Source organism: Mesorhizobium sp. M1D.F.Ca.ET.231.01.1.1 (assembly GCF_003999155.2).
In the GTDB taxonomy this organism is placed as follows: domain Bacteria; phylum Pseudomonadota; class Alphaproteobacteria; order Rhizobiales; family Rhizobiaceae; genus Mesorhizobium.
Window position 1 is genome coordinate 220,826 of sequence record NZ_RZOZ02000008.1, and the last position, 55,743, is coordinate 276,568.

Sequence of the window (55,743 nt, forward strand, 5' to 3'; positions counted from 1 at the left end):
GCCGCGTCACCGAGGCGATCAGCGAGGTCGCCGAATTGCCCATGGACAAGATCTGGGTGGTGATCGAGGATGTGCCGGGCAGCGACTGGTTCGTGGCCGGCAAGCCGGTGCGGGAACCGAAGGGCCCGTAATGTCGATCCCGGCACACGCCCGTCGTTCCGGCTTCGGCGACGTCGTCGGCAATGCGGCGATGGAGCGGCTTGCTACCGGCTACGGTTTCATCGAGGGGCCGGTGTGGCATCCTTACGAGAAATGGCTGGTCTTTTCCGACATTCCGCAAAGCCGCATGTACCGGCGCAGCGCCTCGGGCGAGATCGGGCTGCTTCGCAATCCCAGCCAGATGGCCAACGGCAACACGCTCGACCGGCAGGGCCGGCTGGTGACCTGCGAGCACGCGACCAGCCGGGTGACGCGCGCCGAGCCGAATGGCGCGACGACGGTCCTCGCCACCCACTACCAGGGCGCGCAGCTCAACAGCCCGAACGACATCGTCGTCGCCACCGGCGGCTCGATCTATTTCACCGATCCGACCTACGGCCGGGCGGAATTCTACGGCGTGCCGAGGCCGCAGGAGCTGTCGTTCCAGGGCGTCTACCGCATCGATGGCGACGGCGCGCGGCTGACGCTCGTCGCCGACGATTTCACGCAGCCCAACGGGCTCTGCTTCTCGCTCGACGAATCGAGGCTGTTCGTCAACGATACCGAGCGCGGCCACATCAGGGTGTTCGGCGTTGAAGCGAACGGCGACCTCAACGGCGGCGCGGTTTGGGCGGTGACGGAAGGCGAGGGGCCCGGGGCGCCGGACGGGATGAAGATCGACAGCCGGGGAAACCTCTATTGCACCGGTCCGGGCGGCATCCATGTGTTCGATGCCTCGGGCGATCTTCTCGGCGTCATCGCGACACCGGAAGATTGCGCCAACTTCACCTTCGGCGACGACGATCTGAGGAGCCTCTACATCGCCGCGTCGACCTCGCTCTACCGGCTGAGGGTGCGCGTGCCGGGGCTGAGGCTGTTTTGAGCGTGAGCGCTCGGATCGAATTGAGCGCTCGGATCGGATTGGAATGAAGTCGGCCGCGGGGCCGATGGAAGTGCAGCAGTCAACACATCTGGGAGGATAGTGACATGAAGAAACTACTGGTCTTGAGCGCCCTTGCAGCCATGCTCGCCTCGGGCACGGCGCTTGCCGACACGAGTGGCAAGAAGATCGCCTTCTCCAACAATTACGCCGGCAATTCCTGGCGCCAGGCGATGCTCGACAGCTACGGCATCGTCACCAAGAAGGCGGTCGACGACAAGGTGGTGGCGGCGGCGGACGTCTTCACCACCGCCGACAAGGAAGTGCCGACCCAGGCCGCCCAGGTGCAGAACCTGATCCTGCAAGGCTATGACGCGATCGTCATCAACGCCGCCTCGCCGGATGCGCTCAACGGCGCCATCAAGCAGGCCTGCGACGCCAACATCGTCGTCGTCTCCTTCGACGGCATCGTCACCGAGCCCTGCGCCTACCGCGTCGTCGTCGACTTCAAGGACATGGGCAAGCAGGAAGTCGAGCAGATGGCCAAGTTCCAGCCGAAGGGCGGCAATCTGCTGGAGATCCGCGGCCTTGCTGGTACCTCGATCGACGATGCCATCCATGCCGGCATCCTCGAAGGCGTCGCCGCCCATCCCGAGTTTAAGATCGTCGGCTCGGTCACCGGCGACTGGGACCAGACTACGGCGCAGAAGGCGGTGGCGACCATCCTGCCGTCGCTGCCCGATGTCGTCGGCATCGTCGACCAGGGCGGCGACGGCTATGGCGCGGCGCAAGCCTTCGCCGCCGCCGGCAAGCCGCGCCCGACCATCATCATGGGCAACCGGCAGGACGAGCTGAAGTGGTGGAAGGAGCAGAAGGAGAAGGACGGCTACAAGACCTGGTCGGCTTCGATCGCGCCCGGCGTGTCGACGCTCGCCTTCTGGGTGGCGCAGCAGGTGCTCGACGGCCGCAAGGACATTCCGCACGACCTCCTGGTGCCCTATCTCGCCTTCACCCAGGATGATTTCGAGGCCGCGCTGCCGAAGATCAAGGAAGGCGGCGTCGCCACCCACGAATACACCCAGGAAGAAGCCGTCGCGGCCATCAAGGCCAACATCAAGTAGTAACGGTGAGCGCATTGCCGTCAGCGTCGCCAACCGGGTATCGTTGAGCATGCTCAAGGCAAACACCGACATCGTCAGGCTGGACGGCGCCGAAAAACATTTCGGCGCCGTCAGGGCTCTCAACGGGGTCGACTTCCATGTCGGCGCCGGCGAATGCGTCGGGCTGGTCGGTCACAACGGCGCCGGCAAGTCGACGCTGATGCATATGGTGGCGGGCACGCTGCGGCCCGATGGCGGGCAGATCGCCGTGCGCGGCAATCAGGAAGCCGGCTATTCCGTGGCGCGCGCGCTCGAGCTCGGCATACGCTGCGTCTTCCAGGAGCTGTCGCTCTGCCCAAACCTCAGCGTCGCCGAAAACACGCGCATCAACCACCCCTCGCTCGCCGGTTTCGGCTGGCGGCGCAAGGCCGCCGATCTGATCCAGGCCAAGCTCGACGAGATCTTTCCCGGCCACGGCATCTCGGCGGACGACATCGCCGGCGACCTGTCCATCGGCAGGCGGCAGATGGTCGAGGTGGCGCGCGCCTTCACGCTGACAAGCAAGCCGCTGCACCTGGTCATCCTCGACGAGCCGACCTCGTCGCTCGACGCGCATACGGCGGGCCAGCTGCTCGCTTTTGTGCGCCGCTTCGTCGAGGGCGGCGGCAGCTGCATCCTGATCTCGCATGTGCTGGGCGAAGTGCTGCAGAATGCCGACCGCATCGTGGTGATGCGCGACGGCAAGGTGGTCGCGGCGGATGCCGCAAATGCGTTCGACCGCGACAAGCTGGTTGCCGCCATGGGCGGCGCCGAGGGCCATAGCAAGGCCGCTGCCGAGAGCCGCAAGGTGGAGGTCGGTGCGCTCAGGGTGCGCGCGACCCCGGCGCGGCAGCAGGACGGCAAGGAGCTTATCGCCCGGGCCGGCGAGATCATTGGCCTTGCCGGACTCGCCGGCCACGGCCAGACCGATCTCTTGCTTGCGATCTTCTCGGCGGCTTCGCGCGCCAAGGCGGGCGTCGAGGTGACCGCGCCGGTGGCGCTGGTCGCCGGCGACCGCCAGGCGGACGGCATCTTCGCGCAATGGTCGATCGCGCAGAACATCGGCATTCGCTCGCTTACCCGCCTGCGCAACGGTTTTTTGATCTCGCCGCAGCGCGAGGCGGAGCTCGCGGATTTCTGGAAGAAGAAGATCGGCATCCGCACGCCGGACATCAACAACAACATTTTCTCGCTGTCGGGCGGCAATCAGCAGAAGGCGCTGTTTGCCCGCGCGCTGGGCTCCGACGCCGAGATCGTGCTGATGGACGATCCGATGCGCGGCGTCGACATCGGCACCAAGCTCGAGGTCTACGACCTCGTTCGCGAGGAGGCCGCCAAGGGGCGCACCTTCCTCTGGTACACCACCGAGACCGAGGAGCTCGACAATTGCGACCATGTCTATGTCTTCAAGAACGGCCGGATCGTGGCCAATCTCGGCCGTGAGGAGCTGACGGAGGAGAAGATCATCCAGTCCTCGTTCGGCGATGCGGCCTGAGATGACGGCGATCGCTCCCGGCACGCTTCCGAAATCCTCTCCGCGCGGCAGTGTGGCCCGGGCGCGCATGCTGCGCGGTCTTTTGCCGGCGCTGTCACTGGCGCTGGTGCTGATCGCCATTGCCTGGCTCAACCCGCGCGCCATCAGCTATTTCGGCTTCAACCTGATGCTCAACCTGGCGATCCCGATCGCGCTGGCGACGATCGCGCAGATGTTCGTCATCGCCGGCAACGAGCTCGACCTGTCGATCGGCACCTTCGTCGGCTTCGTCGGCTGCGTCACCGCCACCTGGCTGCGCGACGCGCCGCTCATCGGCATTGTCATCCTGTTCGGCTCGATCGGCGTCTACGCGCTGCTCGGCGCGCTGATCCATCTGCGCAACCTGCCCTCGATCGTGGTGACGCTCGGCATGAGCTTCGTCTGGCAGGGGCTGGCCATCCTCATCCTGCCCAAGCCCGGCGGCAAGGCGCCGGACTGGCTCTTGGCGCTGATGTCCTTCAAGCCGCCCTACATTCCGTTTCCGATCCTTGCCGCGCTGCTCATCGCCGCGGTCGTGCATTTCGGCCTGATGCGCACCTCCTATGGCGTGATCTTGCGCGGCTCCGGCGGCAACGCCGCGGCGCTCAGGCGCGCCGGCTGGTCGCTGCTCCGAACCAAGATCGTGCTGTTCGCGCTGACCGGCCTGTTCGGCGTGCTCTCCGGCATGGCGCTGATCGGCATCACCACCTCGGCCGACGCCAATATCGGCAACGGCTATACGCTGCTGTCGATCGCCGGCGTCATCCTCGGCGGCGGCGAGTTCGTCGGCGGCCGGGTGTCGCCGGTCGGCGCGGTCATCGGCGCGCTGACGCTGGCGCTCGCCGCCTCGCCGCTCTTGACCTTCATGCACATCCCGCCCGACTGGCAGGTGGCCGCCAATGGCGCGATCCTGATCATCGTGCTGGCGGCGCGGGTGCTGATCAGCCGCAGGGAGAGATGAAATGACCTCCGTGCGGATGCTGCTCGAGAAACCTTGGATCTGGTCCTTCGTCGGCGCGGTCGTGGTGTGGGCGGCGACAGTTGCCTTCACCGGCGGCTACGGCGCCGGCGGCATGGTCACGGCGGCGCTCTCGCTTGCGGTCTTCACCGTCATCGTCGGCGTCGGCCAGATGTTCGTCATCACGCTGGGTCCCGGCAATGTCGACCTGTCGCTGCCGGCCAATATCGGGCTCGCCAGCGCCGTGGCGATGAAGGTGATGGGCGGCAGCGATTCCATGATCGTGGTCGGGTTGCTCGCTGCGCTCGCCTGCGGCGCGGCCATCGGCGCCATCAACTACCTGCTGATCTGGGCGCTGCGCATCCCGCCGATCATCGCGACGCTGTCGGCAAGCTTCATCATCCAGTCGGTCGACATCAGCTATGGCCGCGGCCTGCAGATCAAGCCGCCGCCCGGCTTCGCCGATTTCACCAACTGGCAGGTTCTCGGCATCCCGGTGCTGGCGATGCTGACGGTGCTGTTCACCATCGGCGCGGCACTTGCTCTGCAGCGCATGATCTATGGCCGCTCGGTGCTGGCGATCGGCCAGAACATCCGTGCCGCCTGGCTCGCCGGCGTCAGTGTCGGCCGCATCCGCTTCCTCACCTACACGTTGTGCGGCGCTCTGGGCGGCATCGACGGCGCGCTGCTGGCCGGCTATTTCCGCGGCGCCAATGTCGATATCGGCAACGAATATCTGCTCGCCTCGATCGCGGTCGTCGTCATCGGCGGCACCTCGGTCGCCGGCGGCAAGGCCAATGTACCCGGCGTCTGGGGCGCCGGCCTGTTCCTGGTGCTGCTCCTCACCATGCTCAACACCTTCGGCGTCAGCGCCGGCGTGCGGCTGGTGCTGACCGGATTGATCATCGTCGGGGTGATCACCGCGGCGGGTGGGGAAAAGGCCGTGCGCTAGTCGTGGCGGCGCAGGGCTGCGAGAGGCCGGCGGGACAGAGGGGGTGTGAAGCATCGCAGCGTTTCCGTTTTTGCGCATTTGGGCCGGAAAGTCGTTCCAGCGCACCGCCGCCCCACCTTCGCCGACAATCATTGTGCCAACGCAACATCCGGTTTCCATTCGCCACGCTGGCTAGTAAAACCCGTCGGTCATCGCAGCCGGGTCTCGGGAGGTTCCGCTTGTCCAGTTCTGTCAGCGTCGCAATCGAGAACGGCGTGGCGGTGGTCACCATCGACAATCCGCCGGTCAACGCGCTGAGCTTCCATGTTCGCAAGCCGCTCTACGAGGCGCTCGCCACGCTGCGTGACGACCCAACCGCCAGAGCCATCGTCATCGCCTGCGCCGGGCGCACCTTTGTCGCCGGCGCCGACATAACCGAGTTCGGCAAGCCGGTCGAGCAGCCGGAACTGCGCGCCATCGTCGCTTTGCTCGAAACCATCGCCAAGCCGACGGTTGCGGCCATCCATGGCACGGCGCTCGGCGGCGGGCTGGAGCTGGCGCTCGGCTGCCATTTCCGCGTCGCCGATCAGGGCGCAAGGCTCGGCCTGCCGGAAGTGAAGCTCGGCCTGCTGCCGGGCGGCGGCGGCACGGTGCGCCTGCCGCGTCTGGTCGGCGCCGCGAAAGCGCTCGGCATGATTGTTTCAGGAGCGCCGATTTCGGCCGACGAAGCCAAGGCGGCGAGCCTTGTCGATGCGGTTTTTGACGGCGATCTGTTGGCGGAGGTCATTCGTTCCGCCGACGAAATGGCTGATCGGGGTGGACCGTTCATCACCGTCCGCGATCGCAACGACCGGCTTGCCGAAACAGACCTCGCCGCGTTCGACGCCCAGGCGGCCGGCCTCGCCCGAAAGGCGCGCGGGCTGGAAGCGCCGCTTGCCTGCGCCGAGGCCGTGCGCAACGCGATCACCTTGCCTTTCGATGAAGCGCTGGCTGCCGAGCGCCAGGCCTTCGCAAAGCTCGTATCCGGCGACCAGTCGCGGGCGCAGCGGCATCTGTTCTTCGCCGAGCGCGAGGCCGCGAAGGTGCCGGGCAAGGACCTGCAGCGGCGAAAGGTAGAACGCGTCGGCATCATCGGGGCCGGCACGATGGGCGGCGGCATCGCCATGGCCTTCGCCAATGGCGGCTTCCCGGTGACCATGCTGGAGACGAGCGCGGAAGCGCTGCAGCGCGGGCTGGCGATGATCGACAAGAACTATGCCGTCTCGGTCAGCCGCGGCTCGCTGACGGAGGAGGCGAAACGGCAGCGGCTCGGCCTGTTCAGGGGCAGCACCGACTATGCCGACCTTGCCGATTGCGACCTGATCATCGAGGCCGTGTTCGAGGAAATGGCGGTGAAGAAAGAAGTGTTCGGCAGGCTGGACGCTGTGGCCAGGCCCGGCGCCATCCTCGCCACCAACACCTCCTATCTCGATGTCGATGCCATCGCCGCTTCGACGTCGCGGCCGCAGGATGTGCTCGGCATGCATTTCTTCTCGCCCGCAAACGTCATGAAGCTGCTGGAGATCGTGCGCGCCGAGAAGACCGCACCCGATGCGCTGGCGACGGTTGCCGATCTGGCGCGGCGCATCGGCAAGGTGGCGGTCGTCGTCGGCGTCTGCCACGGTCTCGTCGGCAACCGCATGCTTTCCGCACGGGGTGCGGAGAATGAGGCGCTGCTGTTGGAAGGTGCCACACCTGCCCAAGTCGACAAGGTCTTCACCGATTTCGGCTGGCCGATGGGGCCGTTCCAGATGGGCGATCTCGCTGGGCTCGATATCAGCTGGCGCAACCGCAAGGCGCGCGGGCTGACGGCGGTCATTGCCGACACGCTGTGCGAAGAGGGGCGTTTCGGCCAGAAGACAGGGCGCGGCTGGTATCGCTACGAAGGCGGCTCGCGGGAACCCGTGGCGGATGTTGAGGTCGCGGAGTTGATACGGGCCAAAGCGGCGGAACAGGGGGTCGCGCAGCGCGAAATCGGCGCTGACGAAATCATCGAGCGCACGCTCTATCCCCTGGTCAACGAGGGCGCGAAAATCCTGGAGGAAGGCATCGCGGCCCGCGCCTCCGACATCGATGTCGTCTGGGTCAACGGCTACGGCTTTCCCGTCGGCAAGGGCGGGCCGATGTTCTGGGCCGGGCTCGAAGGGGCGGGCCGGATCGTCGAGCGGCTGGATGATTGGTACGAGCGTAGCGGCCGGGCGATTTTCGAGCCGGCGCCGGTGCTGAGGCGGTTTGCGGAGACGGGACGCTGGGAAGCATTGGGCGGCGCCCCATAACTTCGTCATTCCAGGGCGAAGCGAAGCGTAGACCCTGGAATCCATGCCGTTACTTCGAACGAAGAACACGACGGTCCAGAACAAGCGTTGACGCAGCCGTCGCTCGTACTGCGCCGTCGAGGTCACGGCATGGCTCCTCGGGTCTGCGCCGCGTCGCTTCGTTCCTTGCTCCGCCCGTGGATGACGAACGCGCAAGCATCGCCAACCAAATTTGACCATGTGGACAAAACTCAGGCGCCGTTCCATAGTCTTGGACGTCTGACATTTTTTTTGAACGGCCGGCTCGACACGGCCGTCGAGCAGAGGGGAATTTCAATGGAAAACGATCGTAGCAAAATGCAGCGTGCCGGCCTGTCGCGGCGCAGCGTGCTGGAACTCGGTGCGCTCGGCCTCGCGGCTTCCGTGCTCCCCGGCGCGGCCTTCGCCAAGGACAAGAAGCTGAAGGTGGCGGCGATCTTCGCCACGCCGATCGAGGAGCCGTGGGACAACCAAATCCATGTCGCCCTGCAGAAGGCCCAGAAGGAACTCGGCATCGAATACAAATGGTCGGAAAAGGTGCAGACCGCCGACTTCAGCCGTGTCATGCGCGAATATGCTCAGGGTGGCTACCAGCTGGTGCTGGGCGACGCCTTCGCCGCCGAGCGCGAATCCCGAAAGACCGCCAAGCAGTTCCCGAAGACGGCCTGGCTGTTCGGCTCCGGCGCCGGCCCGGCCGAACCCAATTTCGGCGTCTTCGACAACTGGATCCATGAGCCGGCCTACCTCTCCGGGCTGATCGCCGGCAGGATGTCCAAGTCGGGCACCGTGGGCGCTGTCGCGGCGATGGGCATTCCGGAGGTGAACCGGCTGGTCAACGCCTTCTTTGCCGGCGCCAAGGAGGTCAATCCCAACATCAAAAGGAAGGTCGCCTTCATCGGCTCCTTCTTCGATCCGCCGAAGGCCAAGGAAGCGGCGGTGGCGCAGATCGATGCCGGCGTCGACGTCATCTATGCCGAGCGCTTCGGCGTTATCGAGGCGGCGATGGAAAAGAAGATCTACGCCATCTCCAACATGTCCGACCAGTCGAGCCTCGGCCCGGACACGGTCATCACCGGCCCGGTCTGGGACATGTATCCGACGGTCGAGCAGGCGATCAAGCTGGTCAAGGCCGGCGTCTTCACCGCGCAGGACTATGGCGACTTCTCGCGCATGGGCAAGGGCGGCTCGTATCTGGCGCCCTACCACAAGTTTGACAAGACGCTGCCGGCCGAGGTCAAGGATCTGGTCGAGAAGAAGAAGGCCGAGATTCTGGAAGGCAATTTCCGCGTCGACGTCGACGAGAACACGCCGGTTTCGGATTGATCTTTATCCTCCCCCTTGTGGGGAGGGTCGATCCGCGAAGCGGAGCGGGGTGGGGCCTTCGGCGCCGCACCCCGGCCCCGTCTCACAATCTCCGCTTCGCGGCGATCGTGAGCCGCCCCTCCCCACAAGGGGGAGGGTAAAGAATCGCGCCATTCTCGCCAGGATTCGCCCTTGTCCGCCCCACTCATCGAAATGCGCGGCATCACCAAGAGCTTCGGCGCCGTCAGGGCGAACGAGGCGGTCGATCTCAGCGTCGCGCCCGGCGAGATACTCGGCCTGCTCGGCGAGAACGGCGCCGGCAAGACGACGCTGATGAACGTGCTGTTCGGCGCCTATGCGCCGGATGCCGGCGAGATCCTGGTCGAGGGCAGGCCGGTCGCCATCCGCGATTCGGCCGATGCCTTGGCCGCCGGCATCGGCATGGTGCACCAGCATTTCCACCTGGCGCCGCGGCTGACGGTGCTGGAAAACCTCCTGATCGGCATTGCCGGCAAATCCGGCGTCATCGACCGCGCCGGCGGGCTGGCGCGGCTGAAGGAGATCGGCAGCCGGCATGGCTTGAGCCTCGATCCCGACCTGCCGGTCTCGGCGCTGTCGGTCGGCGAGCAGCAGCGGCTGGAAATCATCAAGGCGCTGTTCCGTGGAGCGAAGCTGTTGATCCTCGACGAGCCGAGCGCGGTGCTGGCGCCGAGCGAGGTCGATGGCCTGTTCGCCGCCTTGCGCTCGATGGCGGGCCAGGGGCTCGGCATCATCTTCATCTCGCACAAGCTGAACGAGGTCAGGGCGCTGACGCATCGCTGCGTGGTACTCAGGCACGGCAAGGTCGCCGGCCGTGTCGACCATCCGGCAAGCACCACGTCGGCCGAGATGGCGAAGCTGATGTGCGGCCACGAAATCGTGCCGCCGACCAGGGAGGCTTCGACGCCCGGCGCTTCGGTGCTGACGCTCGACGGCATTTCCACTTCCGGCCATGCCGGCACGCCGCTGCGCGACGTCTCGCTTTTCGTCCGCGCCGGCGAGATCCTGGGCATCGCCGGCGTTTCGGGCAACGGTCAACGCGCGCTCGCCGATGTGATCTCCGGCATGCTGCCGCCCAAGGCCGGCACGATGACGATAGCCGGCAAAACGGTCGCGCAATACTCGCCGCGCGAGCTGCAGGCGCTCGGGCTCGGCCGCATCCCGGAGGACCGGATGACGACCGGGCTGGTCACCAACCTGCCGCTGGCCGACTCCATGGTGTTGCCGCGCATCGGCACCGAAGCCTTCAGCCGCAAGGGACTGCTCGATCCCGCCGCGATCCGCGCCTTCGCCGAGGCGCAGATCAAGGCCTATGACATACGCTGCCCCGGGCCGATGGTGCGCGCCGGCGCGCTGTCCGGCGGCAATCTGCAGAAGGCGCTTTTGGCGCGCGAGCTCGCCTTCGACCCGAAAGTGTTGATCGTCTCGCAGCCGACGCGCGGCCTCGACATCGGCGCTGCTCGTTTCATCCACGAAAAGTTCCTGGCCATGCGCGCCAAGGGCTGCGGCATCGTCGTCATCGGCGAGGATCTCGAGGAATTGCTGATGCTCTGCGACCGCATCGCGGTGATGTATGAGGGCCGCATCGCCGGCACGCTGGCCGGCAGTGAGGCCACCGTCGCGAGGCTCGGCCTGATGATGACCGGCGCGGAGGGGCATGCCTGATGTTTCGCCTCGAAGCCCGCAGCTCGACGCCCGCCTGGTTCAATCTTGCGCTGCCGCTCATCGCGATTGCCGTCACGCTGGTGTTGTGCAGCGGCCTTATCGCGGTGGCCGGCGCCGGCGTGATCGAGGCCTACGGCGTGATGCTGTCGGCCTCGCTCGGCGACAGCTACGCCATCACCGAGACGCTGGTGCGCGCCGCGCCGATGATCTTCACCGGCTTGGCTGTGGCAATCGCCTTCCGCGCAAAATTCTGGAACATCGGCGCCGAGGGCCAGTTGCTGGCCGGCGCGGTCGCGGGGTGCGCCGTCGGCGCGATCCCGATGCCCGGGTACCTCGCGATGCTGCTGATGGCGCTGGCGGGTGCGGCGGCCGGCGCGATCGTGGCGCTGGTGCCGGCGACGCTGCGCGTGAAGTTCAAGGTCGACGACGTGGTGAGCTCGCTGCTCCTCAACTCGGTCATCTATTACGCGCTGATGGCGCTGATCGAAGGGCCGTGGAAGGATAGCTTCAGCGGCTATCCCATCTCGCCGCCGATCGAGGATTCGGCCAATTTCCCGGTGCTGCTCGAAGGCACGCGGCTGCATCTCGGCGTCATCGTGGCGCTGAGCGCGGCGCTGCTTTGCTGGTTCCTGATCGCGCGCACAACGCTCGGCTTCCGGATCCGCGTCACCGGCGAGAATCCGGAAGCCGCGCGCTATGGCGGCATCAATGTGCAGCGCGTTCTGCTGTCCACCGCGCTGCTTTCCGGCGCGCTGGCCGGGCTCGCCGGTGTCGGCGAGGTCGGCGGGGTGCACTTCCAGGTGATGAGCGACATCTCGCCGGGCTACGGCTATTCCGGCATCGTCGTCGCCATGCTCGCCCGGCTCAACCCGCTCGGCGTGGTGCCGGCGGCGATCTTCCTTGCCGCGGTCATGACCGGCGCCGAGGCGATGTCGCGCGCGACCGGCGTGCCGGCTTTCCTGAGCGACGTCATCCAGGGCACGGCGCTGCTTGCCATGCTGGTGGCGCTGCTCTTCACCGCCTACCGCATCCGCCGCGTGGGAGCATCCGCATGAGCGCGGTGTTCGAGCAGATTTTTCAGGTCGGCTTCCTCGCCGCCATCATCCGCATCGCCACGCCGCTCGCCTTCGCCACACTCGGCGAAATGTTTTCCGAGCGCGCCGGCGTGCTCAATCTCGGCATCGAAGGCATCATGCTGTTGTCGGCCATGGCCGGCTTCACCGCCGCGAGCCTTAGCGGAAGCCTGTGGCTGGGCGTCCTGGTGGCCGTGCTGGTTGGCGCGCTGATGGGCGCGGTGCACGCGCTGTTCACGGTGGCGTTGGGTTTGAGCCAGCATGTCTGCGGCATCGGCGTGACGCTGTTGTCATCCGGCCTCGCCTACTTCCTCTACCGGCTGATCTTCGGCCAGCAGTCGGTGCCGCCTAGCATCAAGGGGTTTCAGCCCGCGCCGATCGCGTTGCTCTCCGATATCCCGATCCTGGGGCCGGCGGTGTTCAACCAGTTCACGCTGGTCTATCTGGCGATCATCGCGGTCCCGCTCGCCGCCTTCGTGCTCTACCGCACGCCATGGGGGCTTTCGGTGCGCATGGTCGGCGAGAACCCGCGCGCCGCGGATTCCGCCGGCGTCAGCGTGATCGCCACCCGCTTCCAGGCGGTGATCCTCGGCGGCGCGCTGATGGGGCTTGCCGGCGCGTTCCTCACCATGGCGCAGTTCAACGCCTTCACCTTCGGTGTCGTGTCGGGTCGCGGCTGGGTGGCGATCGCGCTGGTCGTGTTCGGCCGCTGGGATCCGTGGCGGTCGGCGGGGGCGGCGCTGCTGTTCGCCTTCGTCGACGCGCTGCAGCTCAGGATGCAGGCCAGCGGGCTCGGGCACATCCCTTACGAAGCGTTCCTGATGCTGCCTTTCATCTTCACCATCGTTGCCATGGCCTTCATGTCGCGCAACGCAGTGGCACCGTCGGCGCTGCTGAAGCCGTTCCGACGGGAGGAGCGGTAGCAAGCCCTAAGTATTTGTTTTTTACGCAATTCCGGACGGAAAACCGTTACACACTTTTCCTGGAATTGCTCTAGATTCCGCTAAGCCTCAGATCGCCGTAAAGGCGTTGTCGACGAAGAGATGCGCACCGTTGACGAAGCTCGATTCGTCGCTGGCCAGGAACAGTGCGGCCTTCGCCACTTCCTCGGGCTCGCCGATGCGGCCTTGCTGCGCCGCCATCGCCGCATCCGAGACATCGACGCCGAGCTTGCCGAGATCGGCCACTTCGCGCAGCCCGTGCGGCGTGCGGATGAAGCCGGGGCAGACGGCATTGCAGCGGATGTTGCGGTCGCGGAATTCGACCGCGATGGCGCGCGCGAACATGTGGCAGGCGCCCTTGGTGGTGTCGTAGAGCACTTCGTTCGGCGTCGCCGCCACCGCCGAGATCGACGAGGTGCAGACGATCGAGCCGCCGCCGGCGGCGATCATGCCGGGCAGCACGGCGCGCGTCATCAGGAACATCGAGCGCACGTTGACGGCGTGCAGCCAGTCCCATTCCGCGAGCGTCGTCTCCAGGAAGGGCTTTATGACGATCGTGCCGGCGTGGTTGAACAGCACGGTCACCGGCCCGAATTTTTCTGCCGCCGCCTTCGCCGCCGCTTCGACCTGCGCCTCGTCGGAAACATCGGCGACGAAATGCTCCGCGACGTGGCCGCGCGCCCGGATCGCCGCAGCGGTCTTGCCGGCCGCCTCGCCGTTGCGGTCGATGATCGCCACCTTTGCGCCTTCGGCGGCAAACAGCTCGGAAGCCGCTCCGCCCATGCCCGTCGCGCCGCCCGAGATGATGGCGATTTTGCCCGCCAGCCTTCCACCCATGTCTTTCTCCGTCTTGTTCCGAGCGTCTTCGTTCGCTCGGAGCCGATGCTATCCTTGAGGCTCCGAATGGCCAAGCTCCTGTCGCACAAAGGACTTTCGGCTTCGAAAGGCCGCTTCGACCGGGCGATCGCAGCTCAGTCCAGGTCGGTGTCGCATATTTTTGACGACCGGAATCTCTTCTCCGCATAGCAAGAAAAACTACCAATAGCCTGACTTTGAGAATCTCGTTCCAAAAACGCCGAGAAAATAGCAATCGACAAAGTCTACTAATTTTATAGATTAATGGCCGAGACGGAGGCTCGACCATGACCTACATGCAGAATGCTCAGCGCAAGGGCCAGAGGCTGACCGCCGACCAGGGCTGGAGGCCCGCCTATGGCGGCACCTTCGCCTATCTCGTTTTCGCGCTGGCCTTCGTGTTCACCGGCGCGGTGGTGCTCGGGATCATCCCCTGATCGGATCGGGACAAGGTCCCGCAAGACAAAAACCGGGTTGAGTGATTGGAGTTGAAACCGGCCGCGTGCCGGCGCGCCGTTGCGCGCCTGCATGAATTTCAATTCGAGGGTTTCGAAGCGGGGCGATCAACGTGATGGAGGCGATGGCAATGCCGATCGAGTTCACGCATGTTCCCGGTAAGCCTGCCAATGGCGGCTTCTTCTACGATTTCGCCGAGACCGCGACCAAGCTGTCGCTGATCGAGGACGCGGGTTTCCGCAAGCTGGTCGTCGACGACCCGGCCGGCCTGCTCACCAATATGGACATCGCCGCCCAGACGCTCGACCGCACGGCGTCGCTGGAAGTCGTGCTCACGCACTGGGCCGGCGTGATCGAGCCGGCGGTGGCGGCCAGGCAGCTTGCGGCGCTCGACCGCAAAAGCGGCGGCCGCCTGTCGCTCAGGATGCTGAGCGAGCCGCTCGAGGACAGCGACGCCGAGGCGCGGCCTGTCGGCCACAGCGTGGTGTGGCAGCGCATCGACGAATATCTGGTGCTCTTGAAGCGGCTGTGGTCGAACGACAAGCCCTTCGATCACGAAGGCGCCTTCTACAGTGTGAGAGGCGGCTATGTGCCGCGCAAGGGTCCACATGGCGCCGACCTCACCATCCGTCTCGGCGGCCAGTCCGGCACGGCGCTGAAAGTCGCCGGCCGGCATGCCGATGTCTTCGAACTGGCGGCAGGCTCGCCGGACGAAGTCGCGCAGTTGATGCAGCGCGTGCGCAGCGCCGCCGCCGAGCACGGCCGTGCCGGCAAGCTGCGCTTCGCGCTGCCAGTGCGCATTCGCTCCGAGGGCTGGTCAGGCGCCTCCGACCACAAGGCCGTCGAGGTCGCGGGGCCGCCGGCGCGGCTTGCGCTCTCGCTGTTGCCCTATGCCGCCATGGGCATCGGGGAATTCATGATCACCGGCATCGACCGGCCGAGCGAGATCGCGCGGATCGGCCGCGAGATCATCACACTGGTCAACAATTCGTTGGCGCGGCGCGAGGCTGAGATTCCGCAGCCCGGCACGTTTGCATCCCACAGTTTCACGGAAGTTCGCACCGGCTGAAACAGATCTTTCCGCGCTGGCGAGGCCGCACCGGCTGCGCCCGGCCTCCGACATTTCCGGGTCGCGTCTATCGCGGCTACGGGTCGACTTTCCCTGAAGGTTGGGATGAGAACTCCAGCCCGTCCATGACATAGTCCGCGAAGAGGAAATCGCGGATGCCGGCGATCCGGCCATGCTGCCAATCGATGAGGATGAAGTAGCGCGGCGGCCCGTCCGGACGATCCGGGCTGGTGACCAGGATCGCGGGACGGCCTTCGACGAGGCCGGTGGTGAAATGCCAATGCGTCTCGTCGGCATAGCGGCCGAAATAATTGCCGACATATTCCTTGCCCTCGGCACGAAGCCGATTGACCAGTTCCAGCTTCACGTCATCGGCCAGCAGGCCGCGCAAGACATCGAAATCGCGGGCGTTGAAGGCGGCGACGTAGTCGCCGAGGCGCCGCATGTCGCGCTGGTCGAGGGCCGGGCGCGGCGTTGCCGCCGCGGGCACGGCAGCCAGTTTGCGAAGGCTTTCGCGGCCCCGCTGCAGCGCGCCCTTGATCGCCGTTTCCGTGGTTTCGAGGATCTCTCCGATTTCTTCCAGACTGTGGCCCAGCACGTCCTTCAAAACGACGGCGCATCTTTGCGCCGGCGGCAACTGCATCAGCCCGGCAAGGCTGGCCTCGGCGGCGATGCGCGCATCGATGGGACAGTCTTCATCGGCGATCGTATCGGGCTCGACGTCGCTCTCATGCGCCTTGGCGCGGCTCCGCTTGCGTAGGAAATCAAGGGCTGAATTATGCGCGATGCGAAACAGCCAGGGCTCTGTCTTGTCGGGCATGTCGCCATTCCTGATCGCCACGAAAGCTTTGGCCAGAGCCTCCTGGACGATGTCCTCGCCATCGATGACCGATCCCACCATGCGCGAGCAATAGCGATGCAACCGAGCTCTTGAGCCTGCGGCTTCGCGCTCGAAAATGCGAAGCCTGACTTCGGTCGTCGCAGCGGCATGATCCTGCAAACCGGTCACGCGGCCCCCTACTTTTCCACACCGGCTTCGTGAGCGTAGGCCGTATGCCCCATCACGCTCTCGCCGGCTCCAAGCTCCACGATCGCCTTCATATACTCGGCGAAGCGGGCATCGCTGCGGAAGGCGGCGATGTCGTCGGCCGAACGCCATTGCGAGACGTTGACCACCTTGCTGCCGTCACCGCCGACGACCACAGACGAGGCCAACGAACCCGGCTGCTTGCTGAAAAAGCTGCGCGTTCCTTCAGAGAGAGCTTTCGCGAGGTCCTGCTGCTTGCCGGGCTTGGCGGTAAAGACATTGATCAAGGTCACTGCGGTCGACATTTTCTTACTCCGTTTGTCCGGGTGCGGAGGCCGTGGTGGCTTCTGCAGTCGTCACATCAACCAAGACGAACGCGATGCCGGGAACGGAACGGTGCGTGTGAAAAATTTGGCCAAAGAATTCTTGCGATCCGGAAATCCCGAGATCAACCCTTTGCCGCGGGGAGGCGCGACAGCGCGGTGACGACGGCCTCCGAATCCGCCAGTGCGCCGAAGACGCCGTCCTCGACGGTCACCATGTGGAGCGCCGCCTCGTGCGCCTTCCGGTCGCCGCTGGCGCAGGCGTCCGCGATCGTCAGGCACTGGAAATTGCGGTCGCAGGCCTCGCGCAGCGTGGTGTGCACGCAGACATCCGTGGTGCAGCCGGTGAAAAGCAGGTGCGTAATGTCCCGCGCGCGCAAAACCAGCTCCAGGTCGGTATAGGTGAAGGCGCCGTTGCAAGTCTTGTCGACAACGATATCCTGCGGCTTGACCTCTATGTCGGCGACGATCTGGAAGCCCTGGCTGGAACGCAGCAGGATGTCGGTGCCGTCCAGTCCCGACCGCTTGCGGCGCCATCTCTCGTAAGGCGTCATGTCGGCCATGTCGGCGCGGTAGCCTTGTCTCGTGTGGATGATGGTCAGGCCGGCGGCGCGGGCAACCGCGATCAGCCGGTTCACGGCGGGCAGGATCGCCCTCAGCGGCGCGGGGTCATAGCCCTTTCTGGCGAAATAGCCCGTCGGCGACAAGAAGTCCTCCTGCAGGTCGATGACAAGCAGCGCGGTGTTTTGCGGCACCAGCCGGCCATCATAGGGAAAGTCGAATGGGGTCGCCTTGATCATCGCCTGCTGCCTCGATTTGCCGACCAGAATCGTGGCCCGGCGACGACGTCGCAGTCCAGACCTCATTGCGCCAGTCCGGTGATCGAAGCGACATGGCGATTTGTTGACCAATAAAATCATCTTTATAGTTGACTAGTTAACTCATGTTTTCTAGTCAACCGGCGTTGGCCGCCTGGCGACAGCCCGAGGCAGCGGCCGCTTGGGAGACCGACCGTGACCGCAGCAGCTACCCAGACAGCCTTTCATGTCGACGCGGTGCGCTTTGCCGTCGGCGAGCGCACTCTGCTCGGGCCGGTTTCGTTCGAACTTCAACGCTCGCGGGTCTACGGACTGATCGGTCACAACGGTTCCGGCAAGTCGACGCTGGTCAAGCTTTTGGCGCGGCAGCAGCCGGCAAGCTCGGGCGACATCCGCTTCGCCGAACGCCCTTTGGCCGGCTGGGGCGCGCGCGAGTTGGCGCGGGCGCTGGCCTATCTGCCGCAGACCAACCCGGCGGCGACCGGCCTGACCGTGCGGGAGCTCGCGGCGCTCGGGCGTTATCCCTGGCATGGCGCGCTCGGCCGTTTCGGGCCGCAAGACAGAAGTCATGGCGAGGAAGCGCTGGCGCTGACCGACATGAGCGCTTTCGCCGATCGGCTGGTGGACGAGCTTTCGGGCGGCGAGCGCCAGCGCGCCTGGCTCGCCATGCTGGTGGCGCAGAATGCAGGCGTCATGCTGCTCGACGAGCCGATCTCGGCGCTCGACATCGCGCATCAGGTCGAGGTGCTTGGCCTTGTCCGGGACCTCAGCCGCAAGCGCGACCTCTGCGTCGTCGTGGTGCTGCACGATCCCAACATGGCGGCGCGCTATTGCGACGAGCTGATCGCGCTGAAAGAGGGCCGGCTCTCAAGGCGCGGCACCCCCGCCGATATCATGCAAGGCGAGGTTCTCAGAGACATTTTCGGCGTCGAGATGGGGGTGCTCGGGCATCCCGTCACCGGCCAGCCCATCGGTTACGTGCAATGATGAAGCGAGGACGAGCCTTGTCCCGGAACAGTTTTTTTGCGTCGCTGGCCATGTCCGCCATCCTTTCGGCCGGCCCGATTGCTTCGGTCGATATCGCGCTGGCGCAGGAGCAGCCGGCAGCGCCGGCGCCGACTGCGCAGACGCCGGCCACTGCCGCGCCGACCGAACCGCGCGTTCAGCCGGCTCCGGGCAACGCCGGAGGTGAAGAGCCTTCCGCCATTGCGCTGACGCTGCCGCATGACCTGTCGCCCTGGGGCATGTTCATGAACGCCGACATCGTGGTGAAGGCGGTCATGGTCGGGCTTGCCTTCGCCTCGCTGGTCACCTGGACGATCTGGCTCGCCAAGTCGCTGGAGATTCTCAGCGGCAAGCTGAGAGCCCGCCGCGCGGCGAACGCCATCGGCAACGCCGCGACGCTGATGCAGGCCGCCCGCGCGCTTGGCCATGGCGGCGGTCCGGGTGCGCTGCTGGTGCGCGCGGCGGAGGAAGAGCGGGCGCTTTCAGTCGGCGCGCTCGACCATGCCTCGGGCGACGGCCTGAAGGAGCGCGTCACCTCCAGGCTGTCGCGTATTGAGGCCGCTGCGTCGAGGCGCATGTCGCGCGGCACCGGCCTGCTCGCCACCATCGGCTCGACGGCGCCCTTCGTCGGCCTGTTCGGCACCGTCTGGGGCATCATGAACGCCTTCATCGGCATCTCGCAGGCGCAGACCACCAATCTGGCGGTGGTGGCGCCCGGCATCGCCGAGGCGCTGCTTGCCACCGCGATGGGCCTGGTGGCGGCCATTCCGGCAGTCGTCATCTACAACGTCTTTGCGCGGTCGATAGCCGGCTACCGGCAGATCCTGGCCGATGCTTCCGCCGGCGTCGAACGGCTGGTCAGCCGCGATCTCGATTTCCGCACGGTGCCGCCGGCAATGGCCATGGCGGCGGAGTAAACGGCTATGGCGGCGCGGATCCGTGAAACGGGCGGCGACGATCTCGAGGAAAGCCACGAGATCAACGTCACCCCGTTCATCGACGTCATCCTGGTGCTTCTGATCATCTTCATGGTCGCGGCGCCCTTGGCAACGGTCGACGTCAATGTCGACCTGCCGGGCTCGACGGCGACGCCGGCGTCGCGGCCGGAGACGCCGCTCTTCCTCACGCTGAAGAGCGATCTCACGCTGGCGATCGGCAATGACGGCGTGCGGCGTCAGGCCCTCGCCGCGGTGCTCGACGCCAGGGCCAAGGGCGACAAGCAGACCCGCATCTTCCTGCGCGCCGACAAGACGGTGGGCTATGGCGAGCTGATGGAGGTGATGAATCTGTTGCGCGCCGCCGGCTATCTGAAGGTGGCGCTGGTCGGGCTGGAGACGGCGTCCGGCACCGGAAGCGCGGCCCCGGCGGGCGGGGCTCCGGCCGCCAGTGGAGGCGCCGCGCAGGCAACGGCCGGGAGCGCGAGCCAATGACGGCCGCGGCCGTAACAGCAATCTCCCATCCACGCCTCGGCGTCCGCGAAGCCGGTCTGTGGACAGGCGCGGCGGCGGTCATTCTCGCCGCGCATGTCGCGCTCGCCTATGCGGTGCAGAACCTCAGCTTCGCCGAGGTACCGGACGGCGGTTCGCCGCCGGCGCTGGCGATCGAAATGGCGCCGCTGGCGCCCGCGGTGCCGGAAGAGGTGACGACACTCGACGCGGTCACGCCGACTCCGCCCGATGCGATCGAGAAGATGCCGACAGTCAGCGAAGCGGAGCCGACGACCGACCAGGCGCCGCAGCCGGTCGTGGAAGAAGCCGAACCGGCTACCGAACAGCCCGCCGATGTTGATAAGGCCGACCCGGCGGCGCCGACCGTGGCGGCGCTGAGCGAGCAACCGCCGCTGGAAGAGGCCGTTCCCGACCCTGTCGAGACGCTCGCGCCCGACGTGGCCGTTCCGCTGCCGCAGCCGAAGCCGGTCGAGACGGAAATCAAGGCAGCCAAACCCGTCGAGGCGAAGACAAAGGCAGAGAAGAAGCCGGTTGAGAAACCGAAGCAGCGGCCGAAGAAGGAAAAGCCGGCGCCGCCCAAGGCGGTGACGACGGCCAGCATCGATGCCAAGGCCGGCGCGAAGGCGGCCGCGCCGCAATCCTCCGACGCGGCGCCGCGATCCAGCATCGGCCCGTCGCGGTGGAATTCCAGCCTGGCGGCGTGGATCAGGCGCCACACGCGCTATCCGAGCGCGGCGCGATCGAGAAAGGCCGAAGGCAGCCCCAATGTTACCTTTACGGTGGACGCCTCCGGCAGGGTGGTCTCGGCCCGGCTGGCGCGCTCGTCGGGGGACGCGGATCTCGACCGCGCGGCGCTCGGCGCGCTGCAGGGCGCGTCGGTGCCGGCGCCGCCGGCCGAGCTCGGCGCGCGTGTCACACGAACGGCGCCATTCGTCTTCAGCTTGCGGGACTAGGCCTGCGAGACGGATGGTGATAGGCGGCTGGACGGTTCAGCTTTAATCAGAGGTGCTGTGGGGCTGCCGCCCGCCGAAGAAGCACATGACCGTATTCACGCGCCGCACTCTTCTAAAGACCGCCGCCGCTGCCGGTGTCGCCGGCGTCGGTGCCTCGACCATCGGCAGGCTGGCCGGCTTTGCAGCCGTGCCCGATCCGGTGGTGCTGAAGACCACCGGCATTCAGGCGCAACTGATGGACGGCGCACCGACGAAGAACGCGCTCACCTATGGCGAGGCAGGCCCGCCGCCGGTCGTCAGGATGCGCAAAGGCGAGCCGTTCGCCGCGCGGCTCATCAACGGCATCGACGATCCGACGACGATCCACTGGCACGGCATCCGCGTTCCGAACAAGATGGACGGCGTGCCGTTCCTGGTGCAGCCCTATGTCTATCAGGGCGACCATTTCGACTACGCGTTTTCGCCGCCCGACGCCGGCACCTTCTGGTACCACCCGCACTGCAACACGCTCGAGCAGATGGGCCACGGGCTGACCGGCGTCATCGTGGTGGAGAACCCCAGCGATCCGCAATTCGATTCCGAAGCGGTGGTCAATCTGCGCGACTGGCGCCTCGGCGACGACGGCCAGTTCATCGAGCCGTTCCGGCCGCGCGACGCGGCGAGGGCCGGCACCTATGGCACGGTGCGCACGGCCAACTGGCTCGACCAGCCGCAATATGACGCGCCGGCCGGCGGCCTGGTGCGGCTGAGGGCCGCCATCACCGACGTCACGCGCATCTACGCCTTCCGCGTCGACGGCGCGGCGGCGGCGGTCATCGCGCTCGACGGCAATCCGGTGCCGCAACGCTTCGCGCCCGACGCCTTGCAGCTCGGGCCCGGCCAGCGGCTGGAGCTTGCCATCCGCATGCCCGATGAAGAAGGCGCGATCGTCAGCCTGCGCGACGTCCGCGGCACCAAGCCGAAAATCCTGGCGACGCTGCGCGCGGTCGGCAAATCGCTCAAGCGCGACCTGCGCGATCTGCCGCCGCTTGAGCCGAATCCGGTGGCGGAGGTGGACCTTGGCAGCGCCAGGCGCATTCCGCTGGCGCTGAGCTCCACTGCCGAAAACGTGCCCGGCGACGGCATCTGCGGTTCGCTCGGCTACAGTTTCTGGGCCATCAACAAGGTGCCGTGGCCGGGCGACACGCCCGACCCGACCGCGCCGCTGGCCGAGCTGAAGCTCGGCAAGAGCTACATCATCGACATGGAAAACCTGACGCCGCATTCGCACCCGATCCACCTGCACGGCATGAGCTTCAAGGTGCTGACGTCCTCGACGCGCCGGGTGCAGCCGCTCGTCTCCGACACCTATCTCATCCAGCCAGATGAGAAAGTTCAGCTCGGCTTCGTCGCCGACAATCCCGGCGACTGGCTGCTGCACTGCCACATCATCGAGCACCAGAAGACCGGCATGACGAGCTATTTCCGGGTGGGCTGAGGTGGTGCAGCGCGAGGCGCTCTCGCCTTCGACCGGAATTCGCGGACTTCCCCGGCTTGACGCCCTTGCCCGCTTGCCTAGGTAGGCAGGAGGGCGCTGGGGCGGCACGCAACTCCGACCGACGACATGACATCTTCGCGCATTCGAAAACTTGCCTTTGTTGCGGCAGGCATCTCCATCCTGTCGTCCTGCGTCATCCCCGACGACACGTCGCGGGTCGTGAAAGAGGATGCCACCACGGCCGCCGCCCGCAAGGAGATGGTCGGCCTCAGCGAGGCCGATGTCCGCATGTGCGCCGGCTTTCCGACCGCGACGGCCGATGCGGGGCCCTCCGGACAGATCTGGACCTATCAGCGCACGGTGCAGCGCGGCAACCTCAGCATCGCGGTGCCAACCATGGCGGTCGGCGCGATTCCCGCAGTCGGGGGGTCCGTCAACGTCGCGCCCGGCGGCTATTGCAACACGCAGGTTCGCATGGTTGGCGGCCGTGTCGCGGAAGTCACCTATGCCGGCGACAACAATTTGCCGAACAGCATCGATGCGCTCTGCGTCAGCACGGTGGACGCGTGCGTCGCCTATGCGCGCCAGCATCGTCGTAAAGCGACGGCCGTATCGAGGTGAACAGGTGAGATCGGGCGGGCGACGCGAGAGCCCCGCTTGCTTCAGCGCCCGCCGCGACGGATGGCACCCGACTTGTCTTCAGTGGTGTCGGACGAAGCTTGCCGACGCGCGTCTTTCCCGACATCGGACGGCATGGCATCCATCAGGTTTCTGACCTTGGCGTTGTTGTGCGCATGGATGATGGCGCGGCTGAGATGGAGCAGGATTCCGACCACTGACATTGGCACTTCCTCCGTTGAGCTGGCGGACATGTCGGCGGCGGGACGCCCGACAAATGCGCCCCGTCTGTCTCACGGGGATGGCGCGGAAGGCGGCGTCCCGTTTCCAATTCGTGACCTGGAAACATCCGCGTGCGAGCGGCCTCGACGGCCTATGAACTCCGTGGGAGCAGCGCATGCCTGTTGCCAGGGCTTCGAGCAGCCCGGTGCCCAGGTCGCAGGGCGCCGGTGCGAACATGATCTAACGCTCATATGTGCGGCGGGAAACAAAAGTGATCGCCGGCCGCCGCAAATCGCCCCGATTCCGAAGGTCTTTCGGCCCCGACTCGAGACGACGGAGAGGTCGATGAAATTGTTTGTTCTTGCCCTTGCCGGCGCCATGCTGGCACCGATGGCTGCAGTGCGGGCTGCGCCGATAATCGCCGTGCCGGACAGGGGCAGCCTGGTTCAAGAGGCGCATGTGACATGCGCGTACCTGACCGATGACGGCTACTGCGTGCGCTCGCACAAGAAGCACCATTACTGGAAGCCCAAGCACCACTACCGGCAAATCTACCGCAGCTACGAGCCGCAGCGGCCGGAGGAGTATGACTGGCGCTATCAGCGCCCGCGGACGGTTATCCGCGTCATCCCCAGCTATCCGCGGGAGGATGAAGACAATTGGGATGATGATTGGGACGATTGAGTCCGTCTCTAATTGCCGAGTGGCGTGCCGCGGGGTCGCGGGCTGTAACGTCCATCGGCGGCTGCGTGGCCGGATAGTCGTCCACGCATCCGCAACTAAAGCGCGTCGCGCTGAAACGGATTCAGGCGACGCGCTTTAAGTCTTTGCTTTTATGCATGTCGTTTTCGCAAAACCGCTGCGCACTTTTGCGCGACATGCGTTAGGCGCGTTCTTGCCTACCAGCCGAACAGCAGAGCCGCTCCGCTCTGGCCGTCACCGGTCTGCGCGACGTTGGCGTCGGTGTTTCTGCCGAACTGGAAAATGCCGTAGGAATTGTCGTTGCCGTCCTGCCGCAAGGTAGCGGCGTGTCCGCTGCCCTCCTGTCGAATAATGCCGAGATTGCCGGCACCGTCCTGACCTATGCCGGCACGGTTGTTGCGCCCGAGCTGTCTGATACGGGCGCCGCTGCGCAGCCCGTTGTAGACCGAATAGGCGCGCAGGCCGAGATCCAGCGCCCGCGCATCGCGGGCCGTCCGGGGCGAGTAGTAAAACCCGATCGAACCGCCCGCCTCTGCCGGAGCGGCAACCAGGGGCAGGCCGATGGCCGCGGCGAGCGCGGTGGCGTGGACGAGCTTTGCGATCCGGCGGTTCATTTGACGTCTCCTTGCGGGTTCGACCGTTGATGGGGAACAGTCGCACGGCAAAGCTGAACCCTGGCGGAAGGGTGCGTTCAGGAGCCGTTCAAGAGCCGGAGCGGTCCGGTCTTCGACAAAATCGCCGACGCTCCAAGTCTCCGTTCTCACGCAAATCCGGATGAAGAACCGCCGCTCAGTTTCCAGGACCTGCTCATGCCCTTGTGGAAACGGCGAAGAGCTCCGGTTGCCCGGAGCCCTCCTTTCGATCGGCGGACCGAGAGAGCCGGCGCTCAGGTCGCGCCGGGCACCTGCTTGACGCAACTGACGCTCGTGCCGCCCGCGGTCAGTTTCAGCTTGACGTCGTAGGCAGCGCCACTCGCCCCGACACTCATCCGGCCGAGTGACGAGGGATTGCCCGGATGAGCTTCGAAGGCGCCGGCCTGCCGAATGTTGGCGGAACCGGACGCGCTGCCTCCGGAGACGCTGACCGTGTAGGTGCCGCTGATGCTCTTGTCGGCATAAACCATAGGCTCCAGCAGGATGGCGTCTCCTTCAATCGTATCTCGAATCTCGCATCGCAGCGGCCCGGAGATCGAGCCATCCTTGCCGGCCGTCGCGCCGGCTGCGCCGCCGGCGATCGCAGCCAGCAGCGCGGCCGATAGCACTGCTGTTTGCTTGTCTCGTCTGGTCATGGGTCATCTCCTCACAATTTGAGAGTGGTGGCCGGCAACACCGTTGCCGGCCGCTTCATCTTCGTGCTTGCTCCGGTTCAGGGGCAGTCCTGGACGAAGGCGGCGACGTTGCCGCTGCCGCCCTGGCTGACGTCGGCATTGCATCCGTGTCCGACCTGGACGCCGGCGGCGATGTTGCCGTTGCCGTCCTGCGTCAGGATCGCTGTGTGGTTCGAGCCGAACTGGGCAATGCCCGCGGCGTTCCGGCTGCCGTACTGATAGGCTGCGCCGTGGTTGTCGACGCCCTGCTGCCCGATCACCGACCGGTTGCGATGACCATATTGCTGGCCGATCGCGGTGTTGAAGCGGCCATCCTGGTAGACGTGTATGCGGTTACGGTAGCCGTGCTGGGCGCCGCCGGCGGAATTGCGCCAGCCATATTGTTCGATGTTGACGTCGTTGGCCATGGCGGGCGCGATGGCGGTGAAGCCGACGGCGGCGGCAAGGGCTGCGGCGATGAATGACGTGCGGGTCATGGGACTTCTCCTTCGATGCGGGCGGGACCGCGGGTTGAACGACCCTTTCTATGAGGGGGGCCCGGAACGGAGGCTGAAGGCTCCATTCAGCGAAAATTCATGACTGTTCCGTTCGGATGTTTCAGAGCTGCAGCACCCCGCGATGCGCTCTGCGTCAGCACGGTGGACGCCTGCGTGGCCTATGCGCGCCAACGCAGGCACACTACGGCGGTGTCCAGGTGAACGGCCATGGCTCTGCGCCGTGGCTGGAGCTGCTATTCAACGGGTAACGCAGAACGAACGGCAGCGGCCCCATGATGCTCTGGGTCGGCGTTCTCGAAGCGACTGCCTCGATGGTGGGACAATGAACAGGGGGCATTTCCGCCCCCCTGAGGCACTTACCTGTTCTTGCACGTTCGTCGGTCGTGGTTGTCGTCTGGCCATTGTTGTCAGGGTTGGCGCTGTCGTTTGTCTTTCCGCCATTCCCTGCCCGGAGGTGGTTGTCGTGTCGCTGTCGAAGCCATTCTTTCCGGCAAATGCCGGCAGCGACGCTGCAACGGCTAGAGATAAAAGGAGGCGGATTCCCCAACAATCATCCGCGCCCCTCTCCTTTCGCCAGACGGTCTTCACGGCATGCCCGCAGTTTTCCCGCACAACATGGTCGTAATCAGTTGCTATTCCCCGGTCCGGTCGTCGTGGTCGACGTTGAGCAATTATTGCAGTCGGTCTTGCCGTTATTGATCTGCCCGCTCGGTCCGGTCGATGTCGTAGTCGTTGTCGTACCATTATCGTTGTTGGGTGGGTTTCCGCTATGTCCCTGCTCACTGGTGGTTGTCGTCGTACTGCCCTTAGGGTCCGCAAACGCGGGAGCGGAGACTGCGAATGCAAGCGCTGTCGTGACGATAAGGATCGTTTTCATTTCGTTCCTCCTGACACTGCTACGGACGCCGCATCTTTGGAGCGTGGCACGGCCTTTCAGCACCGCGCCAAACGATAAAATTAGACATAACTAATATTCAAATGCAATGCATCCTAAAGGACTACCACCGTCTCCCAGCGATACTGCAGATTTCAAACTGACCCACTCCCCGGATGTGCGATCAGGCCGTCTAGGAAGGGCAGGGCTGTCACCTCTTGGCGGGCCTAGAAAACGGAAATGGCCGCTAGGATGGGTCTGGATCGGAACATCGCCAGCAATGCGCCCGGAGCTATCACTATCACCGGTCCGGCTAGGCACATGCAGCCAATTGCAATGCTTCTCTTCGGTTCAGTGGTCGGCAGCCATTCCATTCTGATGAAACCGTACAGCAGGTAGGCTCGTAGGAATGCGCAGTACCGGCAATGCCGGCCGGGACAATGGTCAGCCACGGGCTATCTGACAACGGGACAATAGCGACGAGCCGGTTGAGCGCTTCGTACATAAGACCAAGAACGACGCCCAGTAGCATGACGGACCACCATCGGCGAATGAGGTAGGCTCCCAACAGTGCTCGCTTGATCACTCAGTCAAGCGGTAAATGCCCAAGTCCGTACGTTCGCAACGCCATATGATGATAGCAGCGAAAAGACGGTGACGGGAGACGGACAAATAGGCCGGAATGCGCATCGCAATGTCTCACGTCGTTGTCCCACCAACGAGAACCCATTGCCAAAGCCTTGATTTTAAATCGGCTGGTGGAGCTGAGGGGGATCGAACCCCTGACCTCATCATTGCGAACGATGCGCTCTCCCAGCTGAGCTACAGCCCCGTTCCAGCGGATGGGCTTGTATCGGTCGCGGCGGTTTGATGTCAAGGCGAAACGGCTGCCTGGCGTCGATGCGCTGTGGCCGGCGGGCCTTGCCGGTTCGCCAAGCAATGGCTACATGTCGGCGACAATTTGGAGACCGGCATGATCGCCCTCATTCAAACCATCGTCATGGCGCTCGACCTCTATTGGTGGGTCATCATCGCCTCGGCGATCTTTTCCTGGCTTTATGCCTTCAATGTCGTCAACTCGCGCAATCAGTTCGTCGACACCATCGCCAACATGCTCTACCGGCTGACCGAGCCGGCGCTCAGGCCGATCCGCCGTTTCATGCCCGACCTCGGCGGCATCGACATCTCGCCGATCATTCTTCTCCTGATTATTTTCTTCATCCGGCAGTTTTTGCTCACGACCGTCCTGTCATTGGTCGCCTGAGACCGGTCCGGTCGATGAGCGCGCCGTTTCGCCCGCGCGACGACGGCATCGACCTTTACGTGCGGCTGACGCCGAAGGCGGCGCTGGACCGGATCGACGGCGTCGAAACGACCGCCGACGGGCGCAGCCACCTCAAGGCCCGCGTGCGCGCCGTGCCGGAGAAGGGCGCCGCCAACGCGGCGCTGGAGCGGCTGGTGGCCAAGGCGCTGGGTGTGCCGGGGTCGGCCGTTTCGGTGGTTGGGGGCGGCACATCGCGGCTGAAGACGGTGCGGGTGCTGGGCGATGCGGGCGCGCTGGTGAAGCGTGTTGAGGCGCTTTCCGGGTAATCCCAAATTCGAAATGTCGGCGGGACAGCGCCCCCCTCTGGCCTGCCGGCCATCTCCCCCACAAGGGGGGAGATCAGCCTTTACGCCGGTTTCGCCAATATCCGGCGTTGCGGAAAGAGCGGGGCGCTGAAGCTGCCATCTCCCCCAATTGGGGAGATGGCCGGCAGGCCAGAGGGGGGCGCGAAGGAACGCCAGCCGGGCTAAAGGATCCATCATGGCGCCGATTAGCGCTCAATCGCCCAGCGGCAGCCTTGGATCGTCCACCTTCAGCGTGTTCACGCTCTGCTTGATGCGGCGCAGGTTCTCCAGCACTTTGGGGCCGCGCGATTCCGCCACCGTGGTGGCGATCATGTCGAGGATGGCGAGCAGCGCGTAGCGCGAAGAGGTCGGCTTGTAGATGTTGCCGTCCTCGAAAGACTGCAGCAGGATGACCGTGTCGGCGGCCTTGGCGAGAGCGGAGTCCGGGGCGGTGATGGCGACGGTTGCCGCGCCATATTGCTGGGCGACCTCGACGGCCTCGATAACCGAGCGCGCATAGCCCGACACCGAGAAGGCGACCACCGTCGTCTCCGGCGTTGCGACCGCGGCATACATGCGCTGCAGCTGGCCGTCGACCTGGGCGAGCGCCGAGAGGCCCAGCCGGAACAGCCGGTTCTGCATCTCGGTCGCCATCATCGAGGAAATGCCGCCGGAGCCGATGCACAGCACATTGCCGGAACTGGCGATGCGGGCGGCCACGGCCATCAGCGTCGTCATGTCGAGGTTCTCGCTGGCGCGCTGGATGGCGGTGATCGCTGCTTCGGTGATGGCCGAAGCGATGCGCTGCTCGCGCGCGTCGCGGCTCAGCGGCTCCGGCGACAGATACTGGCCGCCGATGGCGATCGCCTGCGCCAGATAGAATTTGAAATCGCGCAGGCCCTCGCAGCCGAGATTGCGGCAGAAGCGGGTGACCGTCGGCTCGCTGACGCCGACGCGCGCGGCGATCTCCGAGATCGCGGCCTTGGAGGCGAAGTCGAGGTCGGAAAGCACCAAGCCCGCCAGCCGGCGGTCCGACTTGGTGCCGTCCTGCGACATCAGCTGAAGACGCGTGATGATATCGGCCGGTGTCTTCATGTCGTCATCGTCATGTCTTGATCATCATGTCTTCATCATCACACGGGCAGGCCCGTCGCCTTGTCGAAGAGGTGGATGTTGCGCGGGTCGACGCTCACCGGCAGCCGGTCACCCGGTTTGACCTGCAGCCGGTCGCGGAACACGGCGCGCACCGTGTCGTCGCCGACCGAGCCATAGACATGCGTTTCCGAGCCGGTCGGCTCGACGACATCGACATCGATGGCGATCGCGTCCTCGGCGGCGCCGATGACGAAATGCTCGGGGCGGATGCCGGCCTCCACGGTGTCGCTGCCGGCCGCCGTCTTGCCGGCAAGCGCCAGCCGGCCGCCGCCTCTGGTCTCGAACCAGGATTTGCTGTCGGCGGTCTTCAGCGCGCCGGAGACAAAACTCATCGAAGGCGAGCCGATGAAGCCGGCGACGAATTTGTTAGCCGGCTTATCGTAGAGCTCGAGCGGCTGGCCGACCTGCTGGATGCGGCCGCGGTCCATCACCACGATGCGGTCGGCCATGGTCATCGCCTCGATCTGGTCGTGGGTGACGTAGACGATGGTCGATCTCAGCCGCTGGTGCAGCGCCTTGATCTCGGTGCGCATCTGAACACGCAGTTGCGCGTCGAGGTTGGAGAGCGGTTCGTCGAAGAGAAACACCGAAGGCTCGCGCACGATGGCGCGGCCCATGGCGACGCGCTGGCGCTGGCCGCCGGACAATTGCCTGGGGTAGCGGTCGAGATAGGAGAAGAGGTTGAGCACGCCGGACGCCTTCTTCACCTTGTCGTCGATCGCCGCGCGGGTCTCGCCCCGGATCTTCGGACCGAAGCCGATATTGTCGGCGGCCTTCAGGTGCGGGAACAGCGCATAGGACTGGAAGACCATGGCGATGTTGCGCTTCTGCGGCGGCAGGTCGTTGGCGCGCGTGCCGCCGATGATGAGGTCGCCCGAGGTGATCGTCTCCAGCCCGGCCAGCATGCGCAGCAGGGTCGACTTGCCGCAACCGGACGGGCCGACCAGCACGACGAACTCGCCGCTCTTGATCTCGAGGTTGATGTCCTCGAGGATTTTGTGCTGGCCGAAGGATTTCGACAGGTTGCGAAACAGGACATCGGTCATGGTCACGCTCCCAATATGTCGTCGATGAAAGGCAGGTAGCCGGCTGTCAGCCCGGCGTCCACCGGCACCACCGCGCCAGTTATGCCGGAAGCCCGGTCGGAGGCAAGGAAAGCCACGGCCTCGGCCACCTCGGACGCGTTGACGATGCGGCCGAGCGGGTAGAGCCGCTTCAGCCGGCCGAGGATCTCGGGGTCCCTGGCGAGCCGATGGTCCCAGGCGGCGGTGCGGATCGAGCCCGGACAGACGACATTGGCGCGCAGCCCGCTGCGGCCGAGCTCGACTGCAATCGATTTGGCGTAGGCGTTGATGCCGCCCTTGGCGGCGGCATAGGCCGGATTGCCGAAATGCGAAATAGCGTTGACCGAGGAGATGAAGACGACATTGCCGGAACCGCGCCCGGCCATCGCCTTGATCAGCGGGTCGGCAAATGTCATCACGCCGGTCAGGTTAAGGTCGAGCTCCTGCTCTATTCTGTCGGCCGTCAGCGCATCGATCTTCTCGGCGCGCGTCCAGCCGGCATTGTTGATCAGGATGTCGGGGACGCCGTCCTTGTCGAGCAAGGCAGGGATCGCAGCCTCGATCGAGGCGCGGTCGAGCAGGTCGAAGACATGGCGCGAGGCGATATGCGGGCTGGCCAACGCCTCGGCCGACTGGTCGCAGCCGACGATGCGGGCGCCGCGCTCGGCCATGAGCGCCACGATCGCCGAGCCGAGGCCGCCGCCGGCGCCGGTGACGACAATTGTCTTGCCCTCGAAATCGGCCTTCGAGACCACGATAGGCGCTCCTCCACCACGTCAGACAGCGACAGAACGCTACTCAATGAAATGTAATTTAGCAACATGATAAACTGCTTGCATAGCGAGAAACCATCGATAATGTAGGAAAGTCACATAAATCCTGTGCCCAAAAAGGGCCAGGCGCCAATGGGCATCAATGGGAGAGATCAGATGAGCCTTGCGAAATGGACCGTCGGCCTGTTGGCCGGAATGAGCATGCTGGCGCTCGCCGCGCCGGCCGATGCCGGCGAGGTGCGCGTCACCGTCGCCGAATACAGCGCCAAGACCGGCCCCTATTTCGAAGCGGTGAAGAAGGAGTTCGAGGCGGCCAACCCCGGCATCACGATCAAATACGAGGTCGTGCCGTGGGACGTGCTGCTGCAAAAACTCACCACCGACATCACCGCAGGCACCAATGCGGACCTTTCGATCATCGGCACGCGCTGGCTGATCGACTTCGTGCAGCAGGACGTCGCCGAGCCGCTCGACAGCTACATCACGCCCGAGTTCAAGGACCGCTTCATAGACACCTTCCTGCAGCCCTCGATCATGGGCGGCCACACCTACGGCCTGCCGATCGCGGCTTCGGCGCGCGCCATGTATTACAACAAGGAGCTGTTCGAGAAGGCCGGCATCGCCAAGCCGCCGGCAACCTGGACTGAGCTGCAGGAAGATGCGCGCAAGATCAAGGCGGCCGGCGCCTTCGGTTTCGGCCTGCAGGGCAAGGAGATCGAGACCGACGTCTACTATTATTACGCGATGTGGTCGCAGGGCACCGAGATCCTCAACAAGGACGGCACGTCCGGCTTGAGCACGCCGGGCGCGCTCGAGGCCGCCAAGCTCTACAAGTCGATGATCGACGAAGGCCTGACGGAGCCAGGCGTCACCTCCAACAACCGTGAGGACGTGCAGAACCTGTTCAAGCAGGGCAAGGTCGGCATGATGATCACCGCGCCGTTCCTGTCCAATCAGATCAAGGAAGAGGCGCCGAACCTGAAATATGGTGTCGCCGCCATTCCGGCCGGCCCGACCGGCGCTCGCGGCACTTATGGCGTCACCGATTCCATCATCATGTTCAAGAACTCCAAGAACAAGGACGAGGCCTGGAAGCTGCTCGACTTCCTGTTCACCAAGGAGCAGCGCGCCAAGTTCACGCAAGGCGAGGGCTTCCTGCCGGTGAACAAGGAAGAGGCGAAGATGGAATACTACGTCAACAACGCCGACCTCGCCGCCTTCACCGCGCTGTTGCCCGACGCCCGCTTCGCGCCAGTCATCCCGGGCTGGGAAGAGATCGCCCAGATCACTTCGGACGCCATGCAGAAGATCTATCTCGGCAGCGCCGAGCCGGAAGCCGCCCTGAAGGAGGCGGCGGACAAGGCCAATGGCGTGCTGAAGAAATAGGGCGTACCTCCCTGCGCCCGTGGCGCGCCCTACCCCCGCGGGGCGCGCCACATCTTTTCGTTCACGACTGCATAGCGGTTTTCGAATTCCGGATGCTTCGGACAAGGCCAGATCGCCAACGTCGGCGAGGAATTCAAAGGACGTGTCTTGAGCACCAATGCCACTGCCACTGATGCCTACCCGCAGCGCGGTGCAAGTCAGCCGATGCAAAGCCGTATCCTGCCTTACCTGCTGACGTTGCCCAGCCTGTTGCTGGCGGCGGTGGTGATCTTCTGGCCGGTCTGGGATCTGGTGCAGATCTCGACGCATGACGTGAACCGCTTCGGCCAGCTGCGCGACTTCAGCGGCCTCGCCAATTTTTCGGCGCTCGCCGCCGATCCCGATTTTGTCGCCGCCCTGTGGCGCACCGGCCTGTGGACCGTGCTGGTGGTCGGCGGCGCTCTGCTGCTGTCGATCCCGGTGGCGATGATCCTCAACAGCGATTTCTACGGCCGCGGCCTCGCCCGCGTCATCATCATGCTGCCCTGGGCGGTGTCGCTCACCATGACGGCGGTGGTCTGGCGCTGGGCGCTCAACGGCGAGAGCGGCATGCTGAATTCGGCGCTGATGAAGCTCGGCCTGATCAGCCAGAACATCCAGTGGCTGGCGAGCGCCGAGACCGCATTTCCGATGCAGGTGCTGATCGGCATACTGGTGACGGTGCCGTTCACCACCACGATCTTCCTCGGCGGTCTGTCCTCGATCCCCGACGATCTCTACGAAGCGGCCGCGCTCGAGGGCGCAACGCTCTTCCAGCAGTTCCGCGAGATCACCTTTCCGTTGCTGAAACCCTTCATCAACATCGCGATCGTGCTGAACACGATCTACGTCTTCAACTCCTTCCCGATCATCTGGGTGATGACGCAGGGCGGGCCGGCGAACTCCACCGACATCCTGGTTACGCATCTCTACAAGCTCGCCTTCCGCATCGGCAAATTGGGCGAGGCGTCGGCAGTGTCGTTGGTGATGTTCGTCATCCTGCTCATCTTCACCATGATCTATGTGCGGCTGGCCATGCGGGAGCAGCGCGCATGAGGAACGGCAAGCTGAAACGCACCATCATCGCCTGGCTGCTGCTTTTGCCGCTGATCGTGGTGACGATCTTCCCGTTCGCGGTGATGTTCCTCACCGCGGTCAAGCCGCGGACCGAGGTGCTCACGCCAAGCTGGTGGCCGAGCGAGTTCCGCTGGTCGAATTTTGCCGACATGTGGGTGGCGACCGGCTTCGGCCAGGCGCTTCTGAACTCGCTTTATGTCTCGGCGCTGGCGACAATCGGCGCCATCCTGATCTCGGTGCCGGCGGCCTATGCCATGTCGCGCTTCCGCTTCAGCGGCTATGGCGCGTTCCGCCAGTTCCTGCTGATATCGCAGATGATCTCGCCGATCGTGCTGGTGCTCGGCCTGTTCCGGCTGATGGCCGCCTGGGGGCTGGTCGAATCAACCACGGCGCTCGGCTTCATCTACATGGCCTTCAACGTCGCTTTCACGGTTTGGATGCTGCAGAGCTATTTCGACACCATCCCGCGCGATCTCGAGGAGGCGGCCTGGATGGAAGGCGCCGGCCGCTGGCTGACCTTGCGAAAAGTGTTCCTGCCGCTCTGCCTGCCGGCGATCGCGGTGACGGCGATCTTCACTTTCATCAATGCCTGGAACGAGTTTGTGGTGGCGCTCACGATGCTGCGCAGCCAGGAGAGCTACACGCTGCCGATCCAGGTTTTCTCGCTGGTCGCCGGCCGCTACACGATCGAGTGGCACCATGTCATGGCGGCCACGGTGCTGGCGACGCTGCCGGTGGCGATCCTGTTCGTCTGGCTGCAGCGCTACCTCGTCCGGGGCCTCGCGCTCGGGGCTGTCAAATAGCAATCCCAGCAATTCCGGGAAAAGTGTGCAGCGGTTTTCCGTTCGGAATTGCGAAAAACGAAGAGTCCTTACGGAGTTTTGATGCGCGTCTTCACCGCCTCGCTGGCGACGGAAACCAACACCTTCTCGCCGGTGCCGACCGACCGGGCCTCGTTCGAGATGGCCTTCTATGCCGGGCCGGGCAAGCATCCGGAGACGCCGACGCTGTGCTCCTCGCCGATCGTGGCGCTGCGGCGCCGCGCTGCGAAGGAAGGTCTGACCGTCATAGAAGGCACCGCCACCTGGGCGGAGCCCGGCGGGATCGTGCAGCGGCAGACTTATGAGGCGCTGCGCGACGAGATCCTCGGCCAGCTCAAGGCCGCGCTGCCGGTCGATGCGGTGATCCTCGGCCTGCACGGCGCCATGGTGGCGCAAGGCTATGACGATTGCGAAGGCGATCTTCTGGAGCGCGTGCGCGGCATCGTCGGGCCGAAGGTGGTGATCGCCTCGGAATTCGATCCGCACAGCCATCTGACGCCGAAGCGCGTCGCGGCCTCCGACATCATGGCCTATTTCCTCGAATTCCCGCACACCGACTTCTACGAGCGCGGCGAGCATGTGGTCGAGCTTGGCCTGGCGGCGGCGCGCGGCGAGATCAAGCCTATCATCTCGACCTTCGACTGCCACATGATCCAGGTGCTGCCGACCAGCCGCGAGCCGATGCGCTCCTTCGTCGACAAGATCAGGGCGCTGCACGGCAAGGACGGCGTGCTGTCGGTCTCGGTCATCCACGGCTTCATGGCCGCCGACGTGCCGGAAATGGGCACGCGCATCCTGGTCGTCACCGACGACGACAAGGCAAAGGGCGACGCATTGGCGGAAAAGCTTGGACGCGAGCTCTACGCCTTGCGCGAAAAGACGGCGATGACGATGCTGAACACGGCCGCCGGCATCGCACGCGCGCTCGCCGTGCGGGCCGAGCGTCAGGACAAGCCGGTGGTGATCGCCGACATCTGGGACAATCCTGGCGGCGGCGTTCCGGGCGACGGCACCATCGTGCTGCGCGAGCTGCTTAAGCGCGGTGTCGACAAGGTCGGCGTGGCGACGATCTGGGACCCGATCGCGGTGACCTTCTGCCATGCGGCAGGCGAGGGCGCCGTCATCGACCTGCGTTTCGGCGGCAAGGCGGGGCCGCAGGCCGGCGAGCCGATCGATGCGCGCGTCACGGTGCTGAGGGCGGTGAACGAGGGCTGGCAAAGTTTCGGGCCGAGCCGGGTGACGCTGGGACCGGCCGCGGTGGTGCGCCTCGAGGGCACCGAAGTCGACGTCATCCTCAACACCAACCGCACGCAGACCTTCGAGCCGGACATCTTTTCCAACATCGGCGTCGATCCGCTGTCGAAGAGCATTTTGCTGATCAAGTCGACCAACCATTTCTACGCCGGCTTCGCGCCGATCGCCGCCGAGATCATCTATGTGGCGGCGCCGAGCTCTTATCCGAGCAACCCGGCGGTGACGAATTACAGGAAGCTGAAGCGGCCGGTGTGGCCACGGGTGAAGGATCCGTGGAAGCTGCCAATCTCCCCCCTTGTGGGGGAGATGCCCGGTAGGGCAGAGGGGGGCGCGAAGGATCGCGATCTTACTTAATTTCCGGAGGCCAGGAATCAAACGAACGATCGGCGGATTTGCGTTTCACTGAGACGTCGGCGGGACAGCGCCCCCCTCTGGCCTGCCGGCCATCTCCCCCACAAGGGGGGAGATCAGCCAATCACACCAACCCCCGCTTCACCATCATCGCTTCCGGCGACGGCATCTTGCCGCGAAACGCGGTGTAAAGCTCCTCGGGATCCTTGGATCCGCCGGCGGCGTAGATGTTCTTCCTCAGCCGCTCGGCCAATTCCGGATTGAAGGCGTCGCCGGTTTCCTCGAAGGCCGAGAAGGCATCGGCGTCGAGCACCTCGGACCACATGTAGGAATAGTAGCCGGCCGAATAGCCGTCGCCGGCAAAGACATGGCCGAAATGCGGGGTGCGGTGGCGCATGGCGATGGTGTCGGGCATGCGCAGCCTTTCGAGCGTTTCGGCCTCGAAACGAAGCGGCTCGGCCGGCGCGTCCGGCCGAGCATGATAGGCCATGTCGATCAGCGCCGATGCGGTGAACTCGACCGTGGCGAAGCCGGCGCCGAAGGTGCGGGCGGCGAGCATCTTATCGAGCAGGTCCTTCGGCATCGGCTTGCCGGTCTTGACGTGCAGCGCATGCTTTTCCAGCACCGCCGGCACCGTCAGCCAGTGCTCGTAGAGCTGCGAGGGCAGCTCGACGAAGTCACGGCTCACCGAGGTGCCGGCGACCGAAGGCCAGGTGACGTCGGTCAGCATGCCGTGCAGCGCATGGCCGAACTCGTGGAACAGGGTCTTGGCCTCATCGACCGACAGCAGTGCTGCCTCGCCGGCCGGCGGCTTGGCGAAGTTCATGATGTTGTAGATGACGGGCCTGGCGCCAGGCCCAAGCTTGTAGCCGGACTTCAGCGCGCTCATCCAGGCGCCCGAGCGTTTTGACGGCCGCGCGAAATAGTCGGCCAAGAACAGGCCGCGCTCGCTGCCGTCGGCATTCCTGACCACGAACGCGCGGGCATCGGGATGCCATGCCGCAATGCCCTTCTTCTCCTCGAAGGTGATGCCGAAGAGCCGCGTCGCGACGTCGAAGCAGGCTTCGATGACCCGCTCGAGCTGCAGGTAGGGCTTCAGCTCGGCCTCGTCGAAGGCGAATTTCTCGGCGCGCAGCTTCTCCTGGTAGAAGCGCCAGTCCCAGGCGGCGAATTTCTCGTTGCTGCCGGCTTCGGCCGCCAGCCGCTCCAGTTCCTTCTGGTCGCTCGCCGCCTTCTCCAGCGCCTTTTCCCAGACCGGATCGAGCAGGTCGTGCACGGCCTTCGGCGTCTTGGCCATGGTGTCGTCGAGCTTGAGCGCCGCGAAGGATTCATAGCCAAGCAGCTTCGCCTTCTCGGCGCGCAGCTTCAGCATGCCCCGCACCACTTCGGTATTGTCGCTGGCGCTGCCATTCTGGCCGCGCGTGATGAAGGCGCTGAAGGCGATCTCGCGCAGGTCCCGGCGCTCGGAAAACGTCGAGAACGGCTCGTAGATCGAGCGCGACAGCGTGACCGCATAGCGGCCTTTCTGGCCGCGCATCTCGGCGGCCTCGGCCATCGCGCTCTTCAGGAAGTCCGGCAGGCCGGCAAGGTCGGCCTCGTCGAGGAACAGCGCCCAGTCGCGCTCGTCGGCCAAAACGTTCTGGCCGAATTTGGTGCCGAGCGAGGAAAGCTCCTCGTTGATTGCCGCCAGCCGCTTCTTGCCATCCGCATCCAGTTTTGCGCCCGACCGGACAAAGCCTTTCCAGGTCTTTTCGAGGACGCGCAGCGTTTCGGGATCGAGGCCCAGGCTGTCACGACGCTGATAGAGATCGTCGATGCGGGCAAACAGCTTCTCGTTCATCGAGATCGCCGAGAAATGCCGCGACATTTTTGGCGAGATATCGCGCTCCATCGCCTGGATGGTGTCGTTGGTGTGGGCGCCGGCGCGGCACCAGAAGATCGACGAGACGTGGTCGAGCGGCTCGCCGGCGAGTTCCAGCGCGGCAAGCGTGTTTCCAATGCTCGGCGCCTCGCTGTTGCCGGCGATGGCATCGATCTCGGCCCGATGCGCCTCAAGCGCCGCGTCGAAGACGGGGCCGAAATCATTGTCGCCGATGCGGGAGAAGTCCGGCAGGCCAAGCGGGCCTTGCCAAAGGGTCAACGGATGGGCGGCGAGGTCGACGGGTTTTGACGATGACATGAGCAATTCCGGTGGGCTGGATGGAGGCGGGTTGCCTCGGATGTAGGGCGGTGTCCGGCATCGCGCAACAGCGGGGGTTTATCTCTTGTTTGAGCATGATCTTTTCCGAAAACCGCTACACACTTTTCGGGATCATGCTCTAGTAGGCGCTGCAGTCCTGCGCGACCGCCGTCTGGGTGCTGGCGGTGATGCGGCCGGCGACGACGGTGAAGGTCTCGCGCATCAGCGTGTCGTTTTCGGGGAAGTCGTAGCAGGCGAGCACCGTGGTCTGGCCGTTCTCGCTCTTCTCGATTCGGTGGCGGATTGTGGCGCCGGCGACGGCGCCCTGCCATTCGTCGATCGAGGCGATGAATTCCTGCTTGTCCTGGACGACGCCGATATCGTCGAGCTTCATGCGCACGTCATCGGCGAGCAGTTCCGACAGTTCGGTGCGGTCGGCGACGAGGAGCGCGGAATACCAGCGATCGATGACGGCGCCGTCATCGGCATTGGCGCGGACGATCGCGGACAGCAGCAGCACCGCCGCAAGGAAGAACGTCCGCCAGATCCGGTCCATCAGCCTCTCCCCGGGCTCCGGCGTTACAGCTCCGGCCGCTCGAAATCGCCGGTTTCCTTGTTCATCAGCCAGAGCTCACCGGTCGAGATGTCGAACCAGGCGCCGTGCAGCGTGAGCTTGCCCTTGCCCTCGAGGATCGAGACGCAGGGGAAGGTCCTGAGATTGGTGATCGAGTAGCGGATCGAGATGCGCTCCAGCGCCGTCTGGCGCTCCGTCGCGGTCATCAAGGTGCTGGCCGTCACCGTCTCCGCCGCCGGCGCGATCAGGCTCATCCATTTGCCGATGAAGTCGCCGGGCGAGAGCGGCGCCGAATTGGTGTCGAGCGCGGCGCGGATGCCGCCGCAGCGGCCGTGGCCCATCACCACGATGTTCTTGACCTTCAGGCTCTGCACGGCGAATTCGAGCGCGGCCGAGGTCGAGTGGAACTCGCCGTCCGGCTCATAGGGCGGCACCAGATTGCCGACGTTGCGCAGCACGAAGAGCTCGCCCGGCCCGGCATCGAAGATCGCTTCCGGCGCCGAGCGCGAATCGCAGCAGGCGACGATCATCGTCTCGGGCGCCTGGCCCTCGCGCGCCAGCGAGCGATAGCGTCCGCTTTCGGCGGGGTAGCGGCCGTTCATGAAGTTGCGATAACCGGTCAGCAGATGCTCGGGGAGATGGGGCATGGGCGGCGTCTTGACCCTTTCCGGGTTGGAAGCGGCTGTGCAATTCAATCTGGAAAGCCCTGTAACGGCAAAAGCCGGTCGCGGGCAATGCCGAATTGCGGATGGCTGCGTCGCAAACGCATGCCTCAGGCAGGCTCGGCTAGGCCCAAATCGCGACCTGAATGCCGAAGCGGTCGGTCAGCGGCGGATCGGGCGAAGGCCGCGCCTCGCCGCTGGCGATGCGCCCGGCGATCAGCAACATGGCCGCCGCGTCGAGGAAGTCGTCGCTGGCGGCGCCCTCCGGCGGCGCCTGGTCGAGGAAGGCCTTTTCATAGCCATGGCGGCAAAGCAGCGCCTTGCGCTCCTCCATGCCTGCCGGGTTGACCGCGCCCTTGATCTTCTTGGGCAGCGCCATCGCCGTGCCGCCGTTCAGCCGGCAGAAGGCGACTTCCGGGTGCGATTCGAAGACGCGGCCGCGCATTTCGGGTCGCGCGATCAAAAGCGCGTCGATCTCGCGGATCTTCGAAAAGATGCCGAAGGCCTGGATGGAGACGCCGCGCGGCGGATCGGAGGTCGCCATCGCCACTTCGCTCGCCCGCCGATGCGCGGCGTACCAGGCCTCGATGGTCGTGAAGTCGGCGGTCTCGGCGTAAAGCGCGGCGCGCGAAGGGATGGCAAAGACGCTCGATTGCCTGGCTCCCAGCAGCGGCCGCACCAGCGCTTCCGGCCCGCGGCCGCCGCGGCTCGAAAAATCCGGCAGGCCGATCGGCATGTCGACGGCGATCGTGGCACCGGGCAGCGCGTCGAGCAGCGCCTGGAAGCTTGGAAAGATCGAGACCGATGGCACGGCGCCGGCTTCGCGATGTACGGCGATCCAGCCGGCCTTGCAGCCGTCGACGCCCGCCAGCACGCCGCCGCCGGCTGATGTCACGCCCGCTTGTCCCGCCCGGGATGGAGGAGGTGGCGCAACTGCACCATGGCCATCGGATGCGACAGGCTCGGCGCGTCGGTCTCGAGCTGCAGTTCGTCGCCGCCGCGCTTGGCGGTGCGTGCCAGGATCTCGTAGACGGCAGCCGTGGTCGACTGCAGCGCCTTTGCCGGCGGCTGGCCGGACAGGATGCGGGCGAGATAGACGGCGGCCGTCAGGTCGCCCAGCCCGTTCGGCGGCTTCTCGATCAGGCGGTGCTCGGCAAGCAGCGCCTGGGTGCCGTCGAGCAGGAAATTGCCGGTGCCGCCCGTCAGCATCGACGGCGCCGAGGTCACCAGCATGGTGGAGGGACCGGCGTGAAGGGCCGCCGCCGTCACGGCCTTGATGTCCGGCAGCGGCGCGCCGGCCATCCATTCCAGTTCATAGCGGTTGGGCGTGGCGATGTCGGCGATCGGCATCAGCCGGTCGCGCAGGGCGACGGCCGTCGGCTCCGGCACGTAGAGCCCGCCGGAATCGCCCATCACCGGGTCGCAGACATAGAGGGCGCCCGGGGTCTTGGCCTTGACGGCGGCGACCAGCGAGGCGACGGCCTCGGCCTGGCCTGCCTCGCCGAGATAGCCTGACAGCACGGCGCGAACCTCGCCAAGCCACGGCGCGCGCTCGAGATCGGCGAGCAGCGCCCTGAACTGATCGAGCGGCGGCACGATGCGCGTGGCGCGGCTGTGGCCCGGATGCCAGGGCAGGATGACGGTCGGCACCGCCCAGACCGGAAAGCCCAGCGTCTCCAGGGCGAAGACCGCGGCGCGGTTGCCGACCGAGCCGCGGGCGACATGGCTGGAGATGACGATGACCGCGCGCGGCGCGTCGGTATTCTCTGCATTCATGGAGTTCTGTTCCTAGCCACCCTGCGTGGCGACATACACCAGCCAGGCCAGCAGCCCAATGGCGATGATGAGACCGAGCGTTCGGCCAATGCGGGTGCCCCAAACTTCGATCGGATCGGAGCGGTCGGCGTCCGCCGCGGTCACGTGGTCGCGCGCGTCCTTCGCGGCGCGGGCGACGAAGGATGCGCCGCCGGGCGTCGTCTCGCGCGCGACGCGCTCGAGGATGCAGCGCGATTCGTTCTCGTCGTCCTGGCGCTCGGCCATGGCAAATGTCCTTTCCGGCCCGGAGCTTAGCCTGTTCGGGCGAGTATTCACAGGGGCGAGCGGCAGGAGCGAGACTGCGCCATCACCGGGTCATTTTCTTGCGCACAGATTGTGGTAATGCTTCGCACGCAACTTCGATCCGAGGGGACCAATCATGTTCGCCGAACGCCTTTTTCCACCCTTCGCCTTCCGCAATCTGCCTGCCCTGCTGATGATGGCCTTCGTGCTGCCGCTGCTTGCCGGCTGCGGCTACAACACCATCCCGACCGCGGAGGAGAATGCCAGGGCGGCCTGGAGCGAGGTGCTCAACCAGTACCAGCGCCGCTCGGACCTGATCCCGAACCTGGTCGAGACGGTCAAAGGCTATGCCTCGCACGAGAAGGACACGCTCGACGCGGTGGTCCAGGCGCGTGCCAAGGCAACCCAGATCACGGTGACGCCCGAAACGCTGAAGGACCCGGACGCGTTGAAGAAATTCCAGGATGCCCAGGCCGGGCTGACGGGCGCGCTGTCGCGGCTGATCGCGGTGTCGGAAGCCTATCCCGACCTCAAGGCCAACCAGAATTTCCTGGCTCTCCAGGCGCAGCTCGAAGGCACCGAGAACCGCATCGCGGTGGCGCGCCGCGACTATATCCAGGCAGTCAGGGACTACAATCTGACACTGAAAACCTTCCCGTCGGTGCTGTGGGCAACCTTCTGGTTCCGCGGCAATGAGCCTTTCGCCAACTTCACCGTCGAGGAAGACAAGATGCAGGTGCCGAAGGTGGATTTCGGCACGAGCACGAAGCAGGGCGGGTGAGCCTAGGCTGTCGTCGGTATACAATCCCCGAGAGGACGGACCGCTGGCGTGTTGATACCCCCCTCTGTCCTGCCGGACATCTCCCCCTCAAGGGGGGAGATTGGCGGTTGCTTCGCCGGCGCCTCCTTTGCAACGTCGAAAATTGGCGAAAGCCGAAAAGACATCCAATCTCCCCCCTTGAGGGGGAGATGTCCGGCAGGACAGAGGGGGGCGCGACAGAACGCCTACCTTTCTTTTCTTGGACTTCTCTTCTGCCTCCTCGTCCCCCTCGCCGCCGTCGCCGCAGACCTTCCCGCCCTCACCGGGCGCGTGGTCGACAATGCCGGCATCATCGATGCCGGCACACGCGCGGCGCTGACCCAAAAGCTTGCCGATTTCGAGAAGAAGGGCTCCGACCAGATCGTCGTCGCCACCATCCCCAGCCTTGGCGGCGAGGAGATCGAGCCCTACGCCAACCGCCTGTTCCGCTTCTGGAAGCTCGGCCAGGCCAAGGAGAACAACGGCGTTCTGCTGCTGGTGGCGCCGAACGACCGCAAGATGCGCATCGAGGTCGGCTATGGGCTGGAAGGCACGTTGACCGACCTGCACACCAAGCTGATCATTGAAAACGACATGGTGCCGGCCTTCCGCGCCGGCGACTTCCCCGGCGGCATCACGAAGGCCGTCGACGACATGATCATGGTGCTGGAGGGCAATCCGGAGGAGCTGGAGGCGCGCGGCAAGCGCAACGAGCAGGCGCCGTTCAACTCCGACGACCTGTTCTTCGCCATCTTCATCACCATCTGGGCACTGATCTTCTTCGGCAGCATCGCGCTGACGGTGCTGCCGCCGATCTTCGGCCAGAGGATCGGGCCGGGCCGCTATCGCTGGCTCGGCATGACCTTCGAGCCTGGACGGCGGTCGTCGTCCAGCGGCGGCGGCTGGTCGTCAGGCGGTGGAGGCTGGTCCTCCGGTGGGGGTGGTGGCGGCGGTTTTTCCGGCGGCGGCGGCTCGTCGGGCGGCGGCGGCTCTTCGGGAAGCTGGTGAGGACCATGGCAACGCGACCGATCAGCCCTGAGGACCATGACCGCATCGCCGAGGCGATCCGCGCCGCAGAGGCCAAGACCGCCGGCGAAATATATTGCGTGGTGGCGCAATCCAGCGACGGCTATTTCTTTCCGGCCGCGTTCGCGGCGGCTTTGGCCACGCTCATCGTCAGCCTTGCGGTCGCCTACGGGCTGGAAGCCTGGTGGCTGACCATCCGGCTGCCGCATTTCGTGCTTGCCGAGATTCTGGCGCTGAGCTGCATGCTGGTGCTGTTGTGGATGCTGCCCAGGCTGCGCATCCACCTGGTGCCGCGCCGGCTGCGCTACCAGGCGGCGCACGCCAATGCGATGAAGCAATTCCTTGCCCGCAACGTCCATCGCACGAGCGCGCGCACCGGCGTGCTGATCTTCGTCTCGATCGCCGAGCGCTATGCCGAAGTGGTCGCCGACAGCGGCATCGACGCAAAGGTCGGCCAGCATGTCTGGGACGGCGTGGTGCGGGAGCTCACCCGGCACGCCGGCGACGACCGACTCGCCGACGGTTTCGTCAAGGCGATCGAATCGGTCGGCGCGGTGCTCGCCGAGCATTTCCCAGTCACCGAAGGCGACACCAACGAGCTGGACGACCACCTCGTCGAAATCTGACCGAACCTGTCCGTAATTGCCCTGCTGGGCGCCGTTTTCCGGGCTTCCGATGCCGGCAATTTCGCTTGTGCGAAAGCGCGGGCGCGACAGCGCCGACTCTTTGCAATCGGGCCAAGCGGGTCTATGGTTAACAAATCATGAACACGCTGACGATCGACATCCGCAAAGCCGACCCTCGCGATGCAACCGCCATCGCCGAAGTGCATCAGGAAGCGTGGCGCGGCGCCTATTGCGGCATCATCCCGCACCGCACGCTGACGGCCATGATCAATCGCCGCGGCCCGGACTGGTGGGCGAACGCGATTCGCCGCGCGGCCACCGTGCTGGTCGTCGAGATCGGCGGCACGATCGCCGGCTACGCCACGATCGGCAAGAACCGCGCCCGCGAGCTCAGGCAGCAGGGCGAGATCTACGAGCTTTACCTGCGGCCCGAATATCAGGGTATCGGGCTTGGCAGCCGGCTGTTCAAGGCGGCGCGGACGCGCCTTGCCGACCATGGCCTCAAAGGCCTGGTGGTGTGGGCGCTGGAAGACAATCACAACGCCTTGGCCTTCTATGCCGGCAATGGCGGCCGCGACATCGCCGAAGGCGTCGAGGTCTTCGAGCAGAAGGCGCTGAAGAAAGTCGCCTTCGTCTGGGAATGACGGGACACCGTCAAAGCGCGTCGCGCCGCGACGCGCCTTGAGTTTCTGTCTCGATGCATGTCGTTCTCCCCAAAACCGCTGCGCACTTTTGGCCGACATGCATTACAACCCATCACAAACTGTGCGCTTCCAATAGCGTTCAGCACCATTCGCCGCATTGCACCATGACGCGTGTCCCGCTATCGATCTCACAAGATTGAGAGGGATTTGCGCCATGCGTATCGAAGCCGTGCCCACCGGGAAGAACCCGCCTGACGACATCAACGTCATCATCGAGGTGCCGATCGGCGGCGAGCCGATCAAGTACGAGATGGACAAGGAGGCCGGCACGCTGTTCGTCGACCGCTTCCTGCACACCTCAATGCGCTATCCGGGCAATTACGGCTTCGTGCCGCACACGCTGTCCGGCGACGGCGATCCGATCGATGTGCTGGTCTGCAACACGCGCGCGCTGGTGCCCGGCTGCGTTATCAATGTGCGCCCGATCGGCGTGCTGATCATGGAAGACAATGCCGGCCAGGACGAGAAGGTGATCGCGGTGCCGTCGCCGAAGCTGACGCTGCGCTACGAGAACGTCACCGAATACACGCATCTGCCGGAAATCACCCGCCAGCAGGTGCAGCACTTCTTCGAGCACTACAAGGACCTCGAGCCCGGCAAATGGGTCAAGATCGAGGGCTGGCACGATTCCAAATACGCCAAGAAGATGATCGTCGACGCAATCGAGCGGGCGAAGGCCAGCAAATAATCAGTTGTCGACCCGGCCGAAGTCGGGGACGTTGCCGATCAGCTCGCGCTTGTCCTTGCCGCAAGCAAAGCTCTTCGCCTTTTCGTCGGCGAGCCTGCGCGCCTGGTCGTTGGCCTCGGCATTGCCGGTGGCGAGCACAAGGCCGACGGTGCAGCCCTCATGCTCCTCCGGCTGCGCGACCTTGGCGACGACCAGCACCTCGGTCGGCTTGTTCTCGTTTTCGGGATTGCTGATCTCGCGGCGGTGAATGACGGCGAAGGGGATGGCCTTGTCGCCGTTGGTTTCGATGCGCCACTCGACCTTGGCTCCAGAGGAATTGAAGGCGGAAAAGCTTTCCCACACCGCGGTCATGTCGTCGGAGGGAAAGCCGTAGTAGACGGATTCGCGCGCGTCGTCGTAGCCGACCAGCACCGGATAGCCGCGATAGCCCGCGCAGGCGAGGCTCGCCCAGTCGCCATCGCCTTCTTCCGCCTGTGCATAGGTGACGCAATCCTTCTTCCAGTCGAGATCGGTGTAGGCGCTGGAAATGTCGCCGGCATGCGCCGCCGGGCACAAAGCGACAAGGCCAAGAAGGATCAGAAGCGCACGCATTGCGGGACATCTCCGGTGAAGGTCGCCGCAGCCTAGAGCAATTCCACGAAAAGTGTGAGCGGTTTCCGTCTGGAATTGCGTAAAAACAAGGAGATAGGGCGTTTCACCGTTTCCGTGAAACGGTGAAACGCGCTAGCGTCAATCGCTATTTCTTCAAGCTGGCTTCGATCAGCAGATCGGCGTTGCGGGCGACCGACGCCGCCGGTCCGCCGAGGCCGAACAACTGGCCGCTGATGTAGGCGCCCTCGATCAACAGCAGCAGCCCGTCGCCGAGCGTGTCGGCATCCGCCGCGCCCATCGCCGCCGCCATGGCGCGCAGGCGACGGCGCAGTTCGACTTTGTTGTTCTCGCTCACCACCCGCGCGGGATGCCCGTGCTCGGGATACTCGACCGCCGCATTGGTCATGCCGCAGCCGCGATAGTCCGGCTTCTGCGTGCGCTTGCCGACGCGGGTGAGGAAGGCGACGATCTGGGCGCGCGGATTGCCGGGATGCGCGTCGACGGCTTCGTCGAAACGCTGCCAGAATTCCAGGTCATACTTGCGCAGATAAGAGGCGGCGAGCTCGTCCTTGGACGGGAAGGTGCGGTAGAGGCTGGGCTTGGTGACGCCGGCGCGCTTGACGATCTCGTCGACGCCGATCGCGCGGATACCTTCGCGATAGAACAGGTCGCGCGCCACGTCGAGGATCTTGTCGGCGGCCTTCGGCGCCGCGGGAGCCTTGTTGACCGACGCTTCAATTTTTTTGTCCGATGACATCCAACAAACCCGCTTGACAATGTTACTGACCGGTACGTATGTATGGCATTATCCATTGCAACGTACCGGTCAGTAACATGATAGCTCAGTTCCGCCCGTTTGGCCAGCGCTACGCCTTTGTCGTCGTTGCAGTCATTTTCCTGTGCCTGCTGATAGCCGCCGGGCTGCGATCCGCGCCCTCGGTCATGATGCTGCCGCTGGAGGAGAGCTTCGGCTGGCGGCGCGATGTCGTCTCGCTGGCTGCCGCCATCGGTATCTTCCTCTATGGCCTGACCGGGCCGTTTGCCGCCGCGCTGATGGAGCGGATCGGCCTGCGCCGCACGTTGCTTGCATCGCTGCTGGTGATGTCGGGCTCGACGGCGCTCAGCCTGCTGATGACCAAGCCATGGCATCTGCTGATCACATGGGGCGTGTTTTCCGGCATCGGCTCGGGTGCGGTCGCAACAGTGCTCGGCGCCACCATCGTCAATCGCTGGTTCAAGACCAATCGCGGCCTGGTGATGGGGCTGATGTCAGCCTCAAGCGCCACCGGCCTGCTGGTATTCCTGCCGCTGCTCGCCTCGTTGGCCCAGGCGGGCGGCTGGAAGCCGGTCGCCATCGCCATCGCTATCGCCACCGCCGCCCTGGTGCCGCTGGTCTATCTGCTGGTGCCGGAGCGCCCGGCCTCGATCGGCCAGGTGCGCTATGGCGCCGACGCCGACGATGTGCCGCCGGTGTCGCCGGCCTCGCAAGGCAATTTCCTGGCGCATACGCTCAACACGCTGCGCCGCGCCGCCGGCACGCGCGTGTTCTGGTACCTGTTCGCCACCTTCTTCATCTGCGGCTTCACCACCAACGGTCTCGTTGGCACGCATCTCATCTCCTTCTGCGGCGACATGGGGATCGGCGAGGTGCAGGCGGCCGGCTTGTTGTCGCTGATGGGCATTTTCGACCTGATCGGCACGACGCTGTCCGGCTGGCTCACCGACCGCTTCGACCCGCGCAAGCTGCTCGGCGTCTACTATGCGATCCGCGGACTGTCGCTGATCTACCTGCCCTATTCCGGCTTCTCGGCGGTCAGCCTGATCATCTTCGCCGTGCTCTATGGGCTCGACTGGATCGCCACCGTGCCGCCGACGCTGCGGCTCGCCAACGAAGCCTTCGGCGACCGCAGCGGCCCGATCGTGTTCGGCTGGATCGTCGCCGGCCACCAGGTGGGCGCAGCCGCGGCTGCTGCCTTCGGCGGCACCATGCGCGAGCTGCAGGGCAACTACGAGCTCGCCTTCCTGATCGCCGGCATGACGGGCATCGCGGCGGCCTGTATCTCGCTGCTGATCAACACGAGCAGGCCGGCCTTCGAGCCGGAGCCGCAGGCGGCTTGAGGGTGCGGCCTCAGCTTCTCCCACAAGAAGGGGAGAAGGAAGAGCTGGATTGTTATCAAAACTTCATGGTTCCGATATGCGCCTGAAACATTGAGGCGAGAGCTTGGCGGTCCCGTTCAATGCCATCCGGAGACAGCCATGAACAAGCTCTCATTGACCCGCCGCGCTTTCGTCACTTCGGCCAGCGCCTTTGGCCTTGTCGGCGCCTCCGGCCTCGCGCTGCCCTATTATTCCCGCGCCAGCCAGCGCCCGGCCTTCACCCACGGCGTCCAGTCCGGCGATGTCGACGCCACCTCCGGCATGGTCTGGACGCGCACCGATCGCCCGGCGCGCGTCATGTATGAAGTGTCGACGACGGAAAGCTTCACTGACGCGACAAAGCTGGCGCCGCTCGATACCTCGCCCGCCAGCGACTACACCGTGAAGCGGCTGCTCACCGACCTCGCCGCCGACCAGGATATCTTCTACCGCATGGTCGCCGCCGATCTTTCCGACATCAATGCCGTCTCCGAGCCGATCGTCGGCCGCTTCCGCACCGCGCCGGCCTCGAAGCGCGACGTGCGCTTCGCCTGGTCCGGCGACACCGCCGGACAGGGCTGGGGCATCGACGAGACTGGCATGAAGACCTATTCCACCATCGCCAAGCACACGCCTGACTTCTTCCTGCATTCCGGCGACACGATCTATGCCGACGGCGCGATGAAGGACGAGGTCGACCTGCCCGGCGGCGGCAAATGGAAGAACGTCGTCATGATCGACGGCAAACGCAAGGTCGCCGAGACGCTGGACGAGTACCGCGACCAGTGGAAGTACAACATGTTGGACAAGCATGTGCTTGGCCTCTCCGCCATCTGCCCGACCTTCTACCAGTGGGACGACCACGAGGTGCTGAACAACTGGTCGGATTCGAAGGACCTGACCGCCGACAACCGCTACACGGAAAAGTCCGTCCATGTGCTGGCGGCCCGCGCGGCGCGCGCCTTCCACGAGATGACGACCATCCGTTACGAGCCGTCGGAGCCCGGCCGCGTCTACCGCAAGATCGCCCATGGGCCGCTGCTCGACGTCTTCTTCCTCGACATGCGCTCCTATCGCGGGCCGAACGGTCCGGACATGGAGGAAACGCTGACGCCGAAGTCGCGCATGCTCGGCGAGCAGCAGACCAAGTGGCTGAAGCGGGAACTGGCGAATTCCAAGGCGACGTGGAAGATCATCGCCGCCGACATGCCTCTTGGCCTGGTCGTATGGAACGACGCCACCAAGAAGGCCGGCGCCGAGGCGGTCAGCAATGGCGACAATGGCGCGCCGAAGGGCCGCGAGCTCGAATTCGCCGATCTGCTGCGTTACATCAAGAACGCCGGCATCACCAACACGGTATGGCTCACCGCCGACGTGCACTACACGGCGGCGCATTACTACAACCCCGACAAGGCGCAGTTCCAGGATTTCAACCCGTTCTGGGAATTTGTCTCCGGCCCGATCCATGCCGGCACATTCGGCCCCAACGACCTCGACATGACGTTCGGGCCGGAGCTGAAGTTCATCAAGGCGCCGACCGCCGAGCAGGGCCAGAACCTGCCGCCGTCCGCCGGGCTGCAGTTCTTCGGGCTGGTCGATATTTCCGGCGCCACCGAGCAGCTCACCGTGCGGCTGATGGATCGCGACGACAACGAACTCTACAAGGTGACGTTGGACCCGGTGCGCTCGGCTTGAGGCTCTTTTCCTGGGAGACGACGACCGCGGAAGCGGTCGTCAATCCGGATAGCAGGTCGCCGGAACGTTCGGCCAGACGGCTGTATCGCAGTTGGCGGCCTTCTGGCGCTGCTTGAAGGCGGCGCTGACCGGGCCGGTGACGATCGGGTCGACACCGTCAGGGGCGTCGGCGAACATCTGCTGCGCGGTCTTGACGTCAGGCGGTGAGATCGGGTCAGCTTCCCTCAGAACCGTCGCCGACTGCGCCACACCGGCCGCAAGCAGAACGCCAAGCGCCGCCCATGCCAAAACCGGACGCAATCTGGACATCTGATCGGTCATGAACATCGAACTGCTTAAACCCTTCAAAGGTTCCGCCTTGGTTAATGGAATCATTTCACCCCAAGACGTTTAAGAATCAGTGACCATGTATTTGGGGTGGGGCCTCCCCTTTCGCAATTGCGAAAAACCTTGTATGAGCCGCGCAACCGAAAAAGGCGGCGCTTTTGGGCCTGCCGCCTGCAACGCTCCCGAGACCAGACAATGAACCTCCGCAATATCGCGATCATCGCGCATGTCGACCATGGGAAAACCACGCTCGTCGACCAGCTCCTGAAACAGTCCGGCGCCTTCCGCGACAACCAGCGCGTGGCCGAGCGCGCCATGGATTCCAACGACCTCGAAAAGGAACGCGGCATCACCATCCTCGCCAAGGCGACCTCGGTCGACTGGAAGGGCACCCGCATCAACATCGTCGACACGCCCGGACACGCCGATTTCGGCGGCGAGGTCGAACGCATCCTGTCGATGGTGGATTCGGCGATCGTGCTCGTCGACGCCGCCGAAGGGCCGATGCCGCAGACCAAGTTCGTCGTCGGCAAGGCGCTCAAGGTGGGTCTGCGGCCAATCGTCGTCATCAACAAGATCGACCGGCCGGACGCCCGCCACATCGAGGTGGTCAACGAGGTGTTCGACCTGTTCGCCGCGCTCGACGCCACCGACGAGCAGCTCGATTTCCCGATCCTCTACGGTTCCGGCCGCGACGGCTGGGTATCCGAGAATCCCGAAGGCCCGAAGGACCAGGGCCTGGCGCCGCTGTTTGATCTCGTCGTCAAGCACGTGCCGGCGCCGACGGTGCATCCCGGTCCGTTCCGCATGATCGGCACCATCCTGGAAGCCAACCCGTTCCTCGGCCGCATCATCACCGGCCGCATCGAGTCCGGCACGCTCAAGCCCAACCAGGCGGTCAAGGTGCTGCACCATGACGGCACGCAGATCGAAACCGGACGCATCTCGAAAATCCTCGCCTTCCGCGGCCTTGAGCGCCAGCCGATCGAGGAAGCGCAGGCGGGCGACATCGTCGCCATCGCCGGCCTGTCGAAGGGCACTGTCGCCGACACCTTCTGCGATCCGAGCGTGACCGAGCCGCTGCACGCGCAGCCGATCGACCCGCCGACGGTGACGATGTCCTTCCTGGTCAACGACAGCCCGCTTGCCGGCACCGAGGGCGACAAGGTGACCAGCCGCGTCATCCGCGACCGCCTGCTGCGCGAGGCCGAAGGCAATGTGGCGCTGAAGATCGAGGAATCGGCGGAGAAGGATTCCTTCTTTGTCTCCGGCCGCGGCGAATTGCAGCTTGCGGTGCTGATCGAGACGATGCGCCGCGAAGGTTTCGAGATCGCCGTGTCACGGCCGCGCGTCGTCATGCAGAAGGGCGAGAACGGCGAATTGCTCGAGCCGGTCGAAGAAGTCGTCATCGACGTCGACGAGGAGCATGCCGGCGTCGTCGTGCAGAAGATGTCGGAGCGCAAGGCCGAGATGGTCGAGTTGCGTCCCTCCGGCGGCAACCGCCAGCGTCTCGTTTTCCACGCGCCGACGCGCGGCCTGATCGGCTACCAGTCGGAATTGTTGACCGACACGCGCGGTACCGCGGTGATGAACCGGCTGTTTTATGCCTACGAGCCGTACAAGGGTGAGCTGCCCGGCCGCACCAACGGCGTGCTGATCTCCAACGAGCAGGGCGAGTCGGTCGCCTATGCGATGTGGAACCTGGAAGACCGCGGCCCGATGATCATCGATCCGGGCGTCAAGGTCTATCAGGGCATGATCATCGGCATCCATTCTCGCGACAACGACCTCGAGGTCAATGTGCTGAAGGGCAAGAAGCTCACCAACATCCGTGCCGCCGGCAAGGACGAGGCGGTGAAGCTCACCCCGCCGGTGCGCATGACGCTGGAGCGCGCGCTGGCCTGGATTCAGGACGACGAGCTGGTCGAGGTGACGCCGAAGACCATCCGGCTCAGGAAGCTCTATCTCGACCCGAACGAGCGCAAGCGCTTCGAGAAGGCGGCCAAGGTGATGGGCGCGGCGTAGGCCCCTTTCGCAGGCGGTCATTGGGGGAGGGGGCAATTTTGCTCCCTCCCTTTTCATTTCATCCGCATGCAGCCGATAGGATGGCGTCCCGATCGGCTTCGCCGGCAAGATCGATGCGGATCGCCATGCCGTCGCGCGCCGGCCTGCGCAGGACTTTGGCACCATCCGGTTCGATAGCGAGCGACTGCCGTTCTTGCCAGGCTTGAAGCCTCGACCGCGAGATGCCGAGCTCTCCGGCGAGCAGACGGTCGAGCCGCAAGGGTGTCGCGGCGTCGAGCCGAAGCTCGAGCATAAGCGCGCTGGCGCATTCCGGCCTGCCATCCAGAAGCTGCCTTTGGACCGTGACGTCAGAAAATTCCTCGATCCGACCGATCTGCTTCCGCAGCGCGGCGGCATCGAACGCGTGGCATCGCACGAGCGTCGGGTCGTTGCTTTCGAGCGCCATAAGCAGCGCCGGCGCGATATCGCGGCGGTTGCGACGCTCCAGGATAGAAAAATTCCAGGAGTTGTCGCAGCCCGTGCAGCGGTAGATCAGCCAGGCATCGATGCGCTTGCCGTTGGCGTTGACACGGAATTTTCCGCCGCATCGATAGGGGATCACACCGCCACAGCGATTGCAGTTGATGAGAGGTCGAGGCGCGATTTCGGGCACGACCGCCCAGCGGATACGCAACAGTCCAGACATGCCGGAAGGCCCTTCCCGTCGGGAAGTCCGTCAGGTCGGCGATGTCCGAGATGCCCATCAGGCACGGCGTGGCAAAAGGCCGTGATGGTTGGAAGTCAGGCGTCGGCGAGTTGCGCGCGACGGCGGCTCAGCAATGCCAAACCGGTCTCGAAACTGCCGCCTGAAGAACACATGAAGATGATGCAGGCGCCGCCAAAAGCTGCGTCCGCGGTGCTTCGGGGGAGTAGACGAGACCGGCGGTTACTGAGGCAAAGTGAAGCTCGAAATGGACAAGAGGTCGGCTCTTCTAGCCGTGCGAAGCCGGGCGGGCAAGACCGGCGCGCTGCCCGCCTTCCCCGCTGTGGCGATCGCCGACGCTTCCGATCGCTACATCACCTCGATGATCGGCGCGATCTCGACGCTGAAGGCAGGGTTCGTCAGGATCGGGCAATCCCTGGCCTTGGCGACGGCATCGTCGATGTCCTTCGCCTCGACGATCGTATAGCCGGCGGTCGGATTGCTGCCGCCATTGTTTTCGACCGTGCCGCCGGGCAGCACCGTCTTCGACATGCCGACGGGATTGCCGCCGTCGACGACGGCGGTGCCCAGCTTGTCATACCAGCCGGTCCAGGCGTCCATCGCCGCTTTCCGTTCGGCCTCGTCGGTCGGCATCTTGCCGGAGCCGTGATAGACATAGAGATATTTCGCCATGTTCTTCCTCCCTTGTCGGCGGCGTCGAACCGGCATGCGGCCACGCCGCAGGGCGACATGCGGCATAGCCGCAATCCGATATGCGGGCTCCGCCGCGATCGTTGATATGCGGCATAGCCGCAATCGTTGATCATCGGCCCAAACGGCGGGGTGGGCAATGAAAAATTCGAAGTAGCTAATGTAACGCTGGCCAGCCTCACCGCGCCATGGCGTGGTATTCGGGGTTCGGCCGCATGTCGACGGCGGCCGCCACCCGGTTGGACATGTTGAAGAAGGCGGCGGTCGAGGCGACGTCCCAGATGTCGCGATCGCTGAAGCCGGCCTGCCGCAATGCGGCGCGGTCGGCCTCTACGATCCTGGCCGGCTCCTCCGTCAGCTTGACCGCGAATTCCAGCATCGCCTTCTGCCGCCCGGAGAGTTCGGCGGCGCGAAAATTCATCGCCATCATCTCGCCCAGCGCCGGATCGCCCGAAAGCTGGCGCACCGCCGCGCCATGCGCGGTCAGGCAGTAGTAGCAATGGTTGATCGAGGAGACGACGACCGCGATCATCTCGCGCTCCAGCTTCGACAGGCCGGAATCGCCCAGCATCAAATCGTTGTACATGTCGGTGAAGGCGCGCAGCTTCTTCTCGTCGAAGGCGTAGGCCAGAAGCACGTTGGGCACGAGGCCGAGCTTCTCCTCGCATTTGGCGAAATAGGCCGTCGTCGCTTCGCTGAGCTCCGCCTGGACAAGGTCGAGCGCGGTAATCCTGTCGGTCACGATGGTTCTCCTCGCAAGACGTCGGTTCGAATTTTTTAATGCGTCGTCAAACCTTTGTCGCCAAACGGCGGTCATCTGCTACCATAGTCGCAAAAGCATACGACGGGAGGGAATAAGCGTCATGGCCAGCGTGAAATCCAAGCCGAAGAAGAAAGTCGCCGCGAAAGCGGAAGAAAAGCCCGCGAGGCTTGCCGACCACCTGCTTGCCCGGGCGCCGGCCGAGGATATCGCGGCCTATGATGTAGCCGACCTGGAACGCGCCGCCGATCTCGCCAGCCGCGCCGTCGCCCGCCATAGGAAGGGCGAGAGCGTCGTCGCCGTCGAGGCCGATTCCGGCGTTTCCTGCGGCGGCAGGCCGGTCACGGTCATCACGGTCGTCAACGACAACATGCCGTTCCTGTTCGATTCCATTCTCGGCGAGATCGCCGAGACGTCCGGCCAGCCGACGCTCGTCACCCATCCGATCGTCACCGTGCGGCACGAGGAGAGCGGCGTCGTGCAGCTCCCGGGCGACAGCGGCAAGGAGGATGACGACCGGCTGAGCGTCGTTCATGTCCATATCCCGCGGCTGAGCGCGGAACAGGCGGCTGGGCTCACCGAGCGGCTGCGCAAGATGCTCGGCCAGGTTCGCGCCGCCGTCACCGACTGGAAGCGGATGCTTGCCCGCCTTGACCAGGCCATTTCCGAATTCCGCTATTCGGCCGTGCCGCTCGACAAGAAAAGCGTCGCCGAGGCGATCGCCTTCCTCGAATGGCTGCGCGACGACAATTTCACCTTCCTCGGCATGCGCGAGTTCAAATATGTCGGCGGGCAGGAGAGCGGCACGCTGGAGCGCGCCGACAAGCCCGGCCTCGGCATCTTGTCGGATCCTGACGTGCTGGTTCTCAGGCGCGGCACCGAGGCGGTGACGACGACGCCGGAAATCCGCGCCTTCCTGCACGGGCCGGAGCCGCTGATCGTCACCAAGGCGAACGCCAAGTCTTCGGTGCATCGCCGTATCTATCTCGACTATATCGGCGTCAAGACCTACACCGCCAAGGGAGCGCTCGCCGGCGAGCTGCGCATCGTCGGCCTGTTCACCTCGACCGCCTACACGCGCTCGGTGATGAAAATCCCCTATCTGCGCTCGAAGGCCGAGACGGTCATCGCGAAATCCGGTTTCGACCCGCATGATCATTCGGGCAAGGCGCTGATCAACACGCTGGAAAGCTATCCGCGCGACGAGCTGTTCCAGGTCCCGGTACCGATCCTGCGCAAGCACGCCAGCGCCATCCTCGGGCTGATCGAGCGGCCGCGGGTGCGGGCGCTGGTGCGCGTCGACCAGTTCGATCGCTTCGTCTCCGTCATCGTCTTCGTGCCGCGCGACCGCTACGACAGCGTCGTGCGCGAGAAGATCGGCGCCTATCTCAAGACGGTGTTCGAGGGGCG

Annotated in this window: 58 protein-coding genes and 1 tRNA gene (2 of these 59 only partly in view); 35 read left to right on the forward strand and 24 right to left on the reverse strand. The window is 65.0% G+C overall.

Annotated features, from left to right (window positions below):
- The 11 genes from EN874_RS21805 to EN874_RS21855 all read left to right on the forward strand — a co-directional run.
- Window positions 1–131, forward strand: partial view of a 4-oxalocrotonate tautomerase family protein gene (locus EN874_RS21805; protein WP_126086941.1) — the 3' portion only. The gene continues 64 nt to the left of window position 1, outside the view; 131 of the gene's 195 nt are visible here — the last part of the coding sequence; its start codon lies beyond the left edge, outside the window; it ends in the stop codon at window positions 129–131.
- Window positions 131–1,021, forward strand: coding sequence for an SMP-30/gluconolactonase/LRE family protein (locus tag EN874_RS21810; protein WP_127427218.1), 891 nt, complete (start codon window positions 131–133; stop codon window positions 1,019–1,021). Before EN874_RS21805 ends, EN874_RS21810 begins: the two co-directional genes overlap by 1 nt.
- Before the next feature lie 104 nt (window positions 1,022–1,125).
- A complete protein-coding gene (locus EN874_RS21815; RefSeq protein WP_127427219.1) occupies window positions 1,126–2,139 on the forward strand; it encodes an ABC transporter substrate-binding protein in 1,014 nt (337 codons plus the stop codon).
- Between the two features lie 49 nt (window positions 2,140–2,188).
- Window positions 2,189–3,652 carry a sugar ABC transporter ATP-binding protein gene (locus EN874_RS21820; RefSeq protein ID WP_127427220.1) on the forward strand — a complete coding sequence of 488 codons (1,464 nt, stop codon included), beginning with the start codon at window positions 2,189–2,191 and terminating at the stop codon, window positions 3,650–3,652.
- Window position 3,653: 1 nt separating this feature from the next.
- Complete coding sequence (locus EN874_RS21825) at window positions 3,654–4,631, forward strand: ABC transporter permease (protein WP_168247542.1); 978 nt, start codon at window positions 3,654–3,656, stop codon at window positions 4,629–4,631.
- Between the two features lies 1 nt (window position 4,632).
- Window positions 4,633–5,580 (forward strand): ABC transporter permease, encoded by a 948-nt coding sequence (locus EN874_RS21830; RefSeq protein ID WP_127427222.1) that lies wholly within the window; start codon window positions 4,633–4,635, stop codon window positions 5,578–5,580.
- A gap of 218 nt (window positions 5,581–5,798) precedes the next feature.
- The gene (locus EN874_RS21835) at window positions 5,799–7,874 is read left to right on the forward strand and encodes a 3-hydroxyacyl-CoA dehydrogenase NAD-binding domain-containing protein (RefSeq protein ID WP_127427223.1); all 2,076 of its coding nucleotides are present in this window, start codon (window positions 5,799–5,801) and stop codon (window positions 7,872–7,874) included.
- Window positions 7,875–8,189: 315 nt separating this feature from the next.
- The gene (locus EN874_RS21840) at window positions 8,190–9,215 is read left to right on the forward strand and encodes a BMP family protein (protein WP_127427224.1); all 1,026 of its coding nucleotides are present in this window, start codon (window positions 8,190–8,192) and stop codon (window positions 9,213–9,215) included.
- Between the two features lie 171 nt (window positions 9,216–9,386).
- The gene (locus tag EN874_RS21845; RefSeq protein ID WP_127427225.1) at window positions 9,387–10,898 is read left to right on the forward strand and encodes an ABC transporter ATP-binding protein; all 1,512 of its coding nucleotides are present in this window, start codon (window positions 9,387–9,389) and stop codon (window positions 10,896–10,898) included.
- Window positions 10,898–11,953 (forward strand): ABC transporter permease, encoded by a 1,056-nt coding sequence (locus EN874_RS21850; RefSeq protein ID WP_127427226.1) that lies wholly within the window; start codon window positions 10,898–10,900, stop codon window positions 11,951–11,953. Before EN874_RS21845 ends, EN874_RS21850 begins: the two co-directional genes overlap by 1 nt.
- Entirely contained in the window at window positions 11,950–12,894 is a 945-nt protein-coding gene (locus EN874_RS21855) for an ABC transporter permease (RefSeq protein ID WP_127427227.1), read from the forward strand. Before EN874_RS21850 ends, EN874_RS21855 begins: the two co-directional genes overlap by 4 nt.
- Before the next feature lie 87 nt (window positions 12,895–12,981).
- On the opposite strand, the gene EN874_RS21860 is transcribed toward EN874_RS21855, so the two are convergent.
- Window positions 12,982–13,749, reverse strand: a complete 768-nt coding sequence (locus EN874_RS21860; RefSeq protein WP_127427228.1) for an SDR family oxidoreductase — start codon at window positions 13,747–13,749, stop codon at window positions 12,982–12,984.
- A 305-nt stretch (window positions 13,750–14,054) separates the two neighbouring features.
- Here EN874_RS21860 and EN874_RS21865 point away from each other — a divergent pair, with 305 nt between their 5' ends.
- Together EN874_RS21865 and EN874_RS21870 are read left to right on the forward strand one after the other, a co-directional pair.
- A complete protein-coding gene (locus EN874_RS21865; RefSeq protein ID WP_126086953.1) occupies window positions 14,055–14,204 on the forward strand; it encodes a hypothetical protein in 150 nt (49 codons plus the stop codon).
- Window positions 14,205–14,353: 149 nt separating this feature from the next.
- Window positions 14,354–15,292, forward strand: coding sequence for an LLM class flavin-dependent oxidoreductase (locus EN874_RS21870; RefSeq protein ID WP_127427229.1), 939 nt, complete (start codon window positions 14,354–14,356; stop codon window positions 15,290–15,292).
- A 76-nt stretch (window positions 15,293–15,368) separates the two neighbouring features.
- Here EN874_RS21870 and EN874_RS21875 read toward each other — a convergent pair whose 3' ends face one another.
- From EN874_RS21875 to EN874_RS21885, 3 genes are all read right to left on the reverse strand, one after another.
- Window positions 15,369–16,301: a sigma-70 family RNA polymerase sigma factor gene (locus tag EN874_RS21875; RefSeq protein WP_245513624.1), complete on the reverse strand. Its 933-nt coding sequence runs from the start codon at window positions 16,299–16,301 to the stop codon at window positions 15,369–15,371.
- 8 nt (window positions 16,302–16,309) lie between these two features.
- Window positions 16,310–16,624, reverse strand: coding sequence for an antibiotic biosynthesis monooxygenase (locus EN874_RS34430; protein WP_127427231.1), 315 nt, complete (start codon window positions 16,622–16,624; stop codon window positions 16,310–16,312).
- Between the two features lie 143 nt (window positions 16,625–16,767).
- Entirely contained in the window at window positions 16,768–17,442 is a 675-nt protein-coding gene (locus tag EN874_RS21885) for an isochorismatase family cysteine hydrolase (protein ID WP_127427232.1), read from the reverse strand.
- A 213-nt stretch (window positions 17,443–17,655) separates the two neighbouring features.
- Between EN874_RS21885 and EN874_RS21890 the strand changes: the two genes are divergently transcribed.
- From EN874_RS21890 to EN874_RS21915, 6 genes are all read left to right on the forward strand, one after another.
- Window positions 17,656–18,447 (forward strand): ATP-binding cassette domain-containing protein, encoded by a 792-nt coding sequence (locus tag EN874_RS21890; protein ID WP_127427233.1) that lies wholly within the window; start codon window positions 17,656–17,658, stop codon window positions 18,445–18,447.
- Entirely contained in the window at window positions 18,447–19,382 is a 936-nt protein-coding gene (gene exbB, locus EN874_RS21895; protein WP_245513625.1) for a tonB-system energizer ExbB, read from the forward strand. Before EN874_RS21890 ends, exbB begins: the two co-directional genes overlap by 1 nt.
- 6 nt (window positions 19,383–19,388) lie before the next feature.
- Entirely contained in the window at window positions 19,389–19,895 is a 507-nt protein-coding gene (gene exbD / locus EN874_RS21900; RefSeq protein ID WP_127427235.1) for a TonB system transport protein ExbD, read from the forward strand.
- A complete protein-coding gene (locus EN874_RS21905; protein ID WP_127427236.1) occupies window positions 19,892–20,866 on the forward strand; it encodes an energy transducer TonB in 975 nt (324 codons plus the stop codon). Before exbD ends, EN874_RS21905 begins: the two co-directional genes overlap by 4 nt.
- A gap of 85 nt (window positions 20,867–20,951) precedes the next feature.
- The gene (locus EN874_RS21910) at window positions 20,952–22,343 is read left to right on the forward strand and encodes a multicopper oxidase family protein (protein ID WP_127427237.1); all 1,392 of its coding nucleotides are present in this window, start codon (window positions 20,952–20,954) and stop codon (window positions 22,341–22,343) included.
- A 126-nt stretch (window positions 22,344–22,469) separates the two neighbouring features.
- Window positions 22,470–22,964: a hypothetical protein gene (locus tag EN874_RS21915; RefSeq protein ID WP_127427238.1), complete on the forward strand. Its 495-nt coding sequence runs from the start codon at window positions 22,470–22,472 to the stop codon at window positions 22,962–22,964.
- A gap of 41 nt (window positions 22,965–23,005) precedes the next feature.
- On the opposite strand, the gene EN874_RS21920 is transcribed toward EN874_RS21915, so the two are convergent.
- On the reverse strand, window positions 23,006–23,185 hold the full coding sequence (locus EN874_RS21920) for a hypothetical protein (protein ID WP_127427239.1): 180 nt from the start codon (window positions 23,183–23,185) through the stop codon (window positions 23,006–23,008).
- A 343-nt stretch (window positions 23,186–23,528) separates the two neighbouring features.
- Between EN874_RS21920 and EN874_RS21925 the strand changes: the two genes are divergently transcribed.
- Window positions 23,529–23,867, forward strand: a complete 339-nt coding sequence (locus tag EN874_RS21925) for a hypothetical protein (RefSeq protein WP_127427240.1) — start codon at window positions 23,529–23,531, stop codon at window positions 23,865–23,867.
- Between the two features lie 215 nt (window positions 23,868–24,082).
- Here EN874_RS21925 and EN874_RS21930 read toward each other — a convergent pair whose 3' ends face one another.
- The 4 genes from EN874_RS21930 to EN874_RS21945 all read right to left on the reverse strand — a co-directional run bounded on the left by EN874_RS21930 (window position 24,083) and on the right by EN874_RS21945 (window position 27,415).
- On the reverse strand, window positions 24,083–24,499 hold the full coding sequence (locus tag EN874_RS21930) for a curlin (RefSeq protein WP_127427241.1): 417 nt from the start codon (window positions 24,497–24,499) through the stop codon (window positions 24,083–24,085).
- 272 nt (window positions 24,500–24,771) lie between these two features.
- A complete protein-coding gene (csgH, locus tag EN874_RS21935; protein ID WP_127427242.1) occupies window positions 24,772–25,173 on the reverse strand; it encodes a curli-like amyloid fiber formation chaperone CsgH in 402 nt (133 codons plus the stop codon).
- 77 nt (window positions 25,174–25,250) lie between these two features.
- Window positions 25,251–25,688 (reverse strand): curlin, encoded by a 438-nt coding sequence (locus EN874_RS21940; RefSeq protein ID WP_127427243.1) that lies wholly within the window; start codon window positions 25,686–25,688, stop codon window positions 25,251–25,253.
- A gap of 1,651 nt (window positions 25,689–27,339) precedes the next feature.
- Window positions 27,340–27,415 (reverse strand) — tRNA-Ala (locus EN874_RS21945).
- A gap of 141 nt (window positions 27,416–27,556) precedes the next feature.
- Here EN874_RS21945 and EN874_RS21950 point away from each other — a divergent pair.
- On the forward strand, window positions 27,557–27,847 hold the full coding sequence (locus EN874_RS21950; RefSeq protein ID WP_127427244.1) for a YggT family protein: 291 nt from the start codon (window positions 27,557–27,559) through the stop codon (window positions 27,845–27,847).
- A gap of 14 nt (window positions 27,848–27,861) precedes the next feature.
- Window positions 27,862–28,173, forward strand: a complete 312-nt coding sequence (locus EN874_RS21955) for a DUF167 family protein (RefSeq protein WP_127427245.1) — start codon at window positions 27,862–27,864, stop codon at window positions 28,171–28,173.
- Between the two features lie 231 nt (window positions 28,174–28,404).
- Here EN874_RS21955 and EN874_RS21965 read toward each other — a convergent pair whose 3' ends face one another.
- From EN874_RS21965 to EN874_RS21975, 3 genes are read right to left on the reverse strand one after another with little or no spacing between them, the layout of a single operon-like run.
- Window positions 28,405–29,286, reverse strand: a complete 882-nt coding sequence (locus EN874_RS21965) for a MurR/RpiR family transcriptional regulator (RefSeq protein WP_127427246.1) — start codon at window positions 29,284–29,286, stop codon at window positions 28,405–28,407.
- A gap of 38 nt (window positions 29,287–29,324) precedes the next feature.
- Window positions 29,325–30,392: a sn-glycerol-3-phosphate ABC transporter ATP-binding protein UgpC gene (ugpC, locus tag EN874_RS21970; protein WP_127427247.1), complete on the reverse strand. Its 1,068-nt coding sequence runs from the start codon at window positions 30,390–30,392 to the stop codon at window positions 29,325–29,327.
- A 2-nt stretch (window positions 30,393–30,394) separates the two neighbouring features.
- Window positions 30,395–31,165 carry an SDR family NAD(P)-dependent oxidoreductase gene (locus tag EN874_RS21975; protein WP_127427248.1) on the reverse strand — a complete coding sequence of 257 codons (771 nt, stop codon included), beginning with the start codon at window positions 31,163–31,165 and terminating at the stop codon, window positions 30,395–30,397.
- Between the two features lie 174 nt (window positions 31,166–31,339).
- On the opposite strand from EN874_RS21975, the gene EN874_RS21980 reads away from it, so the two are divergent.
- From EN874_RS21980 to EN874_RS21995, 4 genes are all read left to right on the forward strand, one after another.
- A complete protein-coding gene (locus EN874_RS21980) occupies window positions 31,340–32,569 on the forward strand; it encodes a sugar ABC transporter substrate-binding protein (RefSeq protein WP_127427249.1) in 1,230 nt (409 codons plus the stop codon).
- 204 nt (window positions 32,570–32,773) lie between these two features.
- Window positions 32,774–33,643, forward strand: a complete 870-nt coding sequence (locus tag EN874_RS21985; protein ID WP_126089663.1) for a sugar ABC transporter permease — start codon at window positions 32,774–32,776, stop codon at window positions 33,641–33,643.
- The gene (locus EN874_RS21990; protein WP_127427250.1) at window positions 33,640–34,467 is read left to right on the forward strand and encodes a carbohydrate ABC transporter permease; all 828 of its coding nucleotides are present in this window, start codon (window positions 33,640–33,642) and stop codon (window positions 34,465–34,467) included. Before EN874_RS21985 ends, EN874_RS21990 begins: the two co-directional genes overlap by 4 nt.
- Window positions 34,468–34,548: 81 nt before the next feature.
- Window positions 34,549–36,093 carry a M81 family metallopeptidase gene (locus EN874_RS21995; protein WP_127427251.1) on the forward strand — a complete coding sequence of 515 codons (1,545 nt, stop codon included), beginning with the start codon at window positions 34,549–34,551 and terminating at the stop codon, window positions 36,091–36,093.
- Window positions 36,094–36,214: 121 nt separating this feature from the next.
- Here the strand turns inward: EN874_RS21995 and EN874_RS22000 are convergent, their stop codons facing one another.
- The 6 genes from EN874_RS22000 to EN874_RS22025 form a co-directional block, all read right to left on the reverse strand.
- Window positions 36,215–38,269, reverse strand: coding sequence for a M3 family metallopeptidase (locus EN874_RS22000; protein ID WP_127427252.1), 2,055 nt, complete (start codon window positions 38,267–38,269; stop codon window positions 36,215–36,217).
- 139 nt (window positions 38,270–38,408) lie between these two features.
- On the reverse strand, window positions 38,409–38,825 hold the full coding sequence (locus EN874_RS22005; RefSeq protein ID WP_127427253.1) for a nuclear transport factor 2 family protein: 417 nt from the start codon (window positions 38,823–38,825) through the stop codon (window positions 38,409–38,411).
- Between the two features lie 23 nt (window positions 38,826–38,848).
- Entirely contained in the window at window positions 38,849–39,490 is a 642-nt protein-coding gene (locus EN874_RS22010; protein WP_127427254.1) for a carbonic anhydrase, read from the reverse strand.
- Between the two features lie 139 nt (window positions 39,491–39,629).
- Window positions 39,630–40,400: a DUF429 domain-containing protein gene (locus EN874_RS22015; RefSeq protein ID WP_127427255.1), complete on the reverse strand. Its 771-nt coding sequence runs from the start codon at window positions 40,398–40,400 to the stop codon at window positions 39,630–39,632.
- Window positions 40,397–41,281, reverse strand: a complete 885-nt coding sequence (gene pdxY / locus EN874_RS22020) for a pyridoxal kinase PdxY (protein WP_127427256.1) — start codon at window positions 41,279–41,281, stop codon at window positions 40,397–40,399. The genes EN874_RS22015 and pdxY overlap by 4 nt, the downstream gene beginning before the upstream one ends.
- Window positions 41,282–41,293: 12 nt before the next feature.
- Window positions 41,294–41,545, reverse strand: a complete 252-nt coding sequence (locus tag EN874_RS22025) for a hypothetical protein (protein WP_127427257.1) — start codon at window positions 41,543–41,545, stop codon at window positions 41,294–41,296.
- 154 nt (window positions 41,546–41,699) lie between these two features.
- On the opposite strand from EN874_RS22025, the gene EN874_RS22030 reads away from it, so the two are divergent.
- From EN874_RS22030 to ppa, 5 genes are all read left to right on the forward strand, one after another.
- Window positions 41,700–42,344, forward strand: a complete 645-nt coding sequence (locus EN874_RS22030) for a LemA family protein (RefSeq protein WP_127427258.1) — start codon at window positions 41,700–41,702, stop codon at window positions 42,342–42,344.
- 177 nt (window positions 42,345–42,521) lie between these two features.
- A complete protein-coding gene (locus tag EN874_RS22040; protein WP_127427259.1) occupies window positions 42,522–43,370 on the forward strand; it encodes a YgcG family protein in 849 nt (282 codons plus the stop codon).
- Window positions 43,371–43,375: 5 nt separating this feature from the next.
- Complete coding sequence (locus EN874_RS22045) at window positions 43,376–44,014, forward strand: TPM domain-containing protein (RefSeq protein ID WP_127427260.1); 639 nt, start codon at window positions 43,376–43,378, stop codon at window positions 44,012–44,014.
- Window positions 44,015–44,151: 137 nt separating this feature from the next.
- Window positions 44,152–44,658, forward strand: a complete 507-nt coding sequence (locus EN874_RS22050) for a GNAT family N-acetyltransferase (RefSeq protein WP_127427261.1) — start codon at window positions 44,152–44,154, stop codon at window positions 44,656–44,658.
- A gap of 214 nt (window positions 44,659–44,872) precedes the next feature.
- On the forward strand, window positions 44,873–45,406 hold the full coding sequence (ppa, locus tag EN874_RS22055) for an inorganic diphosphatase (RefSeq protein WP_126086985.1): 534 nt from the start codon (window positions 44,873–44,875) through the stop codon (window positions 45,404–45,406).
- Here the strand turns inward: ppa and EN874_RS22060 are convergent, their stop codons facing one another.
- Complete coding sequence (locus EN874_RS22060; RefSeq protein WP_127427262.1) at window positions 45,407–45,997, reverse strand: hypothetical protein; 591 nt, start codon at window positions 45,995–45,997, stop codon at window positions 45,407–45,409.
- A gap of 145 nt (window positions 45,998–46,142) precedes the next feature.
- Entirely contained in the window at window positions 46,143–46,754 is a 612-nt protein-coding gene (locus EN874_RS22065) for a TetR/AcrR family transcriptional regulator (RefSeq protein WP_127427263.1), read from the reverse strand.
- 77 nt (window positions 46,755–46,831) lie between these two features.
- On the opposite strand from EN874_RS22065, the gene EN874_RS22070 reads away from it, so the two are divergent.
- A complete protein-coding gene (locus tag EN874_RS22070) occupies window positions 46,832–48,115 on the forward strand; it encodes an MFS transporter (protein ID WP_127427264.1) in 1,284 nt (427 codons plus the stop codon).
- 138 nt (window positions 48,116–48,253) lie between these two features.
- Entirely contained in the window at window positions 48,254–49,828 is a 1,575-nt protein-coding gene (locus tag EN874_RS22075) for an alkaline phosphatase (protein WP_127427265.1), read from the forward strand.
- Window positions 49,829–49,867: 39 nt separating this feature from the next.
- On the opposite strand, the gene EN874_RS22080 is transcribed toward EN874_RS22075, so the two are convergent.
- Window positions 49,868–50,149: a hypothetical protein gene (locus EN874_RS22080; RefSeq protein WP_168247543.1), complete on the reverse strand. Its 282-nt coding sequence runs from the start codon at window positions 50,147–50,149 to the stop codon at window positions 49,868–49,870.
- A gap of 201 nt (window positions 50,150–50,350) precedes the next feature.
- Between EN874_RS22080 and typA the strand changes: the two genes are divergently transcribed.
- Entirely contained in the window at window positions 50,351–52,180 is a 1,830-nt protein-coding gene (typA, locus tag EN874_RS22085) for a translational GTPase TypA (protein WP_126086991.1), read from the forward strand.
- 58 nt (window positions 52,181–52,238) lie between these two features.
- On the opposite strand, the gene EN874_RS22090 is transcribed toward typA, so the two are convergent.
- The 3 genes from EN874_RS22090 to EN874_RS22100 form a co-directional block, all read right to left on the reverse strand.
- Window positions 52,239–52,865, reverse strand: a complete 627-nt coding sequence (locus tag EN874_RS22090) for a DUF1062 domain-containing protein (RefSeq protein WP_127427267.1) — start codon at window positions 52,863–52,865, stop codon at window positions 52,239–52,241.
- 366 nt (window positions 52,866–53,231) lie between these two features.
- Entirely contained in the window at window positions 53,232–53,555 is a 324-nt protein-coding gene (locus EN874_RS22095) for a hypothetical protein (protein ID WP_245467985.1), read from the reverse strand.
- A gap of 196 nt (window positions 53,556–53,751) precedes the next feature.
- Window positions 53,752–54,315: a peroxidase-related enzyme gene (locus tag EN874_RS22100; protein WP_127427268.1), complete on the reverse strand. Its 564-nt coding sequence runs from the start codon at window positions 54,313–54,315 to the stop codon at window positions 53,752–53,754.
- A gap of 121 nt (window positions 54,316–54,436) precedes the next feature.
- Here EN874_RS22100 and EN874_RS22105 point away from each other — a divergent pair, with 121 nt between their 5' ends.
- Window positions 54,437–55,743: the beginning of an NAD-glutamate dehydrogenase gene (locus EN874_RS22105; RefSeq protein ID WP_127427269.1), read on the forward strand. Its footprint extends 3,460 nt past the window's final position; 1,307 of the gene's 4,767 nt are visible here — the first part of the coding sequence; its start codon is at window positions 54,437–54,439; the stop codon falls past the right edge of the window.

Bases quoted from the DNA above. Each gene is read 5' to 3' on its own strand.
- EN874_RS22075 (WP_127427265.1), top strand. From the start codon at position 48,254: ATGAACAAGCTCTCATTGACCCGCCGCGCTTTCGTCACTTCGGCCAGC.
- EN874_RS21950 (WP_127427244.1), top strand. From the start codon at position 27,557: ATGATCGCCCTCATTCAAACCATCGTCATGGCGCTCGACCTCTATTGG.
- EN874_RS22070 (WP_127427264.1), top strand. From the start codon at position 46,832: ATGATAGCTCAGTTCCGCCCGTTTGGCCAGCGCTACGCCTTTGTCGTC.
- EN874_RS21825 (WP_168247542.1), top strand. From the start codon at position 3,654: ATGACGGCGATCGCTCCCGGCACGCTTCCGAAATCCTCTCCGCGCGGC.
- EN874_RS22025 (WP_127427257.1), bottom strand. From the start codon at position 41,545: ATGGCCGAGCGCCAGGACGACGAGAACGAATCGCGCTGCATCCTCGAG.
- EN874_RS21820 (WP_127427220.1), top strand. From the start codon at position 2,189: ATGCTCAAGGCAAACACCGACATCGTCAGGCTGGACGGCGCCGAAAAA.
- EN874_RS21865 (WP_126086953.1), top strand. From the start codon at position 14,055: ATGACCTACATGCAGAATGCTCAGCGCAAGGGCCAGAGGCTGACCGCC.
- EN874_RS22010 (WP_127427254.1), bottom strand. From the start codon at position 39,490: ATGCCCCATCTCCCCGAGCATCTGCTGACCGGTTATCGCAACTTCATG.
- ugpC (WP_127427247.1), bottom strand. From the start codon at position 30,392: ATGACCGATGTCCTGTTTCGCAACCTGTCGAAATCCTTCGGCCAGCAC.
- EN874_RS22005 (WP_127427253.1), bottom strand. From the start codon at position 38,825: ATGGACCGGATCTGGCGGACGTTCTTCCTTGCGGCGGTGCTGCTGCTG.
- EN874_RS21930 (WP_127427241.1), bottom strand. From the start codon at position 24,499: ATGAACCGCCGGATCGCAAAGCTCGTCCACGCCACCGCGCTCGCCGCG.
- EN874_RS21810 (WP_127427218.1), top strand. From the start codon at position 131: ATGTCGATCCCGGCACACGCCCGTCGTTCCGGCTTCGGCGACGTCGTC.
- EN874_RS21910 (WP_127427237.1), top strand. From the start codon at position 20,952: ATGACCGTATTCACGCGCCGCACTCTTCTAAAGACCGCCGCCGCTGCC.
- EN874_RS21850 (WP_127427226.1), top strand. From the start codon at position 10,898: ATGTTTCGCCTCGAAGCCCGCAGCTCGACGCCCGCCTGGTTCAATCTT.
- EN874_RS22090 (WP_127427267.1), bottom strand. From the start codon at position 52,865: ATGTCTGGACTGTTGCGTATCCGCTGGGCGGTCGTGCCCGAAATCGCG.
- EN874_RS22080 (WP_168247543.1), bottom strand. From the start codon at position 50,149: ATGACCGATCAGATGTCCAGATTGCGTCCGGTTTTGGCATGGGCGGCG.
- EN874_RS21915 (WP_127427238.1), top strand. From the start codon at position 22,470: ATGACATCTTCGCGCATTCGAAAACTTGCCTTTGTTGCGGCAGGCATC.
- exbB (WP_245513625.1), top strand. From the start codon at position 18,447: ATGAAGCGAGGACGAGCCTTGTCCCGGAACAGTTTTTTTGCGTCGCTG.
- EN874_RS21870 (WP_127427229.1), top strand. From the start codon at position 14,354: ATGCCGATCGAGTTCACGCATGTTCCCGGTAAGCCTGCCAATGGCGGC.
- EN874_RS34430 (WP_127427231.1), bottom strand. From the start codon at position 16,624: ATGTCGACCGCAGTGACCTTGATCAATGTCTTTACCGCCAAGCCCGGC.
- EN874_RS21925 (WP_127427240.1), top strand. From the start codon at position 23,529: ATGAAATTGTTTGTTCTTGCCCTTGCCGGCGCCATGCTGGCACCGATG.
- EN874_RS21905 (WP_127427236.1), top strand. From the start codon at position 19,892: ATGACGGCCGCGGCCGTAACAGCAATCTCCCATCCACGCCTCGGCGTC.
- EN874_RS22065 (WP_127427263.1), bottom strand. From the start codon at position 46,754: ATGTCATCGGACAAAAAAATTGAAGCGTCGGTCAACAAGGCTCCCGCG.
- EN874_RS21990 (WP_127427250.1), top strand. From the start codon at position 33,640: ATGAGGAACGGCAAGCTGAAACGCACCATCATCGCCTGGCTGCTGCTT.
- pdxY (WP_127427256.1), bottom strand. From the start codon at position 41,281: ATGAATGCAGAGAATACCGACGCGCCGCGCGCGGTCATCGTCATCTCC.
- EN874_RS22095 (WP_245467985.1), bottom strand. From the start codon at position 53,555: ATGGCGAAATATCTCTATGTCTATCACGGCTCCGGCAAGATGCCGACC.
- EN874_RS21985 (WP_126089663.1), top strand. From the start codon at position 32,774: ATGCAAAGCCGTATCCTGCCTTACCTGCTGACGTTGCCCAGCCTGTTG.
- EN874_RS22045 (WP_127427260.1), top strand. From the start codon at position 43,376: ATGGCAACGCGACCGATCAGCCCTGAGGACCATGACCGCATCGCCGAG.
- EN874_RS21980 (WP_127427249.1), top strand. From the start codon at position 31,340: ATGAGCCTTGCGAAATGGACCGTCGGCCTGTTGGCCGGAATGAGCATG.
- exbD (WP_127427235.1), top strand. From the start codon at position 19,389: ATGGCGGCGCGGATCCGTGAAACGGGCGGCGACGATCTCGAGGAAAGC.
- EN874_RS22060 (WP_127427262.1), bottom strand. From the start codon at position 45,997: ATGCGTGCGCTTCTGATCCTTCTTGGCCTTGTCGCTTTGTGCCCGGCG.
- EN874_RS22000 (WP_127427252.1), bottom strand. From the start codon at position 38,269: ATGTCATCGTCAAAACCCGTCGACCTCGCCGCCCATCCGTTGACCCTT.
- ppa (WP_126086985.1), top strand. From the start codon at position 44,873: ATGCGTATCGAAGCCGTGCCCACCGGGAAGAACCCGCCTGACGACATC.
- EN874_RS21940 (WP_127427243.1), bottom strand. From the start codon at position 25,688: ATGACCCGCACGTCATTCATCGCCGCAGCCCTTGCCGCCGCCGTCGGC.
- EN874_RS21860 (WP_127427228.1), bottom strand. From the start codon at position 13,749: ATGGGTGGAAGGCTGGCGGGCAAAATCGCCATCATCTCGGGCGGCGCG.
- EN874_RS21965 (WP_127427246.1), bottom strand. From the start codon at position 29,286: ATGAAGACACCGGCCGATATCATCACGCGTCTTCAGCTGATGTCGCAG.
- EN874_RS21995 (WP_127427251.1), top strand. From the start codon at position 34,549: ATGCGCGTCTTCACCGCCTCGCTGGCGACGGAAACCAACACCTTCTCG.
- EN874_RS21830 (WP_127427222.1), top strand. From the start codon at position 4,633: ATGACCTCCGTGCGGATGCTGCTCGAGAAACCTTGGATCTGGTCCTTC.
- EN874_RS21955 (WP_127427245.1), top strand. From the start codon at position 27,862: ATGAGCGCGCCGTTTCGCCCGCGCGACGACGGCATCGACCTTTACGTG.
- EN874_RS21920 (WP_127427239.1), bottom strand. From the start codon at position 23,185: ATGTCAGTGGTCGGAATCCTGCTCCATCTCAGCCGCGCCATCATCCAT.
- csgH (WP_127427242.1), bottom strand. From the start codon at position 25,173: ATGACCAGACGAGACAAGCAAACAGCAGTGCTATCGGCCGCGCTGCTG.
- EN874_RS21815 (WP_127427219.1), top strand. From the start codon at position 1,126: ATGAAGAAACTACTGGTCTTGAGCGCCCTTGCAGCCATGCTCGCCTCG.
- EN874_RS21840 (WP_127427224.1), top strand. From the start codon at position 8,190: ATGGAAAACGATCGTAGCAAAATGCAGCGTGCCGGCCTGTCGCGGCGC.
- EN874_RS22030 (WP_127427258.1), top strand. From the start codon at position 41,700: ATGTTCGCCGAACGCCTTTTTCCACCCTTCGCCTTCCGCAATCTGCCT.
- EN874_RS21885 (WP_127427232.1), bottom strand. From the start codon at position 17,442: ATGATCAAGGCGACCCCATTCGACTTTCCCTATGATGGCCGGCTGGTG.
- EN874_RS22050 (WP_127427261.1), top strand. From the start codon at position 44,152: ATGAACACGCTGACGATCGACATCCGCAAAGCCGACCCTCGCGATGCA.
- typA (WP_126086991.1), top strand. From the start codon at position 50,351: ATGAACCTCCGCAATATCGCGATCATCGCGCATGTCGACCATGGGAAA.
- EN874_RS21855 (WP_127427227.1), top strand. From the start codon at position 11,950: ATGAGCGCGGTGTTCGAGCAGATTTTTCAGGTCGGCTTCCTCGCCGCC.